Below are 56199 nucleotides of genomic sequence, written 5' to 3' on the forward strand. Positions count from 1 at the left end.
GGGGGGGCGGCGCGGCTCGTTCCACCCCCCCTTCCGCGCGTGGCCGCCGGTTGGGCGGGCTCGGGCCGCTTGTCGCCCCCCCCGGGGGGGGCCGCCCCCCGGGGGGGGGGGGGCCCGCCCGCGGCCCCGGTCCGGCCCGGGGCCGGGAATGACACGCCGTCCACCTGTTCCACACCACGACCGAAGGGGCCTGACCATGGCCGATCCGACCTACTCCGATCCGATGTCTCTGGGATGGCTTGCCGCCGGTGTCGCCGCCGAGCTCCCCAGCCGCCACGGCAGCTGGCAGGCCAACCATGCTGGCCTGAACGGCGCCGGGCAGTACCAGGCCGTGTTGCACGACAAGGTCCGTCGGCTGCTGATCACCGCCGTTCCCGAGGGGATCGGCGTCAGCTCCTGGCCCTACGGCGGGGAGCCCCCGGCGGGCCTGCCCCCGGGTCCGGCGACCGTTCTTCCGTCGCGGCACGTCACCGCGCTGAATCTGGCCGCCGAAGCGGCCCGCAGCCACCTCGCACCGGTGGCAGAGCCGGGCATGGCGGCGGACCGGATCAGGCTTCGCGAGGCCCTGACGGTATCCGAGCTTCTCGGCCTGCTTCCCGAGGAGGCGCAGGCCTCGGCCACCTTCCTTCCGCGCAGCGACGTGATCCAGTGGGAGCACCGGGCGGGGGTGAAGCCGACCGTTCAGCCCTGCGCGCCCGGCCGGGTCCTGCTGGAGGCCCGAGCCCCGCTCGCTTCCGTGGAGAGGGCGCTGCTGATCGCCCTGCCGCCGCAGGACCCGGCGGTACACCGGTTCACCGCTCCGGGTGCCTACGTGTGGGTGGTGAACGCCTTCCCGGTACTGACCCCGTACAGCCAGTGCGAGCCGGGCACCGACATGCTCACCGGCCTCGGTGTCGGCCGGACCGCCGTCAACGTCTTCCTGGCCGACAACGCCTCGGGTACGGACGACACCGAGGCCGGTCTCGCCTTCGAGGCCGACCTCGACCTAGTCCTCATGGTTCTCGGGCAGCTCTAGCCTCCCGAGCTCCCCCGTCCCGGCGGGCAGCCGCCGACCGCCGGGACACCCTCCCCCTCAGAACGATCACTGGAGCAGCGTGACCGCGCCGACCATCACCTTCGACCCCGCCTCTCTCGACGCCTTCCTGACATCGCCGGCGTTCGCCGCCGTCCTGCCGGTTCTGGAGACCGAAACGCTGTGGCACCTGTCGTCGCTGATCCCCGACGAGGAGGACCGGCGCAGCGTGGCGTCGATGCACGAGGTCCTTCGGGACGAGTTGGGGTGGCTGTATGGGGATCCCGACCCGTCCGGTGTGCGGCTTGAGCGGATAGAGGTGCCGACCACTTCGTGGGACGACGGGCTGTGGTGGGAGCCCGAGTTGGCCGAGTTGGTGTTCAGCGACGGGACGAGGCTGGAGGAGGACCTGTCGGACCTGCTTCACGACGAACTGTCCTCTCTGGCCTCCAACGAGCGCCCGGTGGACCTGGACGACGTGTTCACCTTGGCCGTGCCCGTACCGGATGCGGCTGGTACGGAGGCGGGCGCCGCTGGAGCCCAGGTCGAGAACTGTCAGAGCGAGGGAGAGGCGTAGCAGAGCACCAATGATGGCCTATCCATGGTAGTATTCTTCTTGTCGGCCAGGGCGGCTCCCTGGCGGCAATCGAACCGCTTCCAGGAAAGGACCACGTCATGTCCACGCGACTTCTCGCGATCGACCCGGCGGACTGCGGCTGCACCGAGTGCATCATCGGCGAGTACGTGCCCCTGCGGTATGCGACTGCGGACCAGATCGTCCGCCTGCTGAAGGGCGAGCTGGGCAACAACACCTTCACCGAGTTCACGGTCGAGGTGAAGTGGTCGCTCCCCGGCGACTTCCGCCCCACCGAGGCGCGCGTGGACTCGGTCCAGGTGACGGCGCATCGCGGTGACGACGTCCTGACCTGGGAGATCGGCCCGTACCTGCCGATGTACCGCTCACCCAGCTTCGCCGACCTGTTCGAGGGCCGGTAGGGCCCGGTCCGCGCCGCCGGTTGCAAGACGACCGGCGGCGCGGACCGCCCACCGCCCAGCCACGGCCTGATCCCGCCCGGCTCAGCCTGGCCGGTCAGGCCGGACCGGCCAGCCCGCCGAGGGCTCTCGTACCTCAGCGCATCGGCCGGCACTCCGACAAAGCCGCCCCGCGCGGCCCCTCCCACGCCTGTGAGGCTTGCATGCAGTACACCAAGGCCAAGTCCCTGTTCGACGGTGCGACGGTCCTCCACGAACTCGCGCCGCTTCGGGTCGCCGGGCTCACCCGGTGCGCGGGCGGCGACCTGGCGGCACTCCTGGTCCCCACCGACGGCGGGCCGGCCGATCGTGGCGCTCGGCTGCACGTCTTCGACCCGGAGGACACCGTGTTGCTGAGCACCGAACACACGGTCCGCTGGACCGTCCACTACCGGGAACGCTCCCACGGCCACTCCGGGTGCACCTCAATAGAGCTCAGCGCCCCATACGTCGTCCGAGGCCACTGGCCGTACAAGACACCGCACATGGTCGTGACGCGGCTCGTCGAGCACCACCGGACCATCGTCGCAGTCCCGGTCTCCTTCGCCGACCTGCCCGGGCCGGGCGCGACCCGCGAGGTAACCCCCGAGGGCGGCAAGGTCTTCTACCGGCGTCTCAACGGCGGACCCGGCGTCCTTCGCACGGGCGACGACGTGCGCTCCCACCTGACCCATATGCAGAACGTCCACGACGGCGAACACCGCCGTCAGATGCGCCTCCCCGTCCACGACCCGGAGATAAGCCGGTGCCAGCTATGTGTACTCCACCCCTACGAGTTGACCGTGCTGCGGGTGACCGTAGCCGAATCGAACTACGACATCGCCGTCGAGGACCTCCCGGACTGCGCATACGCACTCGGCCCCGAAGCGGCCTACCGGCGCGTCACCGGACGACCGGTGGCGCAACCGCCCCGGTCGGCACCGAGGCAGTCGCAGGCCGACGTCTTGTCGTTCTCCAGTGAGAGGCACTGACCATGAGCATCGAGACAGCCGGGTTCCCCTGGACATCGAGAACTCCTTCCCCGCCTGTGCTGTACGTCCACCTGCACCTGCCGACGGGCGCAGCGGGCGCATCGGAGATCTGGGCACTTCCCAACGGTGCGCCGACCGCCGGGGCCGGCGACCGCATTCTGCAGCCGGACACGGCCGTCCCTGACGAGACCGATCGCCCCTGGTCGGCCCGCACGACCGACGAGGTCGACCGCGCCCTGGCCGTGCACGGCTGGAGAGCAGTTCCGCGCCGGGAGGCGCGCCGAGCCCTGTCGGCCAGGTTCGGCTTGGAGCGCGAGGACGGCATCCTGCAGGCGGTCCAGGGCGAGAGAACCGTCTGGCAGTTCAGCGAGTTCGCCGCAGTCGCCTTCGCGCTGCGCATCCCCGGCACTGCGGGGTCGGTGCAGCGCGGGGCGGGACACGGCGGGCGGCTGTGACCATTCGGACTCCCAGCAGCGGGGAGCAGCTGCGGGTGGACCTGCTGGATCCGGCGTGGTGCCAGCGGTGGACCGACAGGCGCCCGGGCTGGCGGCGCACCAACGAGGGTGGGTTCGACCCGAGCCTCTACCCGGCCCGGCGGTTCGTGGAGCGGCACCACTACAGCGGCTCGTAGTGGTCGCAGTGAGGATGGCGTGCCGAATGCAGCTTCGGGCCAGCGCGCCGGGGGCGGGTGAGCCGGACGGCGGCCGCCTGGTCGGTGTGCTCGCGCTCGGGGTGCCGATGTCGCGGCGGCATCGCGCGCTACCGCAAGGAGCAGGCCGAGGGCGAGATCCGCCGGCGGACCTCGGCGAGCGGCTTCTGATCGCCTGCGGGAATCGTGAAGGCGACAGGCGCTAACGAGGTACTCGTACACCAGCCGCATGCGCCCCGGCGTGGAGCGGTTGCCTGTCGAGGTGCAGCGCCAGGCCGGGAGCGCCTGGAGCGACGGGCAGCGGCCCTGGAGGACGCGCTCGTCCCGTGTCGGTCAGACGGCTGTGCTCTCGAAAGCGCAGGACGGGCTGGTCAGGACTGCTCCAGTCGACATCGGCTTCGACATTGTCCGCCCACGACCGCCAGCCGTGGATGGTGGGGTCGAAGTGGCTCCACAGCTTCACCGTCTTGATCCGCAGGGGGCGCCGGAGCTCGTCCCACTCCAGGACGTCGATCACCGGACGGCCGGCGACCAGCGCCCACCCCGGGGCGACGATCCGCCGCGGCCAGTACGTGGGGACGTTGGCGATGAAGTACGGAGGCTCGTCCGTCTCGACCTTCCACGTGAAGATTACCGAGGTTCGGTTCCCGGGCGGCACCTGCCGCGTGTCCACCAGAGCCTTGGGAACGCGCGGTGCCTTGGTCGGGTCGTGGGCAGGGTGGCACTGTGTCGGCCGCGGGTAGCGCCGAGCTGCCCGCGCGGTGGGCGACTCGTTCACCCAGTGCTCGAACCCCTCGCCGATACGGGCAGTGAGCCACTCGGCGATCAGGTCTCGTGCCTCGGTGGTCTTCATGATCCGATGCTAGAGGGTTCGTCGATCCGTCGAGGACCGGCGTCAGGGAGCACTCGACGGGCGCAGGGCCGACATCGACGCGCCGGGTGGTGCACGCTGCCAGGACCGTTGGGAGTCAGGCAGCCGTGGCCGTCGCCGGAGGCCCTGGTGTCACCACCTCGGACCGGTATAGTCGGCCCTGGAAGGCCACGGCGCTGGCCTGATGCCCCGTCCCTCACGTCCACGCCGTCGAGAGGCCCAGAGGCCAAGAGTCCCCGACTCGCGCTCTCCCGACGGCATCCCTTCACGGCAGCGTTGACCTCTCAGCGGCCCGTGCGGCGTGGAACACGGCTGCAGTGAGGATCTTCATGTCCCAGAACTCCACCCGGGCACGCGACCGGGCCGTACGCGCCTACATGGCGGAGCACGGGGTCCCGCTCAGCGAAGCCCGGCGCGCCGTCGCCGAGAGCGCCAGGACGGACCAGAGTCCGGCTGCCTCCCCATGGGACGGTTTCGCCCCGAAGGAGCGCCAGCGCTGGGAGGGGCGGAACTTGTCGGACCTGGCCACCCGGCAGGAGCTGCGCCTGCTGGGGGAGGTGGCCGCCGAGCTCGCATCCTCCATGTACGCGCTGGACGTCGTCCGCTGGGGCGACGAACCCGTAGTGCTCTCCGACACCGACTCCCCCGACGACCACGTCGTCCCCCGTCTTCCCCGATGCAGCGACCGGCAGGACCAGGCGTGGCGCGCCCGGATGGCCCGAGCCTTCCGCGACATCGCCGACGACCTGTTCGCCGGGAAGGCACCGATCGCGCGCTGCCATGCCGAAGACCTCGCGCTGATGATCGCGGCACAGAAGGCCCGCGAACTGGTAGAGCAGGCCAAGGAGTTCGCCTCCGACCCCCACACGGCCAACCCGGGAGACAAGCCTCTGGACGCAGCCGGCCACCTGGCCGACTGGTTCCCCGACCTCGGCTGGGTGAGCTTGCGGCGCAGCGACGCCTTCACCTACCACGACCTGGAGGAGGACCTGCTCGGCGCGGCCGAGATCTACCTGCTGTGGGACAACGACCAGGGCTTCGAATGCCCCGACCACCCTCTCGGCTGGTCCATGATGCACGAGGACATGCGCGCCGAACGCTGGTTCGACACCTTCGCCACCACCATCCCGCGCGACGCGAACCGCGGCTTCCCTGCCGACATCTGGTCGCAGCTCACCGACCACGCCCGCAACTCCCTCCAGCAGGAGCCCGTCTGGCTGGGCGCCGAACCCCAACTGCCGGACACCCCGGAAGACACCACCTGCCGGTTGCCCGACGAGAACGCACCGCTGGGAACGGTGTCCGCCGCGAACTTCATGGTCGCCGCCTGGCGGCAGCAGGTCCTCACCTTGATCGGCGAGGCGATGCGCGAGCAGCACCGCGTCTGGCACGTCCAGAGCCCGGACCAGGCGTGGGACCTCGACGGCCGGGCCGTCCTGAGCGACGTGCCCGCCGTCGCGCTGGCCCAGGCCCGCCGCCTGATGCCCGACGCCACCCCGGGCCGGGGTCAGGTCATGGAGATCTACTGGGCCCGCCCCGCGGCGACCGGGAACTACTATCCGCCGCTGTGGTTCCGCGTGAACGTCTGGAAGCTCGAAGACCACTCCAGCGGCCCGCGCGACGTCCCATGGATGCGCGTGCAGTGGGCCGACGGGTCACTATCGGGAATCTCCTTCACCGATGTGGTGGCCATCCGACGCCCCTCCGCCCACGAGCTCTCCCCGTGGGCACCGGTCACCGGAGAGCTGACGCCGATGCCAACCCTCGCCGACTTCCGCGAGCCCGAAAGCGATGATTCGGGCGATCTTCAGGACTGAGCCTGATCGGCTCGGGTAGCGCGTTCGACGAGTGCCTTCCTGGCCCACGGTGTCGCTGTGTTCAACGGCGACACCGTGGGCCAGGGCAACGGCCCGCCCGGGCGGAAGCCACCCCTTCAAGATCACACCGAGTGTCACGCACAGCCGTGATACCGGCCGGTAGAACCCCTCAGCGCCACGGCTCTACGTGACACTCGCATACGCCCCCGGCCGGCGGTGGCACTGAGTCGTACCCGGCACCATTGATTGCTTATTTGTGGTAATCTTTCTCTTGTCAGAGTGGATGGCTACCGCGCTGGCGTCGAACCGCGACTCACCCGCAGGGAGAACCCATGGACAGGACCTCAGCACTCGAAAGCTGGCGATCGGCCACCCGTGACGCGATCGGCCACGCGGCGGGTGCACTGGTGGAGGCGGCGCCGTCGCTCCGCCTGCGGGACGGCTGGCAGCAGTTGGACTCCGGCAGCCTGGCCGTGGCCGGGCCGCTCGGCGGGGGCCAGGTGGTCGCCCTGGTCTCCTGCCCGACGCACGTGGGCATCGCGGCACTGGGTCTGCCAACGGTGAGTGCCAACCGTCTCGCCCGAGCCGTCATGGAGGCGGGGACAACCGCCTACTGGGCGGGAGCCGACGTCGCCGAGCTGACGGATCTCGACACCAGCTCCCTGGGCCCCGGCCTGTACATCCCCGTCTCCTTCCCGAACCCGTCGGGCGGGCCCGACCACAAGATCAAGCTGTACGCGCACGGCGTGGCCGACATCGACCTGGCCCAACTCACCGTGCCCGCCGCCGAAAGGGCGCTGCGGCGGCTGGCCACCGCCCCGGCGGCAGCCTGACCGACCGCCCGGCTCCCCGCATACCTCCCCGGAGGTGCGCAGCGGGCCGGGCGCTGCGTCCGGCGGGGTCTGGCGCGCCTGCCTGCGCTCGTGGCACTCGGCCCCGGCCGGGGCCGCCCTCGCGGCGCCCACCAGTGTGTCGCCGCCTGGCTGCGCCGCACCGAGCGCCGCGACGGCCGGCGCCACTTCCGGACCTCCCACTCTCTGATCCGATCCCGGGCCGCTGGTGGCCCGCGTCCCTGGAGCGCTCCACATGACCTCCGGTCAGCTCGCCCTGTTCAACGCAGATGCCTTCCCCGAGCCCGAGCCCTGTGGCACAACCGTCGTGAGCTGGGGCCTGGGCGCCGACTCGACCGCGATCATCCTGCGGTTCCTGGAGAACCCGACCGCCTACGGCCTGCGGGCCGATTTGTCCGATTTGATCGTGATCACGGCTCATACCGGTATGGAATGGCCCGACAGCATCGCCCTCGCCGAGCAGCACGTCCTTCCCCTGCTGCGCGCTCACCGAGTCCGCTACGTGCAGATCGCCCGAGGCGGCGCCTCCATCGCCCAGTGCGGGGTCGAGGTCCTCTCCGACACCCGCTCGCCGACCCGTATCCACGCCTCGGGCCGGTGGAGCCTGCTGCTCGACCTGCGCGAGTCCGGCACCGTGCCGATGTACGGGGGTGCGCGGCTGTGCAGTGTCCGGGCCAAGGGCGAACCCCTGGACCTTTGGTTCGCGCAGAACATGGCCGACCCCTACCGCCACGTCGTCGGGTTCGAGCATGGGGAGCTCGGACGGGCCCGGGTCGACAGTTCCTTCGCCAAGCCGGGCCGCAGGCCCTGGTATCCGTTGATCAACTGGACCTGGGATCGCCCGAGGCTGCTCGCCTACCTGGAGGACCGCCTGGGCGTCCTCTACCCGAAAAGCTTCTGCTGGGCCTGTCCGTACCCGGTCAGCGCCGGTTCCCTACCCGACCACATGGCCCGCTCCAAGCGCTTCCCGGCACAGATCGCCGAGGCCGCGATGCTGGAGTACACCGCCCAGGCCCTCAATCCGCTCTTCACCCTGTACGCGAAGTCCAGCCTGCGCGAGGAGCTGCACCGCGCCGGCAACACCGCCGCGCTGGACCTGCTGGCCCATCGTCTCGACACGGAACCCTGGAGCGTCTACGAGGTCCGCCGGGTCCTCACCCCCGGGCGTTCCGACCACTGCAAGCTGTGGCACGGCCTCCGGTGCGCCCTCTGCCTGAAGCTGGCCGAGAACGCCGCAGTACTGCCGTCGGAGTGGGCCCGCTGCAAGGACTGCCAGACGATCCGGGGCCATCGGTGCCAGCGGCGGGACCCGCTCTGCTCGGACTCCGAGCGCAAGGGCACCATCTGGCGGTCGGTCCGCCGCGTCGGCACACTCACCCGTCGCCAGGCCTGCGGAAGCCTGGAGCGCTTCGCGTCCCGGCCGGGACGCGAGCTGGAGCACACCGCCAGCGGGGTCCCCGGCTACGCCTTCGGCTTCGACCGCCTGGTCACCGTGCAGCGCGGCGGCAGCTTCCCAGCTGTCGAGCGCCAGTTCGTCGCGGCGCCGGCGGCCGTCCCGTCCAAGGCGCGAGGCGGCTTCGAGACGGCCTGGCGATCCGCCGCCGGGCTCGCCGCGGCCGCCGCAGCCGCCGGGGAGCGGTCTGCGGAGGGTCTGCTGACGGGGGTGTAGCTGCGGCAGCGGGCACTCCGTGGTGGCTCAGTGGCGGTCAGGGCGCCGAAACCTGGTGCGTCAGTGGCAGCTTGCGACGAGCAGGGGGTGAGCCGGGCAGGCCCAGCCCCCTCCCGCCCGTGCCTGGGAGGGGTGCATCACCTCCATAAATGCATTTTCCGTGGTAATATTTCTTTTGTCGCACCGGGTGGCTTCGGGCGGCACTCGAATCGCCGACCCAGCACCACGGAGGACCGCCCGTGACCACACCGCACACCCCTGCCCATGATCTCGCGCAGGCGCTCAGCCGGGCGGGAATTCCCGCCCGGGCCGAACACCTCGGCGACGACTGGAGCACGGAGGTCGAACTGACCGTCGACGGCCGCTACCACCGCCTCTACCTCGGCCCCGAGTACCCGGACCGCACGGTGCTGTGGATGCTGCTGGACGCCCACGCCGAGGTCGTGGACAGCGGCGTCTGGGAGGTGCGGCCCCGGCCCCGCTTCCTGCGCCACCACCGCACCGCCACCCTGCTGCGGCGGTGGCTGAGCGACAGGAACGCCATCGCAGGACCCATGCCCCCAGTCACCTGGGAGCGACTGGTCGGCGAGGAGACCAACTGCTGGATGTGGGTGTTCGACGTCACCGCCCACCGGTACGCCACCGCCCTGGTCGAGGGACGGGCCGGTGCCGACGCGACGCCGCAGGACATGGCCCGGCTCTACCCGGAATTCACCGCCGAGCACGGGCTGATGCACGGGGACGGCTGGGATTCGGGGATCGACATCATCCACGCCTTCGCCCACGGCCGCGTGTTCGAGGACCACGACACCCCCCGCACGGGGGACTACATCATCACCGTCGCCTGCGACTTGATCGACCGGTTCGGGCCGCAGGCCCTTGCCCGGCTCCAGGCCGGGTTCGGGGGCGACGTGGTCGCCGCCGCCCGCGCCTTCCTGGACCGCCACCGCTGACGAAGCGGGTCTGGCGGCGGTGTGCTCTCACCGCCGCCGCACCCGCCGCCGCTGACCGCCGCCGGGCTCGCGACGCACGACCGCCAGCCCTCGCCACACAAACACCGCACTACCGAAGGCGAAGCACACCCTTGACCTGCACCATGCTCGCGCCCGAAATCAAGCTCCACGAGGCGCTGGAGACCGTCCTCGCCGCGCACGACATCCCCAACGACTTCTGGCACACCGGCGGCGGCTACACCGCCCTCAAGGTGCCGCTCGGCACCACCGAGATCTGCATCACCGACGTCAACAGCCACGTGATCGAACCGCTCTCCGAGTACAGCGGGCTCGCGGTCTACTTCTACCCCCACTACGAGCACGAGGGCGTCCTGCTGTACGAGTCGCCCGACCTCGGCACCGAGCGGGAGCCGGAGGCGTTCCAGCGCGAGGTCGCATCCGCCGTAGCGGCGATCCAGGTGTGCCGCAGGCTCCACGCCGCTCAGACAGGCATCACCGAGCTGGACCGCCGGGAAGTGCTCGCCCCCGGGCAGGTCCAGACGCGGGCGCGGCTGCGCCGCGACTCCGGCGGGCACGTCACCGCGACCGTGAACTCCTCGTTCCAGGTCGACGCGGACGAGATCACCGCCTCGCTCCTGTGCCACTACAGGGACGAGGCAAGGGGCCGCCGCAGCCTCCCCGAAACGCTCGACCGGGGGCAGCTCGCGGGCATCCTCGCCGTCCACGCACCGCCCTGCCCGTTCGGAGATCACGACCAGAGTCCGGCCGCCGACGCCGACCAGCCGCTCGGTCAGTGGGCGCTGGAGCAACTGCGCACCCTGACGGCCGTACCGGAGTCGGAGGGCTGAACCGCCCGGCTGCCCCGGACCGCACGGTCCGGGGCAGCCGCCAGCGCCGCCGCGCCTGCACCTCGCCCAACGCTGGCGCGTGCGGACCGCCGTGCGCGAGGCCAGCCGGACAGGCTCTTCCGGCTCGTCTGGCGTGCCGCCCACTCCACACTATGCGTTATTCATGGTAGTATTTCTCTTGTCAGTCCGAATGGCTTCGGATTGGCATCGGACCGCATCACCGCAGCTCAACTGGAGGCACCGTGTCGCTCGCCGACGCAATCGACTACATCCTCACCACAGCCACCGAGACGGACCTCGACCGCGTGATCGACGCGGTACGAGACCGGAACCGGAACCTGGGCAAGATCCGCTCCGCCGCCGTCACCGTAGGCAGCACGGTGACGACCAAGAACCTCGACCGTAAGTTCCTGGTCGGCCTGACCGGCACCGTAGCGACGATCCAGGGCAAGTTCGCGGCCCTGACTCTCGACGAGGCGTCGACCAACCAGCTGCGCTGGGCACGGCAGACCACCATCAAGGTCCCCGCCGACACCAAGAACTTCCTGCTGAACGGAATCCCCCTGGCCTGCCTCAGCGTCTCCAGCTGACCGCCGGGCCCTGCCACACCTGCGGTCGGGTGCACCAGCCCTGGCGCACCCGACCGCAGGCCCGCCCGGCGACGCCCTCACACGCCGCCGTCGGCCTTCCGCATCACCACACCCCGCAACGGACGGACCCATGAGCCACACCCTGACCACGCGCCAGGTCACCTCTCTGCACACCGGCGCCTACCTGCTGCCGTCCGACCCCGACTGCCCCGAGAGCATCCCCGTCCTGGCTGCCGCCGGCCTCCGGATCGGCGTCCAGATCCAGGACGACGGCACCGTCTACGTAGGCATCAACGCCGAGGGGGCCGAAGCCTCCCTCCGCTCGCCAGACGGCCGGCTTCGCGGAATCGAGGTGGACGTGCCGGGTGAAGCACAGGTCCGACGCCAGCGCGCCAACAGGTCGTGGTCCGGCGTGTGGAAGCGCCTGCTGCGCCGCAGCGGCACCCGGCTTGCCGCCAGCAGCCTCCACCAGATGACGGACATCGCCCTGGAGCTGGTGATCGAGGATGCGCATTCCGAGCTGCACCGCCGCGCAGTCCTGGCGATCGCCCGGGAGCTGACTGTGCTGTGCGCCGAGCGTGGCTGGCCGGCCCCCGTCGAGCTGCGCACCGCCAGCTCCTACGACGACTGGGACAGCACCACGGGCTGGTCGCCGAACGGCGTGGAGATCATCTTCGCCGACCACAGCCGCCGCGTTGCCGACTTCGGGCGCCGCGAGCTGGGCGAGAGCCTGGCCACCGAGATGGTCCGCGCGTACCTCGCCGAGGCCGGCGAGCACCACGACCCCCCGCAGGACGCTGAACTGGTCGTCACCCTGACGCCCTCGCCCGGCTTCCACATCAACCGTTTCTGACCTGGCAGGGAGCGCACACATGCCCATCTCCGAGCGCCTTCGCCGCAAGTTTCACCGCACCGCCCGCTTCCGGCCCGCGCGGCGGGACGAACCCGGAACCCTCCCCGCCGTGACCGTCGCGGGGGTGATGGTGTTCGCCTACGTCGACAAGTTGGGCCAGCTGCGGGTCAGCGTCGACCTGGACACCACCCACACCGCGCTGATCGAGCGGCCGGCCGGGCGCAGCACCGTGCCGCTGCGGGTCGACGTACAGGACGACACGGTGTACTACGAGCCGTCGGAGCGCGCCAGAGTGGAAGCCTGGGCCGTCTCCACTGAGTCCGGCCGGCTGGAGTTGTTCGCGGACGACTCGCAGCGGGCCGAGAAGGCGGCCAAGCGCCTCAAGGGGGTGCTTCTGAGTCGACTGCCCGGTGAGCGGGAGTGGCTGACGGTGCACAACTTCGGCCAGGACCACCGCCTGAACGCGGCCCTCGGGCTGATCGCCGCCCTTGTCGAGGAGGCCGGGAACTGGGCGTGCGACGACGCCGGGGATATTGCCGTTCTGGAACGGGTGGACTCGGCCGAGCCGGGTGATCAGTTGGACATCCTGTCCGGCGTCACGCTCGTTCCCGATCACCTGGCCATCGCCGTCACCGAGGCGGTGCGGGTGCTCGCCCCGAAGCTGCTCGGGTAGGGGTCGTGGCCCCCGGCGGCCCCGGCCGGGGCCGCCGGCCCACCTGCCCCGCCGCGCCTGCGCCCTGGCGGCTGGGGCGGGTCGATCCGGTGCCGCGCAGTTGGTGTGCGGTCCGGCCGCAGCCGGACGGGAAGGCTCTGAGTCACCCTTCGTGCTTTATTCGTGGTAGTCTTTCTCTTGTCAGGCCGGATGGCTACCGGATGGCATTCGAACCGCACGCAAGGACAGCACCCATGACCACCGTCGCACCCGAGTCCACCCCTGAGACGACCCGTACGCCCGAGGGGCTGCGCTACCGCAGTATCGGCGAGCTGTTGTACCTGCACCCGTTCTCTCTCGTCCTGGACGAGTACAACGTCCGCACCGAGCAGGCCGATCCGGATCAGGCTCTGCTGGACTCGGTGGAGGAGGACGGCATCGAGACCGCCTTGCTCGTCCGCCCCCTCCCGGACGGCAAGTACGGCGTCGTGGCGGGTCAGCGCCGGATGCTCAGCGCCCAGGCGCTCGCCCAGCGGTGCATCGACGAGGGTCGTACGGACGATGTCGAAGCCGTCCCGTGCATGGTGCGCGCGGACCTGGTCGGCCAGTCCGCCGAGGTGATCGCGGCCGCCGTCGCCAAGTCACTCCAGGAGAACCTGCTCCGCCGGGCGATGACCTCGACCGACGTGGCCCGCGCCGCCGAGCAGTTGGACCTCCTGGGCCTGTCGGATGCCGAGCTGAAGAAGGCGGCCGTCACGGCCGGTCTGACGGTGGAGCAGGTCAAGAGCGCGCACCGCGCCACCTCCCTGCCCGACGAGGTCAAGAAGAAGGCCGCCCAATACGAGTTCGACCTGGAGGAGCAGATCGCCCTCGCAGAGGTCGCGGACCTGCCGGACGCGATGGACGAACTGAAGCGCGCCCACAAGGAGGACGCCAAGTCCGGCTCCACGGACAAGGGCAACTGGAAGCACGCCATGCAGCGGCTCCTGAAGGAAAAGGAGGAGATCGCCGCACAGGAGGCGCTCCGTGCGGAGTGGGCGGGCAAAAGCCTAAAGGAGGTGCGGTACCGCTCCTGGTACGAGCCGGGGTCGCAGGACCGGATGCTCTCCGACCTGCTGGGCCCGGACGGCAAGCCGATCGACCCCGAGCAGCACAGCGCGGAGTGCCCCGGCAAGGCGTTCGCCTTCAACTGGTCGGACGAGCTGGTCTTCGGCTGCACCGATTGGAGGGCGAACGGGCACAAGCGGGCCGACCTGGCGCGCAGCTCGAAGCCGGAGGGCCCGGGGCCCGCAGAGGTGGCGAAGAAGAACAAGGACGAGGAGAACGCCCGCGTCGTACGAGGGAAGTTCGTCAAGCAGCTCGTCCAGGCCAAGCTCTCGGACGCGGCCGTTGTTCTGGCCATGCAGGTGGTCACCGAGATGCCGAGCTGGTACGCGGACGCGGTCTCCCCAGGCAACGCCGAACTGCTGGCCGCACTCTTCGACGAGCCGTGCGCGGCTGCTTCCTACAAGCGGGCCCGAGGCTTCCTCAACGCCCTTAACGCCCGCCTGCGCCGCAACCGGCGCAACTTCAACGCCGTGTTCGCCCAGGTCGCCATGGGCTTCGAACTCCACATGAGCCGCAAGAAGCACTGGGCGGTCGCGGACGGCTGGACTGCCGACTGGCTCCGCTTCCTCAAGGCCGAGGGGTACACCCTCTCCGCGATCGAGAAGGAGATGGTGGCCGCCGTCGAGAAGAAGGAGAAGGCCGAGGCCAAGGCCGCCCCGGCACGCAAGCCCAAGCCGCCCCGGGCGAAGCAGCCGGAGCAGCAGGACGGCGCGGGCCAGGGCGAGGACGACCCGGCGCAGCAGGACCAGCCCGACGTTCCGGAGACCGCCCCCGGCGACAGCGGGACGGACACACAGGGAGCCGAGGAGGCGGAGAGCCCGGAGGGCAACCAGGCGGAGGAGTCGGAGCCCGAGGAGGCGTAGGGCAGGCCGGGCGGAGCGGAACAGCTCCGCCCCTCGCCTCTGCGGCGGCCGGCGGCGGTGCACTCCGGAAATTCAGAACGGCGCTGCCCTTGCGGGTCCCTTGCGGGAGGGGGCTAACCCAGCGCCGTTCCAATCGAACCGCTCAGCACAGGATGACCAAGGCCACTCTCGCCGAAGCAGTGCAACCACTCTAGCGCACCGGCCACGGCCCCTTGGGCTCGATCCTCCATCCCGCTCCGGCCCACGCCGGCGCGCCGGGACTCGCCCGTACGGTCCGCCAGACCGTTTGGAATGGAATTTGCGGGGTATTTATTCTCATGTCATCGCGGATGGCTTCCCGATGGCATTCGGACCGTAACGCGCGAAGGGCACCCCCATGACCGAGCAGCCGCAGGACTTCGAGGGCGACGACAACGACCCCGTGATCCCGCACACCGACCTCCCGGGTCAGCGCCTGCCTCTCCCTCTGCCGGGCAGTACACCCCGGATCCCGGCCCAGACCCGGGGCCCGCGCCCCGGACGCTGATCCCTCACCGGGCCCGGCCGGGCGGCGCTGACCGCCCGGCCAGCCCCACCTCACGTTTCGGGCGGCCGCAGCCGCCGGTGCGTCACACGCGGCCGCCCGAGCCCCGCCCTCCAGAACACCCCCATCGCGAGGAAGCTGATGACCAGCACCACGATCACGCCCGGCCTGGCGCCGGATCTCACCCAGTACGACATCATCTGCGGCAACCTGTCCGGCGGCGCTGACTCCCGCGCCATGCAGCACGTCCTCATGGAGGCCGCCAAGGTAGCCGGAGTCGCCGACCGCGTCTGGACCTTCCACGCCTCCCTGGGGCTGATGGAGTGGCCGGCCGTCAACTTCGGCGGCCATCGCTACGGCAGCGTCGCCGAACTCGCCGCACAACAGAGCCGCGAGTCCGGCGTGCCCGCCGCGCGGCACATGGAGCGGACGAAGATGCGCGACGACGGCGCCGGCGGCCGGGAGCCGTACGACCTCCTGACGTACACCGCGCTGTACGGCCGCTTCATGCGTCTGAACACCAGGTACTGCACGAAGTCCTTCAAGGAGCAGTTGGAGGAGAGCTCGCACACCCCGGAGGTGCAGCGCCTCCAGCCGCTGCTGGGCCGGCCGGTGCGGATCCTGAAGGTGCTCGGGCTGCGGGGCGAGGAGTCGAGGGACCGGGCCCGGCGGCCGGCCTACCGCTGCGTGAAGTCCAACGGTGCGCGGCACGTGGATGAGTGGCTACCGACGAAGGAGTGGAGCAAGGAGGAGGTCCGCCGACTGCACTCGGATCTGGGCTACGCGTGGCACTGGTGCTACGACTCGGCGCCGGGCGCCGGGGACTGGCTGGGGTCGAGTCGCTGCTCGTGCTCCAGTTGCTTCCTTGCGAGCCGGCGCGACAGCCTTCTCGGCGTGCTGCGCCGGCCGCGGATCGCCGAAGCGATCGCCCTCGCGGAGGAGGTGCGTGGGGACAGCTTCCGGGCGGACGTGAGCATGGCCGAGCTGATCGCGGCCTCGAAGCGGCCCGGGGCACCCGACCCCGGCATCGTCATCGAGGACGAGGGGCCGGACTACGCGCGGATGATGACGCAACTGACCGCGGCGCTGCAGCAGGAGCCGCGGCGGCTCCCGGAGCTGTCGGTGTCCGCCCCGCCCCGGCGCCTGCTGCCGGTGATCACCATCTGATACGCGGCCCCGGGGCGACGGCCGGCCCGACTCCAGACGGTCCAAGGCACCGCCCGGCGCCATTGGGTTGATAATCCGTGGTATTCTTCTTCATGTCGGACCAGTTGGCCCTGGTCTGATTCGAACCGCTCGCGCAAGGAGGCCCCCATGCCCGCAACGACCAGCACTGCGGCCGTCACCGACCAGGTGCACCCGGCTCAGCGTCAGCGCGACACCTCGAACGACCTGCTGGTACTGCACCTGCGGGTCTCCGAACGCTCGGGAGTGCTGTCCGTCCTGACGATGTCCGTCCCGGCGCCGCACCTCGATGCGATCGGATGGCAGCTCGCGCACCTGGCGGCATACCTCGGTGATCTGCAGCGCGACGGCCAGGACCCTACCGGCGCGAGCGCCTGCGAGTTCCTGAGCTCACGCACGGGCTGGACCTGGTACCCGTGGCAGCCGCTGCACGACGCCCGGGTGACCTGCCAGCTCGACGTGCTGCTGGGCCCGCTGGAGGAGACCGGGTGGCCCGCTGTGTCCCTGGTGGCGCTGGAGTCCGAGGACGGCAAGTGGGGGTTCTCGCGCAAGCGGCGACGCCAGGGCGCGGCGGCCGTGGTCGCCGTCGCCCTGGAGGAGATCGACGGAGCGCACGCCAAGCTTTGCTCCCGTGCTGCCCGGGACAAGGATCCCGAGACGGTGCAGCGGCGCGACGAGGCGGACGGCCTGCTCGCCAAGGTGCGGGAGATCGACGGCCGGTCGCAGGCGGCGGTCAACTCGAAGGGTGTGCGCAAGGCTCGGGCCGCGCTGCACAAGGCCGCCGAGCAGGAGCCCGGTACGTCGGCGTTCGCCGAACTCGACCCGGTGCCGGACCGGCTGGAGACCTTCACCGGCCGGATCACGGAGATCGGGTCCCGCACGAGCGGCGAGGGGGAGGTCGCTCTGCTGTTCACGATCGCCCACGAGCAGGGCCGGGCCGGGACGGGCGGCCACGAGGTGCCGGACCGGCTGCGCTGCACCCTGCGGGGTGAAGCCGCGCGGGCGGCGGCCTCACTGTCGGTCGGCCGCCGTGTGATCGCCGTCGGCCGCCTGGTCCATCAGGTCTACATCCCCAAGGAGCACGCGATCCCCCGGAGCCTGGTGGTCTTCGACGTGAAGGCGCTGGGAGCCGACCTGCTGACTTCCGGCCTCTCCTGATCGTCCATCGGGCGGCTCCCCTCCGGGAGCCGTCCCTCCGTCCTGGCCGGCGCGCCCGGGCCGGTTTCCCTCGACAAGGAGTCTCACCCATGTCTTCCTCCCACCTCCCGGCTGCTGCCGGGCTTAACGACTGCGACGTGCTGGCTCGCGCGGTCGCCGCGCACCTTCCGGCCAGGCCGGGCCGCACCTGGCGCAGCCGCCTGGAGCCGAACGTCGTGTTCCGCGGCCGGCCGGTCGCCTCCGTGGGCGACGGGTTCCGTTCGCTGCTGGTGACGGCCCTGCCGGAGGGAGCGGCCATCGCGCCCTGGCCCTCCGCTGGCGGCCGGTTCGAGGTGATGCCAGGAGCCGATGGCTTGCCGGCCCGTCTCGCGGATGCCGCCGTTCGCCGGCACCTGCCCGCTGTCGACTCCGCCCTCGCGCGGCGGATGACGGCGGAGGAAGGAGAGGCCGTTGCCGCTGGGCGTCTGCGGGGCCTGGCGGCCGCGGTGCCGGGGCGCCTCGTCCGTCCGGGGTGGGGCGGACGGCTGGTCCTGGACCTGCCGTCCGGTCGCGTCGTCGCGGAGGTGGACCCGCGGTCGATGGAGGTGACGCTTCTGGTTGCTACGGCCGGGCCCACCGCAGTTGGCACCCCGGCCGGGGCGGGATCCGACCTGCTGGGCGGCGGGATCGCGGCGCACGCTCGAACGCTGCGGGAGCTCGATCCTGGGCAGCTGTTCGTGGAGGGCGGCTCGGGACATGTGGTCACAGTGCGGTGCGGCCTCGATCTGGCCATCACGACGGTGGCCCTGCTGGCCGGGGCGGACGCCGGCGGGCCGACCTTTTCCCCGGACCTCGCATTGCCGGCACGGCGCTTCCCGGGCGTAGCGGCGTGTCGGGCGATGACCTGGGTTGAGCCGGAGTAGCCTTAATGGGAAATTCATGGTAAACATAGTTACGTCAAGGCGGGTTGCTCGCCTATCGAGTCCTTCAGGAGGACATCATGATCCCGCTCGGACGGAGCGTCATCGACCGCGACGACCTGGCCCACAAGGCCGACTGGAGCGTTGGTGCGATCAACAACAAGGGCTACTTCAAGACGCTGGACGCGCTGGCCGGCGGGGGTCGCGGAACGAAGGTGCTCTTCGACCTGGAGCAGGCCGAGGTCCTCATCCGCAACCTGCGCAAGCTGAAGGCGAACAAGGGCAAGGCCCCGGTGCAGTTGGAGCCGATCCCGGGCCTGCCGGACTACGGCACCTTCACCGAGGACGAGCTGCGCGACCTGGTCCGCACCTGGCTCGCCAAGGAAGAGGAGGAGGGCACCATCGTCGACCTGTCGGCCGACGAGCTCGACACGATGAGCGAAGCGGACCTGCAGGACTGGATCAGCGGCCACGAGCTCCTCGGCCTGGAAGAGGCACGGCTGGCTGTCCCCAAGGAGCGCCGGCTGGAGAAGTCGACCTGGGAGTCCTACTACCGCGGCAGCAAGACCCAGCTGCCGGACCCCGACCGCACCTTCTACGGTGTCGACTTCTGGTTCCGCGCCACGATCGAGCGGTGGAACGCCGAGGAGCGCCGCCGCGTCGGGGCCCCTAAGGGCTTCGGCCGACCGAAGGGCAGCACCGGCGGGTGGACTCCCCGTTCCGAGGCCGCCCGGGAGCTGGTCCGGGTGAGCACGGAGAGGCGCGCCCTGGCGGTCGCTATGTTCGAGCGCGACCGGAACCCGCCCTACACGTTCGCCGAGATCGCGGACGAGATCGGTGTCAGCGAGCGGACGGTGCACCGCTACCTCCGGGACAGCATGGGTCCGCGCACGGACGAGGGAGCGACGACGAAGCTGCGCGAGGCCGTACGGACGCTCGCCGAGGCGGAGCCGGACATCAGCGGAGGCGAGGTCGCCCGGCGTCTGGGCATCGGACACACCACGGCCAACACTCACCTCAACGAGCTGGGCCGCGGCGACGCCCGCCCGGAGGCGCTGGCCGCCCGGCGCCGGGCCAAGGCCGCGGAGCTGCTGCAGGAGAACCCGGACCTCACCGACGCGGACCTGGCCGAGGAGCTCGGAGTGAGCACCGAGACCGCGACCTCCTACCGGCGGGACCCGTCCGAGCCGGCCGGACCGACCAAGCGCCAGGAAGCCGAGCAGCGCCTGGCGCGGACGAAGAAGCTGCTGGGCAAGAACCCGGACCTCACTGAGGACGAGCTCGCCGTCGTCCTCAGCGTCACCCCGGCCACGGCGGGCAAGTACCTGCGCGAGGCCTCCGCGCCCGAGCAGCCGTAGACATTGGTGGCAGCGAAAGCCCAGGTCAGGGCCACTGGGCCGGAAACCTTGGTGGCGAGTGGGCCGGCCCGGCGGAGGCCTTGGTGATCGGCGTTGCGCAGTCGTGATCCTGGGCGCAGCCCGGCACCAAGGTTTCCACCAAGGCTCGCGGGGTTGAGTGGCGTGTTCCGCCGACAGCCCTTGGAGAGGATCTTGGTGAACCCGACCTTCGCGCCCAGTGCCCTGGCCTACATGGTCCTGGCAGTGCTGTACCAGCACCGCTCCGCCACGACGGCGCAGCTGCAGGAGATGCTGTGCCCGGACAAGGACATCAGCTACGTCCGCGACCAGGTGCGCAAGCTGCGTCAGCACGGCCTGGTGGAGTCCGTGGCCCTTCGCGAGCCGCGGACTGCGAAGCTGAGCTACCTCACGGCCGCCGGCATGGCGATCGCGGCGGAGATGCCGGAGGTGAGCGACCGCACCAGCCCACTGCAGAATCTGGCCGACGTGGCCGCGCGGATCCTGCTGCCCCACTCGCAGGCCGTACTGACCACCCATCTCGCGTTCCTCGCAGACGCCCGGCGGCGGGGGGACGACTACCACCCGCTCGACTGGGCGCCGGAGACCATGCACCGCCTGTCCGACCGGAAGACCGACGCGGTGCGGTCGGACGCGCTGATGCGGTACACGGCCAACAAGCCGGACGGCCGGGTGCACCTGCGGGCCTTCGTGGAGGTCGACCGCGCCACCTACGGGAGCGAGAAGCTGGTCGGCAAGCTCACCGCCTACGCCCGCTTCTGGCAGCTGCGGCCGTTCCAGGGCGGCGGCCGGCGCCCAACGATCGAGAGCACCCAGGCGGAGCCGGCGTGGGTGGAGTTCTACCCGAGGTTCCCCCGACTGTTGTTCGTCTTCGCCGGCGGCTCCAAGACGACCAGGGAACGCCGCATCGAGGACCTGCAGGCTGCGGCGGCCAGCAACCGCCGGGTCCGCGAGATGCTCCAGGAGGTCAAGGCCGGCGCCGTCCTGCTGGAGCGGATCTCCCCCAGCAAGACCCAGCCCGACGCCGGACCGTCGGACCCCGTGTGGGTGTCCCTTGCCGACTCTGACCGGCGCCCCTGCGGATGGATGGACCTGTAGCCCGTCCGAACGAACCACCCGATTGGAGAAGCCATGCCCCAGGCCCTGCAGATCGAGACCGACGGAAGTGTCGAGACCCTCGCTCTGCCCGACGACCGCACCACCCGCGACCAATCGCTGAAGGCCCGCCTGTCGGGGACGCCCGACCCGGGCTACTACCACCGGCGCGCGACCATGTGGGTCCACGACAACGGCCACCGCGAGCAGTTCCAGGGCAATCTGGTCGCCACCGCGCTCGCGTGCGCCTGGCGCGGACTGGACATCACCTACGATGCCACCTACTTCCTGCCCGGACGGGTCGTCGTGACCTGCAACGACGCAGACCTGGACCTCGCCCCGGAGCTCATCGCGGAAGTCCACGTCGTGGCGGCCGCCGTCCGCAAGCTGCTCACCAGCGGCGCCCCGGTCGCGTGGGGCGACATCGTCGCCGTCTCGGGCACCGCCCGCCAGCAGGCCGGCTAGTGCTCTGACCGCATAGGTTCACCGGCTTTGGAGGCGGTGCCTCGGTTGGGCCTGAGTACCCTCGGCTCGTGGAAGATCGCGAGCAGTACGTGAGGTATCGGCAAGACCGGGTCGTGCTGGCGGCGGTCGGAGCTCGCCTCGATCCCCAGGTCAGCCGGATCGAGGTGCGGTTGCCTCGGTCCGTGGCTGAGTCGGCGGTCGCTGCCTGGGATCGCGAGGAACTGGGCAGGGTCGGCGAGGAGAGCCGCGAAGAGTGCGAACTGCGTGACGACGCTGCCGAGCTGGCCTTCATTGGCCTGGCGATCTCCTCCCGTGGCGTGTGGGACGCCGAGGAGGTCGTGGTCGACCTGGATGTGGTTCAGATCGCGCCGGCATTGCGGGCTGCGCGGTAGGTCAGGCTGCGGCAGCGAGAGGGCGCCCGCCCCAGCGGAGGCCCTTCTCGCTGCGGATGCGCGCACGCTCACGGCGTTGAGCCGCGAGGACATCGGGGTGGCGTGCGTTCTTGTTGCGCCAGCGCAGGTAGGCGTGGAGGGCCCGGGTCTGCACCGTGTGGTTGCGGTGGTTCGAGTTGGCGATGGTGAACTGCCGCAACGGCCCGAAGTGGGCCTCGATCGGGTTCGCCCAGGACGCATAGGTCGGGGTGAAGCACAGCTCGACACGGTGCTTCTTCGCCCAGCCGCGGATCTTTGCGCCCTTGTGGGCGGACAGGTTGTCCATGATCACGTAGATGGGTGCGCCGTCGGGGCGGGCCGCGCGGATGGACTTCAGTGCGGCCAGGGTGTTCGCGGCCCCCTTCCTGCGGCGGTTGACGCCCCAGAGCGTGTCGTCGCCGACCGAGTAGCAGCCGTGGAAGTACCGGACGCCGTGGGTGCGGTGGTAGGTGGCCGGGTGCCGCTCGGGGTGGCCGGCTGCGGTCCAGCCCGAGCCCATCGTGGGCCGTATTCCGAGGGGACCGAACTCGTCGAACGCGAACACCCGGTCCGGGAAGCGCTCCAGCACGTGCTCGATGCGGTCGAGCTTCGCGTCCCGGTCCGGGTCCGGGGACTCCTTCCAGGTCTTCGTGCGCTGGAAGGTGACGCCGCGTCGGGCGAGCAGGCACCGTAACGCCTCGCGGCCGATGCGGATGACGCGTCCGTGGACTTTCCGCAGGTAGGCGGCGAGTTTGCGGATGGACCAGCGGGTGAAGGGCTGGCAGAGCTTGGTCGGGCGGGTGGTGGCCGTCGCGACGACGAAGTCCTCGTCGTCAGGACTGAGCAGGCGGGGACGGCCTCCCGCCCACTGAGGGTCCAGTGCGGCCAGGCCGATCTCATTGAAGCGGTGGATGACGTCGCGCACCGTGTCCTCGTCCGCCTGCACGAGTTGGGCGATGACCGACACGCGGTTCCCGCCGGCGGAGGCCAGCAGCATCGTCGCGCGCCGGTAGCGCACCGAGCTGGTGCTGCCCCGCCGCACGATCTGCTGCAGCCGCTGCCCCTCCTGATCGGTCAGTCTTCGCACGCGTACCGGCTCGGCCATCGCGACTCCCAGGGCAAGTTGAACCAGCCGCGTCCGGTCCTGGACTCGCGGCTGACCTAGCATCTCGTGCCATGAACGAAGCCGAGAACGTCCTGGACTGGCTACAGGCCTGGTACTCCGCACAGTGCAACGAGGACTGGGAGCACGAGTGGGGCATCAAGATCGACACGCTTGACAATCCCGGCTGGTCAGTCCGCATCGACCTGGAGGACACCGACCTGGAAGGACACGACTTCCCCCGCCAGGACCTCAAGCGCAGCAAGAACGACTGGGTCATGGCCTGGACCTCCGAGATGACCTTCCATGCCGCGTGCGGACCAGGCAACCTCTCCGAGGCACTCACCCTCTTCGGCAAGTGGGCAGTGGAGAACACCCCCAACGAACGGCAAGGGCAAGACGATCACAGCCCGATACCTCCAGCTCCGGACACCACCACCTCAAACCGGTGAACCTATGCGGTCAGAGCACTAGACCGGACACACCAGCTTGAAAGGGCCCGGTGGCCCCTTCCCAGAGCGCCTGGGGAGGGGCCACCGGGCCCTTCGTCGTTGCGGTCGACCGGCTTCTGCACCACGCCCACATCATCCTCACCGAGGGCACCAGCCTCCGCCTCGCGCAGGCCACCACCGGCAAGGGCGTCATCCCATTGGCCTCCTGATGCCGTTCGACGGCCTGTCAGGAGCCCGTGGCATGCCACCGGTTCGCGCGGGTGCCGGGGGCTACGAGGCGACCCAGCCCGGGAGGGTCGGCAGCAGGGTCTCGGCGAGCCGGTTCAGGGTCGGGCCGTCGACGTCCGTGCCGTCCTCGCGGAAGACGACGAGCTCGAACGTCCGGCCGCCGGAAGCCTTGGCGTCCTGAGCAACGAGGATGTTCCGGGTGCTGGGCCCGGACTTGGTGTCGGCCTTCCCGTTCTTCCCGTTTGCGGGGACGAAGGCCATCGTGCCGCTCGAATAGGTCGCGGCGGGGTGGCCGAGGACGGTCGCCTGAGCCGTGAGGCCCGTGAGGACAGGCCGCATCTCGAACCTGTCGTTGACCGAGAAGGTGCTTACCATCAGGGCGACCGCGGCGTGCTGGAGGCGCACCTCCACCATCGGCTCCTTCCCGATCGCCATCGGCATCGGGTGCGCGACCACGACGTGGTCGGTCGGCATGCCCAGCAGCGCGGGCAGATCGGGCCGGTTCAGCGCGGCGCAGGCGGCCTCGTACCCCTGCGAGTCGGTCGGCCGGGGCGCGTCGCACGCGGCCGGCTTGGCCTTCTCGCCGGCCTTCTCCGACGGGCCGTCGAACTGCCCCGTCCCCCACAGTCCGGCCAGGACAGCGCAGAGCACTGCCGCTGTGACCGCAACCTTGATGCCTGCCCGGTCCTTGACCGGCTCGGCGCCCTGCTCGTTGTCCTGCTCGACGACGTTCTCGGCTTCCACGCCTGGCCCCCCACTACGAAACGCGATTTTGATCGTATCGTCCGTACCGGGCCTGTGGCCTGCGGGTTCCTCGGCTAGCCGCATTGCCGGTGACTTTGACGGCTTCCCAGGGTGGGTTTCGCAGGTCAGCACCCATGTGGAGCCCGCTTAGACCGGCCGGCAATTGGTGGGTGGCCTAAGTAAGTGGCATTGGGGCTAGTCCCGCGGGTTCGTGACAGGTGTATCTCGGGCGACGGTGATCAGCGGCCAAGTGCTCGCTGGAGATCGTCCAGGCAGTCGGGGCACATCGGCAGGGGCGGCGGCGTCCCCAGGCCCGGCCGGCCGCACACTCCCGTGCCAATGCCTCCCGGCCCGGGGGCCTGGCACTTCCAGGTGGCCTTCGTGCTGTGGCTGCGGTCAGCAGAACCTGTCGAAGGCCGCTTCGCCGCCCGGCTGCCAGAGCTGGCAGCCGCCTCAGTCTGCGCCTCCAGGTGACGGCGGGCCCGGTCCGCCTCCCGCTCCACCTCGCGCAGCCCACAGGCCCGGCAGTCCTCGCCCGATCCGAGGATGACGCCGCGCTCGCAGTCGGGGCGCTCGCAGTCCTGCCCGCTCAAGACGGTGGCGAGGTAGCCGACCGCGCCGCGGATCTCGCCGCTGGCGACACGTTCCGGGGCCCCGGCCCTCCACCAGCCCGCGTTGATCCGGGCGAGCGCGTGGTCGGTGGTGCGGCCGGCGGACAGCAGGTCGCGTACCGCTCGGCGCAGCGGCGGGACTCGCAGGGCCGGGTGCTTGCTGACGCCCAGGGCGTCGATGGCTGCGAAGACGATCTCCTCGCCGGGGACGGGGCGCGAGGGGGTGGTGCGGATGGTCGTGGTGCGGGGCTTCTTGGTCCGGTCGGCGGCGGAGCCGCCCTTGGCGGCTGGCTTGGCGGCGCGGTTCGCGCGCGGACCGCGCGCCTTACCACCTGAAGATGCCCTCCGGGCGTCCGGAAGGAGCTCGCCGCCACGGTTCTCACTACTTCTATTAGAGATGTCCGGCTGGTGGGGAGACCCCTGTCCGGCTGATGGGGAGACCCCCGTCCGCGTGGTGGGGAGACCCCCGTCCGGCTCATGGGTAGACCCCCCGATGAACTGGGCGATCTCACGGTCTTCCCGAGCGGCTGCGCGGGCCCGCCAGAGCCGGCCGTCCAGGAGGGCGTAGCTGGAGGCGAGGCGGCCGCCGCCCTCGTGGTCCGAGGCGTACTGATCCCGTGTCACCAGGAGACCGTCGGCTCGCATCTGGGCCAGGGCGTCGGTGACGGCGGTGCGGCCGAGGCCGGTGCAGGCCATGAGTTCACGGATCGTCGGCGGGCGCTCGGTGATGGCCCGGCTGGTCAGGTTCACGAAGGAGGCCACCGCGGCGTAGACGGCCTTGTAGTTCGGGGAGCGGCCGCCGAAGCAGGCGATGCGGGCGTCCAGCTTGATGAAGTCGATGCCGGGGGTACGCAGCACCCGGGGCACCGGCCGGCCGTCGGCCCCGAGGAGGGGGGCCGGCGGCGTCGGGTTGGAGGCGCGTTCGAGGACCTGGCGGGCCCAGCGTTCGCGGTCGGTCAGGCGGTAGAGGTTCGCATCAGGGGCGCCGGGATGGTCAGGGTTCTCCTGGGGCTGGACGAGCAGGAAGTCCCGGCCGACCAGGTCGACGACGGCGCGGTCGAAGGTGTTGGCGGATCGGCCCATGCAGGCGGCGATCGTCTTTCGGTAGGGCAGCATTGCGGAGCGGACCTCGGTCGACCAGCCGGCCACGGACTCTGCGGTGAGCGTGATGTGGAGCTCCATGTCGGCGAAGGCGGCCAGGGCCATGTACGCGGCCTTACTCGCTGACGGGCAGGTCGGGTCACGGGCGATGCGAACGTCGAACTCGATGTAGTCCAGTCCGTTGCAGGACAGAAGGCCGTCCGCTCCGGTGGAGAGCTGGGTGAGGAAGTCGCCGGTCACCAGTTCACCGCCGCGGCGAAGCCGGCGGGCGAGGTGACGTACACGCTGGCATGGTCGGGGTGGGCCGGGGCGCTGTGGAGGATTTCGGCGAGCAGGTCCCAGGCGTAGCGGGTGTAGGGGTGGTCTGCGCCGAAGTACTTCGTGGCGTCGTCGATGAGGCCGGTGACGCGGCGGTGGGCGATGTCGATGCGGCCCTCTGTGAGGGCGGTCCGGGCCCCGTCGTACTTGCACCGGAACCCGTGCGGCGGCACCGGCGGGTAGGTCGGCCGTGGCGGTGCAGAGGTCTTCGGTGCGGGTGGTGTGCTCTTCGGTCCGGCTCGGTGGGCACCGCGCGGGCGGGGTGCGCGGCGCTTGCGGGCCGCACGGAGGAGAAGCGGGACCGGCCAGAGCGCGAGGAGGAGCAGCCAGGCGGCCGTGACGGCGGACCTTCCCTCGGTGTCTCGTCCGTTGCGGAACCACGTTTGCGTGATCCCGGTGGTCGACAGAGCGCCCAGGCCGGCCGAGAGGTAGGCCGCGGTTGCCAGGGCAGGGGCGGCGTTCGTCAGGGTGGTCATGGTGGCTCCTTGGGTCGTGCGGGGATCGACGACAGAGGTAATCCCGCGACCCTTGGTGGAGACCTTGGTGCTCGGGCCGTCGTAGGCAACGGCTTCATAACGGTCGTGATCAAGGTGTCCGAACACCTTGGAGACCCGGCCCGCGCAACGTTGGTGACGGTCCGGAGGACCGTGCGCAGAGATGCCGATCCTGGTTCGGCTTCGGTTCTGCGCATGCGCAGGGCCGGGTCGAGGCGTTGCGCATGCGCAGAGGCCGGGGATTGCGCATGCGCAGACGAACGCCTGTGCGCATGGGCATCGCGGGGGCGCCGCGCATCCGTCAGATGATCTTGCGCAGGGTTGGGTCCGGCGATCGGTCCGCGCTCCGTGGGGGACGGCCCGCTCACGTGGCTGCCCGGCATGGCGGCTGGCGGTGCTGCGCGGCTGCGGCACTCGCGCCGGGGCAGGCCGGGCCTGTGGGCGGCGGTCACCAAGGTCTGTGCACGTGTGCGCTGGGGCGGCTTCCAAGGTGGGCGGGCGCGGGCTGCGGGAGACCACCAACGTTCGCCGGTCGGGCGCGGGGCGGCCACCAAGGTTGGCGGGCTCCCACCCGGGGCGGCCACCAAGGTTTCGGGTGCTGCTGGCACCCGGTCTCCAAGGTTTTCCGGATGGCCAGGCGACTGGTCTCCAAGGTTGGCGCCGATGGGTGCCGTGGCGTCACCAAGGTATCCGCGCTGGTCTCCAAGGAATCCTTGGAAGTCATAAAACCGCAGTTCAATGCATTGGTGGGGGCCGTTGCGGAGGTGTTATCCCAGAGCCTCCGATCACCAAGGTTTCCACCAAGGGTCGAGGGCTTTCCTCAGTCATCAGCTGATCCGCTGACGACCAAGGAGCCCTTTCGTGAGTCCTCTCTCCACCCGGCGCGACCGAGCGCCGGCCCCGTCTCTGATCGCCGACGGAGGTGAACTTCGCCGGGCCCGGGTGCGGACGGCCGTCCTTCGTACTGGCGCCCTGGTCGCGCTGGCGGCTGGCCCGCTCGCCTTCGCGGTGGCCCTTCTGGGTGTCCAGAGCACGGCCGCCACACCCGTCTCCTCGCCCGCCGCCCCCTCGGCGATCGCACCGCCGACCGGGTACGCCGAGGCCTTCGTCGACCTGTGGTTGCGCAGCTCGTCGGCCGACACCACTTCCAATGCGCTGCGCATGATGGCGCCCGGTGTGAGCCTGCCGCAGCCGAAGAGCGCTGCGCGCTTGACGGTCCAGAAGTCCATCGCCGTGCGCAGCCAGCCGATGGGCGGGCGTACCTGGCAGGTGACGGTGGCGGCCACCGTCGTCGTCCCGCCGGGCGATGCGCAGAGCGGCCAGCCGGGCGCGGGTGCTGCGCAGAGTTCTGCGCAGCCGTCTGCGCAGAACTCTGCGCAGGGCCGCGGCGCCCAGGCCGGATCGGTCGAGGTCCGCTACTACGCGGTCCAGGTGTCGATGACCCGCGCAGCCGGGTCGGGCGGTGCTCCGGACGCGCTCGTGGTGTCGGCGGCCCCGGCTCAGGTGGCGCCGCCCGCCACGATCGCGGATCCGGATCCGGCAGTGCCGGTGTACGGCTCGCAGGTCGGTGACGGGCCCTTGAAGGAGACGATCTCCGGCTACCTGAGCGCCTACCTGACCGGCGTGGGGGACAGCTCCCGCTATGTCTCGCCCGGGGTGAAGATCCCCGCGCCCGCGGCGACCTACACCCAGATCACCCTCAAGGCCCTGTCGACGACGTCCGCCGTGCCGTCCTCACCCGCGGACGGCACGGTCCTCCAGGTGCAGGCCGTGGTCCAGGCATCCGACGCCACGGGCGAGTGGCCGCTGTCCTACCCCCTGGCCCTGACCGCCCGGGCCGGGCGCTGGGAGATCACCGCACTGGCCCCCACCTCCTCCCTCCTTCCCGGCGCGAGCACCAAGCCGTCGCCGGCACCTTCCGACCTGAACGGGGTACGGCGATGACGCAGCTGGCTGGACCGCTCCAGAACTTCGGCAACTCCTGGGCAGGAACGCTCATGGGCTGGGTGGCGAGCGGCCTCATGATCGGCCTGACGGCGATCGTCATCGTCCACGCCGTCAGGAAGATGAGCATCAAGTCGGCGATCGGCGGGGCCATCGGCCTGGTGATCGTCTGGAGCCTCTTCGCGAACCGGCTCTCCTTCTCCGACCTGTTCCGCAGCGAGGTCAGCGAGAACAAGACGCCGGCCACCGCGCCATACCAGGGCGCGGGCCAGCTCTCCCGTGAGCTCCCGACCGGTGTCTTCACCGGGCAGCTGGGCACAGCGGCGTGAGCAGCGCCGCGCGTCCCCGGATCGGCCGCTCGTACACCAAGGCCAGAAGGCATCCCTGGGTTCTGGGCAAGATCGGCGACTGGCGCATCCCGATGGGTCCGTACACGCCCCCGCAGCTCGTGGTGGCCGCCCTCGGAGCGTACGTCCTGGTCAAGACGGCGACCTGGTGGGCGCCGTTGCTCGGCCCGCTGCCGGTGCTGGCGTGGGCGGTGGCGATCTGGGCCGCGCGGCACTCACGGATCGCCGGCCGGAGCCCGTTCCTGGTGGTCGCCGACGCCGTGTCGCTGGCCGTCTCACCCCGAGCGGGCCAGATCGGCGGCCAGGCGGTGCGCCCGGTGCGGCCTGTCCTCCTCACCGGCTCCACCTTCACCTTCGAGAACGCCGTCGATGACCTGGCCCCGGCCGCCGAAGCGGCCACTGTCCAGGCCGCAGTCCAGGCCGCGGTCCACCGGGACGTGGAGCCGGTTCGAACCCTCAGCTTCTTCGAGCCGCGTGAGCCCGCACCGGCGCCGCACCCGATCGCTCCGGCCGCCACGGCGCCGGCTCTCACCCCGCTCCAGCAGATGCTCGCCGCCGCCGCGGCCATCAACGCCGCCCAGAAGGGAGACCCACGATGAGGGTCGCAGCTTTCCGTCACATCTCCGGCCACCTGCTGTGGTCCACCGCCGGGCCGGTCTGGGCGGTATGGCGCGTAACCCCCATCGGTTCCCGCTACGCCTCCGAGCTGGAGCGCCAGGAGGTCCTGCGCCGGGTCACCAGCCTGGTGCGCTCCCTGTCCGGCAACGCCCGCCTGTACAGCCTGTGCGCCCGGGTCGAGCCCAGCGAGGTCTTCGACCAGGTCGCCGCCGACATCGACCTGGACGCCAATCCCGGCACCCGCGAGAGCGCGATCGCCGCCGCCGAGATGGTGCAGGACTACGCGATGCACCGGCGCACCCTGTGGCTGGCCCTGCCGCTCCAGGCGCCCGGCCGGGCCGCCCAGCTCACCCAGGCCGGCGGCTCACTGTGGGCGACCCTCGGCGAGCAGGTCGGCCTGCCCGTCGCCCCCGTCCCGATCAGCGAGGTGCGGCTATATAGGGGAGTGGCCCGGCAGATCGAGGCCGGCTTCGGCGGCGGACTGCAGCTGCGCCCGGCCCGTCCGGCCGAGATCGTCTGGATCCAGCAGCACGCCGTCCACCGCGGCCAGGTAGAACCGCTGCTGACGGAGGCCGAGCGCAGCACCCGCTTTGAGGGGAAGGTCGTCGGCGCCCAGCTGCGCAGCCCCGGCTACGCGAGCCTGAGCCAGGCGCGACTGCTGGAAGGTGGGCAGGCACCGGGCGCCCGCACTGAGTCTGAAGGGGGAATGCGCAACTGGTTCTCCTCCCGGTTCGACGGCGGGGCGCTCTCGAAGCTCTGGCTGCAGGTGGAGACCCCCGAGGGCGTCGGCTACCAGGCGCACCTGGCCCTGGAAGAGATTCCGGAGGCCGTCGCGGAGGGCTCCGCCGACATCCTGGCGCAGCTGGAACTGCTGCCCTACCCGGTGGATGCCGTGGTCGACCTGACCCTGGTGGACTCCGCGAAGGCCAAGCGGATGATCGCGAAGAAAAAGGCAGAACTCAGCGACCAGGCGGACCAGTGGGCTGCCCACCCGACCGGCACGCCGGACTCGCTGCACGGCGCCGCCGAGATCCTGGGCGAGCAGGAGGCCAGGCTGGGGCGCACCAGTGTGGAGCTGGAGGTCCAGTCCCGCACCGTGCTGACGGTGTGGGGACCCAGCGCGCAGGAGTGCGACGACTGGGCGCGGGATCTGAAAGCCCGGCTCGGCGGCGCGGACTACCGGGCGATCCGGCCGCGCGGTGGCCAGTTGCGGATGTTCCAGTTCGGGCTTCCCGGCGCGGGTCCGGCGCTGCGGGCGCGGGAGTGCACGCAGTTCCAGCTGTCGGAGGACTGGGCGATGACCGGGCCGCTGACGGTAGGTGAGGTCGGCGACGACGCCGGACCGATGCTTGGCCGGTCGCTGGACTGCGGCACGTTCCGGCCGGTGTTCCTGGACCTGGCGTCCGCGCCGGCGAGCAACATCGCCGCCTCCCTCGCGGTCCTCGGAGACCTGGGCAGCGGGAAGTCCGTACTGTTGAAGATGATCATGGCTGCCCTGGTCGACCGCGGGCACCGGGCGATCGTCATCGACCGGACCAACCACCGTGAGTACGCCTCCTTCGCCCGCTCGGCCGCGCCGGGACGCCACCAGGTCATCGACGCCGCCGACGCGACGATCAGCATCGACCCGCTGCGGGTGCTCCCCGCCGCGCAGGGCGAGGCCGCCGCGCTCAGCTACCTGCTGCTGCAGACCCAGATGGAGGCCATGTCGCCGGGCGGAGCGGTGCTGAGCCGGGCGGTCAAGGCGGCCGCCGCCGCGCGGAACCCGCACATGGGCCTGGTCCTCCAGGAGCTGCAGGCGATCGCCACCGAAGGCGGCAACCGAGGCGAGGCCGCGGCCGACGCCCTTGACCTGCTCAGCACGGTGGCAGACGCGCGTCTGGCCCGCATGGTGTTCGACCCTTCGCTGCCCGCTCTGAGCATGTCGGCCCTGACCGCCGACCTGGTCGTCTTCACCACCAACGGCCTCACCCTTCCTCCGAAGGAAGCGCTGGGCCGGCCGGAGGTGCTGCGCACCCAGCCGCTGGAGTCGCTGATCGGCCGGGCGGTGCTCTATCTGATCGCCGCGATCAGCCGCCACATTGCGTTCTCCGACCTGCACCGGTTCGCTGCCGTGATCTTCGACGAGGTGTACTGGCTGACCTCCAGCGCCGAGGGCAGCGCACTGATCAGCGAGTTGGCGCACGACGGCAGGAAGCACAACGCGGGCTGGTGCGCCGGGGGCCACGACGCGCTCGACCTGGGCGACGAGACCATCCGGGGCCTGATCGTGCAGCGGGTGCTGGCCCGTACCGGCGACGAGGCGATGGCCCGGCGTGGTCTGGAGTTCCTGGGCCTGCCCGACGACGACGAGTCCCTGATCCAGCTGGTCAAGGCCGAGCTGTCGCCGCGCGGCCACGCGAACCGGGCGGGGGAGATGCTCCTGCGCGACACCCGCGGCCGGATCGGTCTGGTCAAGGTCCTGGTCCCGGAGAACCTGCCGAAGTACAGCGCCATCTACACCACCCCCGTCAGCAAGCGCCCGGCCGCCGGCCGCGGCGCGCAGGAGCCCCGGAAGGTGGCCGTGCGATGACGATCCGTCCGATTCCCAAGGTGGTGGCCCGGGTTGCCGGGCTGGTCGTGCCGCGGGCCCGGCGGGCGGGCGCGGCCTGGCGAAGCGTTCGTGCGGTCGCGGCCCTCTACTGGCCGGGCCGGCGCACCGTGCTGATGACCCTGGGGATGACCTACCTGTTCCTGGTCGCCGGTACCGAGTCGGCGTTCGCCGCAGACGGCGAGCGCGGCGGCGTGCTGGCGCCTCTGAACGTCTTGAGCTCCGAGGGCGTCCCGCTGGACAACTACGACCTCAAGTCGGAGAACGGCGGCACGACCGACATCCGCAGCCACGTGTGCAACCTTCTGCTGGGTGCCGGGTTCGCGCTGGTGCGGATGCTGGTCGGCTTCATGTGCTGGGTCGTGGGGTGGATCTGGAACTTCCCGATCGTCAGCACGCTGATCAGCACCGCCAACCACCTCCACTACGAGTTCTTCCAGATCATGGCCAACGATCTGAGCCTCTACGGCCTGTTCCTCGCCGCCGGGGTGGCGTTCGGCGGCCTGCTGATGATGCGCGGCAAGGTGGGGCGCGGCGCCGGCGAGATGCTGATCACCCTGATGCTGTCGGCACTGGTGCTGATGCCCGCGCTGACTCCCCGCTCGGTGCTCGGCGAGCAGGGTCCGGTCGTCCAGGCGCAGCAGGCGGCGCACCAGGCCGGGGAGCTCGCCGCCGGGGTCAACGGTCCGGATCCGGGCTGCACCTCCGACAAGGACAAGAACGACCCGTCGTGCCCGCTGCGGATGATGCTGACGCGCACCCTCGTGGTGCAGCCATATCAGCTTCTGCAGTACGGGATCATCCCGAACCCGGACTCCACGAATCAGCGGGAGAAGGAGCTCGCGGACGTCCACTACCGGTGGATCCACGGCGAGATCAAGGCCAAGGACTCATCCGACTGCGGGATCAGCTGGCTTCCGGGCAGCGACGTGGCCTGCCCGAAGACGTCGTCGTGGGACGAGCTGAAGGTCGAGCTGAAGCGCCATGGCGACGAGGGCAACGCGGCCTACAACTTCGCGGTGAACTCGAACTGGGACCGGGTGGGCGGCGTCGCGCTCGTGCTGTTGGCGGTCCTGCTGATCGCGATCGTGGTGGTCGGCATGGCGCTGGTGCACATCGGCTGCCAGTTCGCGGACGTGATCGCCGCGTCGCTGACCGCGCCGGCCGGGATCTGGGCGATGCTGCCCGGTGGCAACCGGGCCGCCTTGTGGAAGTGGTTGGGCATCTTCCTGACCAGCGTGGTCACCGAGCTCGCGGTGTCGGTGATGCTGCCGCTGTTCGCTCTTGGGGCGAACGGCATCCTGACCAGTCCCCAGAACACGGTCATGATCCAGCGTCTGCTGATCCTGGACGGCTTCGCGGTGGTGCTCCTGGTCTTTCACCGCCGGGTGTTCGCTGCGGCCGGGCAGCTGGGTGACCGGTTCGCTAACCGCATGCGGTTCGCTCGTATCGGCGGCACGTTGTTCATGGGCGAGAACACCGGTCTGGGCCTGGCCATGTCGCAGGCGCTGGGGAACCTGGGGCAGGGCGGGTCGGGCGGCGGCTACGGCGGGCTGCGCGGCGGGCTCGGAGGCGGGATGGGCGGAGGCATTGGCGGGCACTCCGCGCTGCTGCGCAAGGCGCGGATCGCCGAGGGTCTGTCCGCGCTCGCGGACCCGGGGCTCGGAAAGATGAACGCCGCCGGGATGGCGGCCGGGGCGTACGGGGAGTTCCGGCGCGGCATGTCCATGCTGTCCCTGCCTGTGCGGGCGGCCCACCAGCTCGCGGCCGGCAACCCGTTGCCGTCGCACAAGCTGGCCCGCCGGCTCAAGCCGGTCGGCACGGTGGGCCCCTTCGGTGGCCCCTTGCCGCCGCAGGGCGGGCTGGGCGGCCCGCACGGTCCTGGCGGTGCAGGTGGTCCCGGCCCTGGCGGCCGTCCCGGTGGACCCGGCGGTCAGCCGAATCAGCCCGGTCCGACCACCACTGCTGCCGGGCGCCGCGTGCTGATGCCGCGCGGCGGTGTGACCCCGCTCGGGCACGCCGTGCACAACCGCTTGTTGAACACACGGGCCGGGCGCCTGGCGCTGCTCGCGGGCAAGGCTGGCAAGGTCAGTTGGAACGTGACCGGCGGGGCTCCGGCCACGCTGACGCGGCTCAACCGTGCCGGGGGCGTCCTGCGGGACCACGCCGGGGTGCAGTGGCGGCACTACTCCAATGTCGGCAAGTCGTGGTGGGCGGACGAGAAGGCCGGGGCCCGCAAGGTGGGTCAGACGGCGAAGGGTGCCGTCAACACCGTCGCCGGCGCTGCCCGGCACCAGTACCTGCAGGCGGCGGTCATGGGCAACACACACGTGGCGCCGCTGATCAACGGCATGCGCAACGCGTACGAGTCCGCCCGCGACAACGCCGCCGCCGGTTACGACCTGGCCGTCGGCGACCCGTTCCAGGAGCCGAGCGGCCGGGCCGGCCACCACAACCCGGCCGACCACGGCCAGGTCTGGGAGCACGCCCGGGACCGCGGAGGGGAGTACCCGTTCTTCGAGGCCGAGCCGAGCGGAGCGGTCCTGCAGGGGGAGGTTGCAGGGCCCGCCGGTCAGGTCGTGCCCGTGGGCCAGGCGGACAGCGGTCCGGCCGAATTCGGGGCCGCACTGGGCCCGGACTTCGTGCCGTCGCCGGAGCCGATCGCCGCGATGGAGGACGAGCCGGGGAACTTCGTCAACCTCCAGACGGGCGAGGTCTTCTCCGCCCCCGTGGTGCCGTCCGGTCCTGCTCCGGCGCCGCCCGCTCCGTCCGGGCCCGCTTCGGCGCCGTCCGCGCAGGCTGTGGAGGCGCAGGCGGTGACGTCGGCGGATCCGGCGATGGACCCCTCCGTGTTGCGGCGGGTCAGTCCGCGGCTGCTCGGGGCTACGGACCCGGCGCGCGGCTCGCTGGAGGCGTGGCGGATGCGCGCTCACCTCGACCACCGGGGCCCGACGGTCGAGGCGGCCGGCGGAGAGCCGGTCGAGGGCTCAGCCGACGGGCCGAGCGGGAGGCCGGAGCTGTGAAGGTGATGAAGCACATTCGGCGGATGGGCTGCCTGGGCGTGCTGCTGGTGCTCGCGATCGTCTCGTTGCCGGTCATCAGCATGATCGACAGCGCGGATCCGGGCAGCACCGCACCGGTGGGGACGGTCAGCGACATCCCCGGCCGGATGGTGCAGGCCTATGTGCGGGCGGCATCGGCGATGCCGCAGATGGTCCCGGGGTGCAAGGGCCTGGCGTGGCAGCTGCTGGCGGGCATCGGGAAGGTCGAGTCGAACCAAGCGGCAGGCCACCAGATCGACCCCGCAGGCCTGATCACCCCGCCGATCATCGGCCCGCTGCTCAACGGCTCCGGAGCCGGAGGCAACACGAGCGCGATCCGGGACACCGATGGGGGGAAGTGGGACGGCAACAGCGAGTACGACGCCGCGGTCGGCCCGATGCAGTTCCTCCCGTCCACGTTCGCGGGGTACTCCGCGCGGGTCCGGCCGGACGGTACGGGGAGTCCGAACAATGCCGACGACGAGTCGCTGGCCGCCGCGCTGTACCTGTGCGGCAACGGCCGGGACCTGACCGACACCGCGCAGTTGCGGAGGGCGGTGTACAGCTACAACGCCTCGAACGCCTACGTCGACGAGGTGCTGCGCTGGAGGGACCAGTACGCGGCGCTCGGCTCGCAGGAGCCGATCGGTGACGTCTCCGAACAGGTGCGGACGGTGATCGAGGCGGCCCGCAGCCAGATCGGCGTGCCGTACTCGTGGGGCGGCGGGGACGCCAGCGGGCCGACGTACGGCGTTTGCTGCACGCAGGGCGGCCAAGATGGCCGGCTGGTGAAGGGGTTCGACTGCTCCGGCTTGATGGTCTTCGTGTTCGCGAAGGTCGGCGTCAGCCTGCCCCGGCTCGCGGCCGACCAGGCGGGCGTTGGCCAGCGCATCCCGGCATCGGCCGGCGTCAGCGCCTTGAAGCCCGGCGACATGGTCTTTTTCGGCAATAGCACCGGGATCTATCACGTCGGTCTCTACATAGGCGGCGGGCAAATGCTAAATGCGCCGAAACCAGGCGATTCGGTCAAGCAGGCTGCGGTCTGGAGTTACGACTACGCGGGCGGCGCCCGCCCCTTGAAATAGAGGAAATTATCCCAAATGACTACAAAGCGTACATTCCTGCTTCCTGTTACCGGTGCCGCCGTCCTGCTGGCGGCCGGCCTCGCGATGGCCGTCCCCGGCAGCAGCCACCTCGGCGCCGCCACCTCCCCGACGCCCACCCCCGCCGCCCCGGCAGCTCCTCCCCCGGCCACCGCCCAGACCCCGGTCACCGCCGCCCCCTCCCCGTCCTCCGCCACCGGCACCCCGTCGCCGAGCACCGGGACGTCCTCCTCTCCTGCGGCCGCGATGCCCTCCGGCGTCGCGGCCGCCGGGGACGGGCCCCAGGGCGACGCCGCGATCCAGGCCGCCCTGACCGCGCGGCACCCCAGCGACCTCCCGGACGAAACCGCCGACCAACTGGCCGCGCTCGCGCGCGCCGTCTGGACCGCCGAGACCACTGGCGCCGGCCGCGACCGTTTGCCGGGCTACTTCCCGCCCGTCCAGGGCGCGGGCGGCCACCCGTACCTCTACACCGGGGTCCGCGTGCAGGCCGCGATCGCCCACACCGTCAAGGGCAGCCCGGACCGCGCCGCGGTCGACCTGCTGTGGGTCGGGACCTCCCCCACCGGCGACTACGGCGACCACCGGCCCGCCACCGTCGTCTTCACCCGCCTCAACAACACCTGGGAGCCCCAGCGATGAGCACCACCGCCGACCCGTCCATGCCGCAGACCCTGGTGGACCTCGCCATCACCGCCTGGTCCTGGGCGACCGCGGCCGGCGGCTGGCTGTCCGACAACGGCGACCTGGTGCTGATGGCCGCCGTCCCGCCGGCCATCGCCGCCTTCGTGGTCCGCTACCGGATCCTGATGATGACCCTGGCCGACCGGCAGCGCTTCATCCTCACTCCCACCCGCCGGTTCGACCCGACCCCCGAGGACATCTGGCGCCAGACGGCGGTCGTGCTGCGCGCGGCCGGCAAGGGCCCGTGGTGGGCACCCCGGGCGGCGAAGCGGGTACGGGTGCGGCTGCGAGCCGACGGCAGCACACCGCTGGAGTACAGCCTGGAAGCGCACACCGATGCCGCCACCCTGCTGCGCGACAGCCGCTACCGCGAGGTCAGCGTGGCCGAGGCACCGGCCGCCGCCGACGCCTACGCCGTGCAGATCCTGCGCGAGCGTGCCGAGAAGAAGGCGGAGAAGAAGGCGGGGCGCAAGGCCGTGAAGAAGACGAAACAGGCGAAGGGCCCGGCCGGGAGGGAGAAGAAGCCCGAGCGCCTGCACGCGGTGCGCGCCGAGTTCGTGCTCCGCGGCCGCCCCTCGGCGGGGCTGCGTGAGGTCCCGCTTGAGCCTGACCCGCTCCAGCCGTTCATCGACGCCGTCACCGACATCCGCACGGAGCTGGGCGAGGTGGCGGAGGTCGTCCTCGACCTCCAGTCGGTGCCCGGCTGGCAGGTGAAGCTCCGTCAGTGGCAGCTCCTGCACGAGGACCGCGAGCGGGAGCGTACCCGGGCCCGCAAGGCCGCCGGGCAGGCCGCCGCCGACGCAGCCGACGTCCAGGAGTCCTGGCGGTTCCAGCTGGCGACCCTGTTCGAGCCGTCGTCGCCGCGCAGGGCGCCGATGGCACCCACCCCGCGCATCCAGCCGCTCAGCCCCGACAAGGCGCTGGGGCGCCTCGCCAGCTCCCGTGGCCTGGTGCGGATCCAGGTCCTGGTGCGCTGCACCTCCACCATGGAGGGCCGCGCCCGCCAGCTGCTCGGCCAGCTGACCGCCGCCATGGACACGTTCGCCGAGGGCAGCCGACTCTCCCCGGACGCCGGCCGGTTCCTGTGGATGACCTGGTCCGCGGACAGCCGACACCGGCGCGAGGCTTTCGACCGGCGCTGGACGACCGGCCAGGTCGCCCCCCGCAAGCAGAACTGGGTGAACGTCTCCGAGCTGCAGGGACTGCTCAAGCCCCCGACCGCGCACAGCGTCCTGCCGGTGCTCGCCTCCGAGCTGCCGGACTACGTGCCCGGCGAGGCCCTGGTACCGCAGGGGTACCTGACGTACTCCGACGGCCGGCGGCGCCTCATCGCCACGCAGGCCGCCGAGTTCCTGTTCTCGATCAAGGTCGGCAAGTCCTTCTACGGCAAGACCGAGTTCGCACTCGTCCAGGCGATCGCCCTGGCGCTCGCGGGCGAAGGGGTGCTGTTCGTCGATCCGCACGGCGACACCTGGAAGTCGGTGGCGCCCTACCTGGCCCATCCGGCCCTGGCCTCTTTGGTCTGCCGGATCGACCTGGCCCGGGCCGAAGACCCCGGGGCGGTCATCCCCGGCTGGAACATGATCGGGATGGACCGCGGCCAGAACCCGGCCCGGACCGTGACGGCCGCCGTCGATGCCCTGGCCACGGCACTGGGCTGGAGCGACTCCACCCACCCCCGGGCGGCCACCATCCTCACCAAGGCGATCGAGGCCCTGGTCGCCTACAATATGACCGCCGTCGACGCCGGCCGTGCGGACGCGCAGGCAACCCTGCTGCAGGTACGCGCCCTGCTGACCGACAAAGCCGCCCAGCGCCCGATCCTCGACCTCCTGTCCGCCGACCAGCGGCGCTGGTGGGAGACGACGTTCGCCACCTACCCGCCGGACGTCCTGGCGCCGGTCACCAACCCCCTGGACCGGCTGTCCGCGAACCCGGTCACCCGCGCCTTCCTGGGCAACCCGACCGGCGCGTACGACATCCGCAAGGCCATGGACGAAGGCAAGATCGTGTGGCTGTGCCTGGAGGGCACCGGCCCGAGCGACCGCCTGCTGATCTCCATGATCATGCAGGACCTTCTGCGGGACGGCCTCTCGCGCCGCGACACCGCCGAGGACGCCCGCCGGCCCTTCCACGTCTTCGCTGACGAACTCATCTCGCTCGATCCGGCCGGCGGTCCGACCTTCGCGAGCATCACCGAGCAGCTCCGCAAGTTCAAGGTCAGGCTCCACGTCATGGTGCAGCACCTGAACCGGGTGCAGCCCACTACCCGCGAAAGCTTGCTGCAGAACGCCTCCGTGGTGAGCACGACCGCCGGCGCCATGGCCGCGATCCGGGTGGTCACCGACGAGTGGCACGGCGCGGTCGACCCCGCCGCGGTCGCCGAGCTGAGCCGCTTCCAGCACTACGTGCAGGTCACCGCCAACGGCGCTCCGGTGGGTCCGCTGCGCGTCGAGGGTCCCCAGGTGAAGGAGGTCTTCAAGGCGTACCACAGCCCCAAGCTGGTCGGCCGGATGACGACCTCGGCGAACCGGGCGGTGCGGGCCGAGCCGACGGAGGAGCGGCTGCGCCGCGCGCGGGAACAGGACGCGGTGGTGCTCGCCTTCCTCAGTACCGAGAACGGGGGTGAGGCCCCGCCGCAGGACGGTCAGGGCGTTCCCCAGCAGCCGGGCGGTGGTTCGGCCGTGGACGTGGTGAAGGCGGATCCAGCCCGGCAGCGGCGGGGGCCGGGGCGGCCCGCCGCTGCGGCCAAACCGGTGAACCGTGCGGAGTAGGGGCCAAGATTCCACAAATTACGACAGCTTGCCCTGTTTCGCGAGCATGGAATGACTTTGCGGACTTTGTGTGCTTTTGTCGACTGAATATGCCAAAAGCACTCACGCTGCGTCGGAAATCTTGTGTATTTCTGGCTCAAAGTTTCGTATCGTGACGGGGCGGAAGCTGTGTGACACGACGGCACTGGAGTGATTCGGTCATACCTGCACATAACCCGACGTGATCACTTCCTGAGCCATGTCTGAGCTGGGGTAACGCGGTGGCCATTGTCGAGTTAGGCAGAGGGCGCGGATCCGATGGGCAGACCATTCACCGGGTCAGCCCCATCGGTCTCGCGTCAGCCGACCCCGACTGCCGGGCGGTCTTGGAAATCCAGACCGACCAGCCGGTCAGTTCTTGCCATTTTCAAGCACGCGTGGGGATTAGACAATCGTGAGTCAAGACATTTCGGCCAAGCCGGCAACTGTCCCCGGCACGCCTGCGCAGCGAACACCTCTCGGTCCTCCGCAGGGCCCCGCCGGTAGCCGGCTTCCGGGCGTGGTGCGCGAGCGCCGGCCGGGTTTGGCGGTCCTCGCCGCCCTGCTGGTTCTCGCGGGCGGCCTCGGGGCAACGGTTCTCGTCCAGAAGGCCGGCGAGAAGGTCTCCGCCGTGAAGGTCACCGAGCGCATCGCGCCCGGGCAGCACATCCCGACCACAGCGATCGAGGAGATCCAGATCGCCGCGGACACCCCGGTCAACTTCGTGCGCTGGGACCAGCTGTCGCAGCTCGACCGGTACTTCACCGCGTCCGAGGTCGCCAAGGGCACCCTGCTCACCGGCGACATGCTGACCCAGAAGTCCGGCGTCTCCACCGACCAGGCCGTGGTCGGCCTGGCCCTGAAGGCGGGGCAGTTCCCGCCGGGCCTGCGTGACGGCGACAAGGTCCGGGTGATGTGGGTCGGCCGGGACGCCGCGAAGCTGCCGACCGGCACCGCCACCACCGGCTCCCCCGCCTCGGGCGCCGAGCTCGCCTCGGGCACCGTGCGGCAGGTCTTCAAGAGCGACAACGCCGCCAGCACCAGCTTGTCGCTGTCGGTCCTGGTGCCCGGCGACAAGGCCGGTCCCATCGCCCAGGCATCCTCCGCAGGCGAGGTCGCCCTCGTGCTGCTCTCCGCCAGCCCCCAGTAGGAGGAGGACACCCATGGCCCTGATCGCCATCGCGTCCCCCAAGAATGCACCCGGCACCAGCACAACCGCGCTCGCCCTGGCCGCCGTCTGGCCGCGCCGAAGCCTGTTCGCCGAAGCCGGGGAGTGGGGAGGCGACCTCGTCTACCGCCGCCCGACGGCGGAGTCCGGGGACACCCTGGACCCCGGCACCGGCATGACCTCGCTCGGGCTCGCCGCCCGGCGCGGCCTCAGCCCGGCCACCGTCTGGGAGCACACCCAGCGCCTCCAAGGCGGGCAGGAAGTCCTGCTCGGTCTGGCCACCGCCGAGCAGGCAACGGCCTGGACCGGCCTGTGGCCGCAGCTCGGCCGGGCCCTCGCCGCCCTGTCGGGGATCGACGTCGTCGCCGACCTCGGCCGCATCGGGCCCAACTCCCCCACCCTGGACCTGCTCCCCGCATCGTCCGTCGTCCTGCTGATCGCCCGCACCGACGCCGAAGACCTCGCCGCGGTCCGCGACCGGGCCGCCGCCGTGACCACGCGCCTGAGCCCCAACGGCACCGGCGGCCCGCCGATCGGCATCGTGCTCGTCGCCCCCCGCAAGGAACAGGTCCCCGCCGCGGGCGGCCTGCGCCAACTGCTGGCCAACGCCCGGATCCCCGCCGAGGTCCTCGGACTGATCGACGAGGACCGCTCAGGCGCCGCCCAGGTCGCCGGCCGCAAGGGCGGCAACGTCGCACGCTCCCACCTGATGCGCTCCACCCGGGTCCTCGCCGCAACCCTCGGCGACCGGTACGGCCTCGGCCACCAGCCCGCCACGCCCGACGCCACGCCCGCCACCGCCGCCCGACAGGAGATCCGCTGATGGACCAGTTGGACCCCCAGCTCGTGCGGGAACTGCACAGCCGCTTCGGCCGCAGGCTCGCGGAGCAGCGCCGTCGCAGGGAGGCCGACCCGTTCAGCAGCGTCATGACGCTGGAGGAGGAGCGGCAGTACGCGCACTCCGTGATCGCCGACGTGATGCAGGACTACCTGCAGGAGGCGATCCAGCAGGGACGGCAGCTGCCGTCTCAGGAGGAGGAGGAGCTGCTGATCCGGGCGGTGCATGCCACCCAGTACGGCGCCGGTGCCCTCCAGCCCCTGCTGGACAACCCTGAGATCGAGAACATCAACATCCAGGGACGCCGGGTCTTCGTCAAGTACGCCGGGGGCAAGAAGGAACAGCTCCCGCCGCTGGTGAGCAACAACGACGAGCTGGTCCAGCTGGTGCAGTCGCTCGCGGCCTACTCGGGTGTCAGTTCCCGTTCCTGGAGCCAGACCGACCCCTTGCTGGACATCCGCATGCCCGGCGGTGAGCGGCTGGCCGCTGTTCACCCCGCGATGACCGGCAACCGGGAACCCGCGCTCAGCATCCGCCGCTCCAGCCTCGGGAAGGTGTTCCTCCACGAGCTCCAGGCCAACGGCACCGTGACCAGCGAGGCCGCCCAGTTCCTGCGCGCGGCGGTCAAGGCCCGGAAGAACATCGTCGTCGCCGGCGCCACCGACGCGGGCAAGACCACCCTGCTGCGGGCGCTGGCGAACGAGATCCCTCCGGAGGAGCGGATCATCACCATCGAGCGCTCGCTCGAACTGGGCCTGGATGAGTACGAGGACCTCCATCCCGACATCCTTGTGCTGGAGGAGCGGCTGGCCAACACCGAGGGCGAGGGTGCCATCTCGCAGGGCCTGCTGCTGGAGCGCTCACTGCGCCACGACGCCGACCGGGTGATCGTCGGCGAGGTGCTGGGCGGCGAGGCCATCCAGATGCTGAAGGCCATGAGCCAGGGCACCGACGGGTCGCTCTCGACGATCCACGCCAACAGCAGCGCCGAGGTGTTCAAGCGCATCGCCACCTACGCCTTGGAGGCCAAGGAGCGCCTGCCGATCGAGGCGACCCACATGCTGATGGAGACGGCGCTGAACTTCGTGGTCTTCATCAAGAAGGTCCGCGACCCCTATACCGGTGAGAAGCAGCGGCGGGTCGCCTCCATCCGGGAGGTGAACGGCTCGACCGACGGTCGGGTCTCCTCCAGCGAGGTCTTCAAGCTCGCCCCGAACAACGGCCCGTTGATGGCCGCCGCCCCGATCACCTGCCTCGACGACCTCGCCGAGTTCGGCTACATCCCCGGGGAGCAGTGGCTGTGAACATCGGCGTCTTCTCCCCACTGATGCTGGCGGGTCTGGGCTGCGGCCTGCTCGCAGGCGGCGGGCTGGCCCTGCTGATCGCCTCCATCGTCGGCATGCCTCGCCGCCCCGCGTCGGGCCCCAGCCGCCTGGAGCAGCTGTCGGCCTTCGCGCGCCGGCGCGGCGCGGCGGCCGGTGCGGCAGCCGTTGTGACGCTCGTCCTCACCCGGTGGCCGGTGGCCGCCGTGGGGGCCGCTCTCATCGTGGCGTTCAGCGGGAAGCTGTTCGGCGGTGCCCGGGCGGAGCGCCAGGGTGTGGAACAGATGGAGGCCCTCGCCGGGTGGATCGAGTCGCTGCGCGACACGATGGCCGGCGCGGTCGGCCTGGAGCAGGCCATCCAGTCGAGCACCGAGGCAGCCGCAGTCGGCTTGAAGCCCCACCTGAACATGCTGGTGGACCTGCTGCGCGCCAAGCGGCCCATGGCGCAGGCGCTGGACGCGTTCGCCGAGAGCCTGGGCGACGGGAGCGCCGACATGGTCATCATCGCTCTCAAGGACAACGCCCGGCAGCGCGGCCCCGGCTTCCGCGACGTCCTGACCGCGTTGGCGGAGACCGCCCGCGACGAGGCGGACATGCGCCGCAAGGTCTTGGCCGAGCGGGCCGGAACCCGGCGCAGCATCCAGATCGTGACCGGCATCATCATCGTCTTCCCGCTCGGGATGGCCTTGTTCAACCCGGGGTTCGTGGAGCCGTACCGGAGCGTCCAGGGCCAGGCGGTGCTCGCGGTGGTGGCGGTTTTCTTCGGCGGGGCGATGGTCTGGCTGCGCAAGCTGTCGGTACTTCCGCCGCCGGCCCGGCTGCTCGTTCGAGGGGAGACCCGATGATCCTGACCATGCTCACCGGCGCGGCGTTCGGGCTGGGCCTGTACCTGTTGGTGCGGGCGCTGCTGCCCGGCCGTCCCCGCGCGGCGGCCGTGGTGGCGCGGATCGACGCCTTGCGCGCCACCGTCCCCGTCGCGGCTTCGGGCGCGCTGTCGCCTCGGGCGTCGGTGGCGTCCGTGCACGGCCGTCTGACGGCCCTGGCCGGGCCGCGGATGAGCGCGTTCTTCGCCTCGCAGGGCTGGTCCCCGGCGAGCCAGCGGGCCAACCTGGCGCTTCTGGAGCGCAGTACGGACGCGTTCATGGCGCAGAAGCTGCTGTTCTCGGCGGCGGGGCTGGTCGTCGGTCCGCTGCTGGCTGCGGCCCTGTGGCTGCTCGGGGTGACCGACAGTGCGCTGTCGCCGCTGTGGCTGACCTTGGCGGCGGTCCTGGGGTGTTTCTTCCTGCCGGACGCCGAGATCGCGACCGAGGCGGCTAAGGCGCGGCTGGAGTTCCAGCGGATCATCAGCGTCTACCTGACGCTGGTGCACCTGAACCTGGCCGGCGGGTCCGGTGTGCCGGAGGCCTTGAAGATGTCGTCCGAGGCGTCGAACGCTCCGTCGATGCTGCGGATCCGCCGGGCGCTGGACGAGGCGCGGCTGCAGCGTGTGCCGTACTGGGCGGCCCCGGGGCGGCTCGGCGAGGAGGTCGATCTGCCGGACCTGGTGGATCTGACGTCCACATTGAAGCTGGTGGCGGCCGATGGGGCGCGGGTGCGGGACTCGTTGAAGGCGCGTGCCGACACCCTGCGCAAGCGGGAGCTGGCCCGGCTGCACAGCAAGGCCGGGGCAGCCGGCCAGTCGATGACGGTCGCTCAGATGCTGCTCTGCTTCGGCTTCTTGATCTTCCTTGGCTATCCGGCGTACTCCCGCCTGACCACTCTCTGACCATCTGTCACACCTCTGAACCCAGCTCCACCGAACGAGGGGAACCGCAATGTCGAACACCACCGTCACGACCGCCGCTGACAAGAAGCCGACCACCTGGGTCGGCCGCCGCCTGGCCACCGCACAGGGCCGCAGTGCGGACCGGGGCGCCAGCTCCCTGGAGTTCCTGGGGTACATGGTCCTGGGCCTGCTGCTGGTCGTCGCCGTGTCCGTGGGGGTCCTGGCCGCCGTCAACACCAAGACGACGAACACCACCACCTGCATCACCACCTCCGACACCACCCAGGCCGGCGGCTGCAAGTAGCAGCCTCCGCAGCCGGACGGGACCAGGACGAAGACGAGAAGGGGGACACCAGTGCCACGGCCAACGGCCCGGCTGAGCACCCGTCTGCGGGAGCGCCTGCGCGATGACCGGGGGGCTTCCACGATGGAGTTCCTCGGCCTGACACCGCTGCTGGTCATTCTCATCTTCGCCCTGGTCCAGTTCGGCATGTACTTCTTCGCGCTGCAGGTCACCGACGCCGCAGCCCAGGCCGGTGCCCGCAAGGCCCGGGCCACGGCCGACGGCGCTCCGTCCGGCTGGCAGGGGCAGGCCCGGGCCACCACCGAGCAGCGCATCCGCGACCTGGGCCCCGCCCTCGTCGAGAGCCCGGACGTGCGCCTGGTCGACGAGGGCGACCAGGTGGGCGTCACGGTCAGCGCCGACGTCGTGTCGGTGGTGCCGTTCCTGCACCTGAAGATCACGAGCCGATCCGTCGGCCCGGTGGAGAGGTTCATCCCCGATGGCGGCTGACCGAGTGCCCGCTCCCCGGCCCCTCAAGGCCCCGGCCTCTCCGGCCGCGGGGCGTGGCTGGCGGCCCCTGCGCCTTGATGCGGGGATCGCCGCCATCGAGCTGGTGATCATCGCCCCCGTCCTGATGCTGCTGATCCTCTTCCTGATCGTCTTCGGGCAGATCACCCACGCCCGCTCGACCCTGGACGGCACCGCCCGGGACGCGGCCCGCGCCGGAGCCCTGCAGCGCGACTACCAGTCGGCGCTGAGCGCGGCAACCCGCAGCGCCGAGGCCGACGCCGCCCGCACCTGCGTGGACGGCCGGATCAAGGTCGCCGCAAGCGGAAACTTCGAACCGGGAGGGCTGTTCACCATCACCGTGAGCTGCGAGGTCAGAGGTCTGGCGATGCTGGGCTCCACCGTGCGCGACATCAGTGCCACGGCCGCCGCGCCGCTGGACGTCTACCGCCGGGTGGTGCGATGACCGGCACCCGCCTCACCCGGCGGCCGCGCCTGCCGAACGGCCTGGACGACCGGGGCTCCGGCGCGCTCGCCCTCTTGATGGCCGCCGTCCTGTTCGTGGTCATCGCCGGCTTCATCGTGGACACCGGCCGGGCCATCCACCAGCGGGAGCGGGCGGCCGACGCCGCAGAGCAGGCCGCCCGCTACGCCGCCAACCACATCTCCACCGACGCCCTGCGCAACCAGGGAACCGTCACCGTGGACGCCGCCACCTGCACCTCCAGCGTCCGGGCCTACATCCGGGCCACCGGCTTCAACGGCGCCGACGCGGACAGCTCCTGGTGCACCCAGGTCAGCGGCAACACCGTCAGCGTCCGGGTCCGGCTCACCTACACCCCGCTGCTCCTCGCCATGGGCAACGGCAACGTCACCGTGTGGGGAAACGCCACCGCCCAGGCCGTACAGGAACAATGACCCCTGGCCGCACTGGCCACAGGGGACGGGAGAACACACTATGACCAGCACCATCCGCACGCACCGCCAGCCGCTGCGCACCACCTCCGGCGTGGCGGCAGCTACGCTGCTCGCCGCCGTCCTGGCCGGCTGTTCCTCCGGCGTGTCCAAGCCCTCCGGTGACATCTCGGGCGCGCAGACCGCCGCCCCGACCACCGCGGCGCCGAGCCCGAGCGCGCCGGCCACGCAGGCCGCCGGCGCCCCGGAGATCAAGCTGCCCGCCGACCTGACGGTCGAGGTCCAGTTCAAGCCCAGCGGTGACGCCGTCAAGGACAAGGTCGGCGCCGATCTCGCCTACGCGCTGCGGGCGTTCAACGAGGCCCAGGCGGTCGGCGACATCAACACGCCCGGGATGGTCTTCGCCTACACCGGCACCGCCGGCGGCTACATGAAGCAGGCCGTCGACCAGCTCACCTCCCGGCAGCAGACCGTGACCGGCCTCGACCGGTACTACGCGCTGACCGTGGAGGTGAAGGAGGCGGGCAAAGCCGTGGTGGCGTACTGCGAGGACCAGTCGAAGAGCTTCGCCAAGGAGAAGGCCAGCGGGAAGGTCCTGGCCACCACGCCCTCCATCGCCGACTTCACCGACTGGACGATGGGGATGGAGCTGGCGGCCGACAAGGGCGTCTGGCGCGTGGCCTCCCCGGTGGCGGAGAAGGGGTCGGCCCGGTGCCAGAACGCAGCCTGAGCACGTCCGCCGGGGTCCTGGCCGTCGCGCTCGTCGTGACGGCGGTCGCCGCCGGCCCGGCGCGAGCCGACCGCGGCACCGGCTGGGGCAGCACCCCGTCGGTCGGGGTAATCGAGTCGCACGTCGAGGTCGAGGTCAGCTCCTCCGGCAAGGAGGGCAAGCACCTGACGTCCGTCGGGGCGAACTACGACCCGCCGGCGTGCTGGTACGAACCGCAGTACACCGGCGAGGAGTTCGACGCCGCCTACCTGGCGCTGCTGGCCGGCCTGTCCGGCGCGATGGGCGCCGAGGCGAAGGCGGAGTACGACCGGCTGAAGGCCGACGGTGACTTCCACAAGGGCCAGGACGGCCGCTGGTGGGGGATGGTGAAAACGAAGAAGGCCTGGGACCTGCCGACGACCGCGCCGTGCACCCAGAGCCCCGGCATCGTGTGGGTGCCCACCGGCAACGCTCCGGCCGGGATGCTCGCCGTCACCCCGCTGATGCTCTCGAAGATCGCGTACGGGATGACCAAGCTGCCGCCTCCCCAGGTCTCACTGTCGCCCCGCGCGGACCAGCAGACCGTCAACCTCCCCACCTACGTGAAGTTCGGCCAGCCGATCCAACCGGTGACGGTGACCGCCTCGCTGAACTACAGCGGGGTGCGGATCGCGGCGTCCACGCTGGCGGTACCGGTGTCCCTGCGGATCGACGCGGGGACCAACGACGCGTCACCGGCCAGCTGCAGCTACGAGTTCGCCAAGGTCGGCGGCGGCTACCAGGTCGACTCCTCCGGCGAGGCCTGCAACATCACCTACCAGCGCTCCAGCAGGGGCGCGACCTACCCGCTGTCCGCCCAGGTGACCTGGCGGGTGACCTGGACCCCGTCCACCAACCCCAACGGGGCGCCGGCGAACCCGCTGCCCAACGGTGTGACGGGCGGCGTCCCGCAGGACGTTATCGTGCGGGAGATCCAGACCATCGTCACCGGGTAGGTCCCAGCGACGACAGCGGTTCCGAACGAGGAAGGCCAGATGGCGAAGACACGGATCGACGCGCCCACGGGTGCCCGCTCGCGCACGGCAGGAGACGTGGCCCGGGCGCTGCTGGCGGGTGTGCTGCTCGCCGCCATCCTGGCCGGCATCCCCTACGCCCTGGCCGCCGGGGTCGGGTGGCCGCTGCCCACCACGGTGCCGACCTGGGAAGCGCTCACCGCGTCGGTGAGCACCAGCACGGTGATCTGCGTCCTCGCGGTCATCGTGTGGCTGCTGTGGGCCCAGTTCGCGGTCTGCGTCGTGGTGGAGGTGCGCTCGGCCCTGTCCGGGGTCGACCTCCACGTCCGGCTCCCGGCCGCCGGAGGCAGCCAGGTCCTGGCCCGCAAGCTGGTCACCACCATGCTGCTCGTCAGCGCGGGTGCGCTCACCGTCGGCCAAGCCGCCTCCGCCGCGAGCTTGCCCGCCCAACTGGGCGTCCAGCAGGTCGCGGTGGTGGCCTCGGCCGCCTCCGCCCCCGCGTCCGGGCAGGCGGCGAGCGCCGCACCGGGGCAGTCCGGGCCGGTGTACACGGTGCAGGCCTCCAACGGCAGCCACCACGAGACGCTGTGGGACATCGCCGAGCGCCTTCTCGGCGACGGCAAGCGGTACAAGGAGATCTTCGACCTCAACAAGGGCAAGGTCCAGCCCGACGGCGGCAGGATGACCGACGCCGGACTGGTGCGTGCAGGCTGGCAACTGCAGGTGCCCGCTGACGCGAAGGGCCTGTCCGACGGCACGCAGGCCGCGCGGGCTAACGGTGACTCACCGACGCCGGCGCGCACCGTGACGGTCAAGGCGGGCGACACCCTCTCGGCGATCGCAGAACGCGAACTCGGCAGCGCTGAGACCTTTCCCCGGCTACTGGAGGCAACCCGGGACGTCGAGCAGCCCGGCGGCCGCCACCTGACCGACGCTGACGAGCTGTTCCCGGGTGACAGGATCGTCATCCCGGCCAGCGCGCCGGCCCTCGCACAGCCCTCCCCCGCACCCGACACCGCTGTACCGGCCCAGCCGGACAAGCCCGCCGAGACCGCCACACCCGCGGCTCCCGCGACAACTGCGCCGGCCACCGCGGTCCCGGCCAGCCCCGCCCCTGCCTCCCCTCAGGCAACCGCCCCTGCCACTGCGGCGCCGACGGAGGCGCCCGCCTCCCCCACCCCGGCACCAGCGCAGCAGCGCCAGGCCCCGGCCACCACTCCCGCGACGGCCGCCCCGGCACAGGAATCCGACTCCCTGGTCTCCATCCAGCAGGTCGCGGGGGCCGGCGCATTGCTCGGCGCGGGATGGCTCGGTGTCCTCGCCTGGCGCCGTCGCGAGCAGCAGAACTCCCGCCGCCCCGGCGAAACGATCGCACTGCCGGAGACCACCAGCCAGGCCGAACAGGTCCTCGACCGGACCTCGTCCCCGGCCAGCGTCGAGCTCCTCGACCTCTCCCTGCGCACCCTCGCCGCGCGCAACCCCGACGCCCTGCCGGTCGTCCACGGAGCGAAGGTCGCCGCGGACCGCGTCGAGATCCTGGTCGACGACCCGGACGCCGAGGCTCTGCCGCCGTTCACCGACCGTCCCGGCGGCTGGTGGGGCGTTCGGGCCGACCGCGCCGACCTGCTGACCACCGACGAGGCGCAGGACGTCCCGGCGCCGTACCCGGGCCTGTCCACCATCGGGGCGGCCGCCGACGGCACCCACATCCTGTCGAACCTCCCGCAGGCCGGAGTGCTCCTGCTGGACGGCACCGAGGAGCAGGTCCGCGAGGTCGCGCGGGGTATCGCCATGGAGGCCGGCACCGCCGCATGGGGCGGCCACGTCGAGGTCAGGACCTGCGGGTTCGGTCTGGAGCTCCAGCAGTTGCTGCCAGCCTGCCGGGTGATGTACACCCCGACCCTGAAGGCGGCGACCGCCGACCTGGCCCGGGTGTTGATCGAGGGCCACCAGGCCGAGCACGAGGGCGGAGAGCAGCCGCTGCCGTGGATGGTGATCTCCTCCGCCAAGGCCAGCGCCGAGGAGCTGTACGAGTTCGCCGACCTGGTCGGCAAAGCGCGCGGGCACAGGGTCGCCGCGGTGCTCCCGGCGGCCGGCGCGATCGACTTCTTCCCCGACGCGCAGGTGCTGGACGCCTCGCTGACGGATCCTCAGCCGCTGGAGCCGCTGGGCGTCGAGGTGGTCCTGCAGCGGGTCACGGACGAGGCATACCGCCAGCTGACCTCCGCCGTCGCCCTGACCACAGAGGCAGCCAACGCGGCCGACGGGGTATGGGCGCAGCTGCCGGACCCCGACCAGGTGAGCGTTCTCACCACGCCGGTGCCGGTGGCGGCATCCAGTCACCTGTCCGTCGTCAAGGACCACCAGGAGGAACCCGTGGACGGGGAGTCCCGTGAGGCGCAGGCCCAGGCATCCGGTAGCGGCGCCGACGGGCCCGCTGACGTGGCCGCAGTGCCAGCGGGCGCGACGGTCGCCTTGCCGGAGCAGGAACCGGCTCCCGCGAAGGCTCGGATCGACATCGTCCGGGAGCCCGAGGGCGAGCAGGCGGAAGTCACTGCGCCCGAGCTGCTGGTCCTGGGCCCGCTGCGGATCGAAGGGATCGGCAACGCCAGCGTCCCGCCGAAGTTGGTGCTGCTGGCCGCGTACCTGATGTTCCGCAACGAGCGGGACCTGGGCAGCATCGGTGACGCGATGAACCCGGTGACGCCGTGGGGCTCCAAGATGGTGGCGGAGGAGATGTCCCGACTGCGGTCCCGTCTCGGACTGGACGCCAACGGCGAGCCGCACGTGCGGCCCAAGCCGCGCGGCGTCGCGATGTACTCCCTCAGCGACGAGATCACCTCGGACTGGGCGAACTTCATCTTCCTCGCCGAGCGCGGCATCCCGAAGGGCCCGGCCGGCGTCCGGGACCTGGAGGCCGCCCTGTCCCTGGTGCGGGGCAGGCCGTTCGCTGGGATCGCTGACCACTCCTGGGCTGCGCCGCTGGGCCAGACGATGATCAGCCGGATCGTCGACACGGCGACGCTGGTCGCGGAACTGCGCACCAGCGACGAGGTCCTGGACATCGACGCTGCCCGCGCGGCAATCGGCAAGGGCTTGAACGTCGAGCCGAGCGCCGAGCAGCTCTACCGGGCGTGGATGCGGATCGAGCACCGTGCCGGGAACCCGGCGGCGGTGCGCGAGGTGATCGCCCGGGTCCGCAAGATGGCGTCGGACTGGCAGTTCAGCAGTTTGCAACCTGAGACGTTGGCCTTGATCCAGCGCTTGACCGCTGTCCGGGAGACCGCCAGCGGCGTGTAGTCCCTCTTGTGCGGCAGGGCCCGGCCGTCCCCGGCCGGGCCCTGCCGTGTTTTTCGCTCACCTCACCCACTCACCCGAAGGACCTGGTCATGCCCCACTCCCCCGCCGTGGTCGCCGTCGCCCTGCTGCTGGCCGTCGCCGTCGGTGCCCTCGTGCTGCGTCCGGCGGCGTTCGCCTTCACCCGTCCCGAAGGGACACCTGTGCCCGAGGTCGATTGCCCCGACTGCGGTAGCCGCCTGCTGGGCCGCGGTGCCGTTCCGGGGGCGTACCGCGATCTGGTGCTGAGCCGGTGCTGTGTCGCCTGCCGGTCGAGCGGGCCGGGTGGCCTGCGGCGGCTTGGTCCGCCGGTGCTGGTGCCCGAGGCCCTGGCGGTTGCCGGTTCCGGCGCGATGCTGGCCGGCGGTGCCGGCGGCGTGGTCCTGGTGGTCCAGCTGTGGCTGGTGGCCCTGGGCGTGGTGCTGTTGATGACGGACTTCGCGGAGCACCGGCTGCCCAACCGTCTGACGGCGCTCACGGCCGGTGGTGTCGGGGTGCTGCTTCTGGGGGCGGCGCTCACAGGAAGCGGCTGCGAGGCACTAGTACGCGCGGTGGTGGCGGCCGTCGCGGTCGGCGGCTGGTTCTTTGTACTGGCGCTGTTCGGGCAAGGCCTCGGAGACGCGAAGCTGGTCCCCTCCTACGCCGCGCTCCTGGGGTGGCAGAGCTGGATCGGCCCGTTCTACGGCCTGCTCTTGGCCTGCGCGCTGGGCGTGGCCCAGTGGGTAGTGATGAAGCTGACGTTCGGCGCGACGAGGAAGACCGAGTTCGCGCTGGGACCTGCCCTTGTCGTGGGGATGCTGGCCGTGTCAGCCCTCCTCGGCTGAGACCGGCTCGTCCAGTGGGTCCAGCGGAACCGGTTCCAGCACCCTGACGTGATACCGCTGGCCGACGAGCAGGCGAAGGGCCTGGCCCCACGATTCCGTCGTGCTGTCCAACTTGCTGGTGTTCTCCCCAGGTGGACCGAAGAATGCGATGCAGAACTCTTGGTGTGGGATGGCACGACGAGACTGATGCCGAATGCCCTGGAATCCGGCGTGCCACGCGTGTGCACCCCACGCCTGCGATTGCGGTCGTTCGGGGCCCACCTGCAGTTGCTCCAGCACTCCCGCCCCCAGGTGTCCCTGCTCGTTCGGCAGGTCAGCGACGCGGTGGTCCGTCACCGGCGTCATGGTGGATATCCCGCGGACGGCCCAGAAGTCCATGTCGATCTCGGTGGCGTCGTGGATGTGCTCGATGACGGCCGTCTCCCGGGCCTCTGCGGTGCAGCAGGTCCCGTAGTTGTAGGTTGGTCCGCTGGGTGGGTCGAAGCGGCAGAGCCCGTTGGTGCAGTAGTACCGCGGGTCGTTCTTCAACTGGTGTGCTCGGAAGAGCGTCGTGCTGGGCCCGACGGTAATTTCGGCGCTCGGCAGTTCCGGGTCGATCACTGTGCCCACCTCCGGGCCACCGCCCTGACCGCATCACTGACGCGGTCGTTGTGACCACCCGCCGCCAGCAGCTGAGCCGGTGACTGCCGGTCCAGTTCATCCATGGGCTTGTACATCACCGCTGCGATCATGTGCGGGTGGAAGACCTCGTTGTCTTCGAACTCCCGCAGCAGTCGCTCCACCTCGGGACGTACCACCTGAGCTATCGCATCGAACTGCCATGCGGGGTAATAGGCCGTCTCGTGTCCCGGTAGTTCGAGTAGCCGTCGGTTGGCCACTGCCTTCTTCAGGTCAGCAGGCGACCACCCGAGCAGGCCACATACCTGCTGGATGTCGAACCGAGGGCCGATTGCCTTGGACCATACTCGCGGGGCCAGCACGTGATGGGCTGCCTCATAGCCTGCGTCGAATGCGGCCTCATATCCTCTGCCGGTCAACCTCAACAGTTCGCCTTCTTGATGAAGCGTCTGCATGAAGCCGTTGAGCATGGACGTGCCGCGTTGCCCCAACGGATACACACCTTCAGGGTGCGGCAGACGTAGATCGGCGTCGGCGTGCCCTGGGGCGAGCGGGGTTCTCAACGCCTGCCGCCCATCACGGAGGGCCTCCAGCACCTCATCCCCAGCCTGGTGGCCAAGACCAAGAGCGGCTTTCTCGCTGAGGTCTTGCACCACGTCTTCCAGTATGAGCAAGGCGTTGATGAACCCGCCTGCGATTGCCTCCAGCTCCACGTCTCCCACAACATCAAGCGTGCTCTTCGGCCCCATGTGCCGCAACGTTGCGACTGGGTGCTCAGTGCCCACCACCGAGACAGATGGGCTGGGGCTGCCCATCGGTCCAGGAGTAGCCCCAGCGCGGTCGCAGCAACTCTGGGCACGGAATCTCGTCGGCGAAATGCAGTGCCCTGAAGTCATGGTCAGCGGGAGGATCGCCTCTTGACAGCGTCGGCGCAGCCCCAGTTCTTCGGCCACCAGCGGCGGCGCCGTTCCCGCCATGTGGCCCCCTCAGTGCTGCTGAGCGGTCTGGCCCCCTTGGTGTCGGCCGCCTCGGGCCCCGTCGGCTCCTTCTCGTCGGTGGGCTGGATCCGCTGCCGGCCGATGAAGGCAGCGGCGATCACCGCACCGGCGGAGATCAGGCTCTCGATGACGTACAAGGTGTCCCTCCCAGGGAATCGCGGGACGCTCCGTGCGCCCGGATCCACTCCACCGTGCCCGCTGCGGTCAAACGCGCATCGTAGGAAAAACTGCATCCGGGTACCTTCCGGAGCCTACGTCCGTAGGCTCGGCCCATGGCCAGCAAGATGCCCCCGAAGGTTCTGCAACCGCTGGTGCCTCACCTGCACCGCCTGGCAGATCGCGCTGTTCCAGAGCGGGCCAAGGCGTTCCGGGCGTACGACCTTCAGCGGCTTCGCCGCGATCGGGTGGCGAAGCACGTCCCCTTACCCGGCACCAACGGCGTGACCTACGGCGACGCGCTGCTGGCGGCGGGAGTCGCTGCCCTCGGCTGGAAGTCCGGGCACCTTTGCCACGCATTGAGGTGGTACCTGCTGGCCCTGAACCCGGAGGAGCAGGCCGTACGACGGCTCCGGCTCCAGCTTGGCAGCGCTCTTGACCGGCTCCCCCAGGACATCGGCCCCAATACGAAGCCGATGAGGATGACGCTCGCCCACGAGACGCAGCTGAACCGAGCACCCTCTCAGCGAGCTGCCGAGGTGCGTGCTGCCCTCCTGCAGTTGGCCGCGCGGCTCGACGATCCGCAGCGCTCTGAGGCGACGAACGTCATCGACCAGCACTTTCCCGGAGTCGTCGATCCCCTCTCGAAAGCGGTGGCCCTGCGCGCAGTGAGGGGCGCTCTCGACCGTGCCTTCGGCTCGGCACTCACGGACGACACCCTGACGGCGGTCGGTCAGCCCAATAAGCGGCTCAGCGACACCACCAGCCCGCTGTACGACTTCCTCCTCGAATCGGAGGGATTCTGCGCCTATCCCGGTATGGTCGCTCGGGCGACGGACCCTGGCCACGTCCGTGGTCTCCTGGCAGAGGCCGACGACAACAGGCTTCGCTATACCGTCCAGCAGTTCTGCCGTCCGTCCGCCGCACTCGTCGACGGCTGTGATCACCGGGGGCAGCACTGCAAGCCGGCCTGTCGTCATGCCGCGTGGATGATCTGCCTCCACCTCGACCCGGCCCAGTTCCGCCGTTGGGAGATGGAGCTCAGCTCCGCCGCCGAGCTCGCGCGGTTGGTCGCGGTGGCCGGAGGCCAGCTGTAGGCATATCCGTCGGGCCGACACGGTGCCAGGGCGGCTTCGCTAAGACCGATTCTCCGGGCAGCACCGATCCGCTCTCCGGTACCCCCGAAGCCCAGAATCGGTCCCAGCGAACCCCCCGATACCCGCTACCGCCTCGGTCAAGGTTTCGTTGACGAAAGCCCGCGAAGTCCTGACAGTGCAGGAAGCTCGGCGGGAGGATCGGCTCATGACCGAAGACAGGCAGCAGCACAACGACGCCGGTCTTATGCCAGCTGACCCGGCCGGACTGCGCCTGTCCCTCAGCCCGGAGTACTGGCCGGCCGGCCCTGGCGGCCGCGGGGTCGAGGAATGGTCACTGCTGGTGCGCCACGAGCGGCTCCAGCCGGGGCAACGGCCGAGCCGGACTGCCTTCGGTGTCGAGTTGGAGTACGTGGCGCGAGTAGGGCTCCTGCGGGTTCCCCTCCGCCTGGGCACGATCACCCAGGACGACTTCGACGCCCTCGTCGGCCGGGGCGGGGAACCAGCGCTCGACCAGGAGGTCCGGACAGCAGTGGCAGAGCAGGTCTTCACTCGCCGGGACGGACAGCAGCGCCTGGCGCCGGTGGTCCGGGACGGTCTGGAGAAGGGGCCCCGCACCGACCTCGGCCACCTGC

The 56199-nt window shown here is 70.9% G+C and carries 55 protein-coding genes (1 of these 55 cut by a window edge); 47 read left to right on the forward strand and 8 right to left on the reverse strand.

Translation table 11 applies throughout. From position 1 onward, the window contains the following. Positions 1 to 223: 223 nt before the first annotated feature. The 6 genes from ACIRPK_RS23885 to ACIRPK_RS23910 all read left to right on the forward strand — a co-directional run bounded on the left by ACIRPK_RS23885 (position 224) and on the right by ACIRPK_RS23910 (position 3646). Positions 224 to 1015: a hypothetical protein gene (locus ACIRPK_RS23885; protein ID WP_403041363.1), complete on the forward strand. Its 792-nt coding sequence runs from the start codon at positions 224 to 226 to the stop codon at positions 1013 to 1015. Between the two features lie 79 nt (positions 1016 to 1094). Then, positions 1095 to 1589, forward strand: a complete 495-nt coding sequence (locus ACIRPK_RS23890; protein WP_403041364.1) for a hypothetical protein — start codon at positions 1095 to 1097, stop codon at positions 1587 to 1589. Positions 1590 to 1687: 98 nt separating this feature from the next. Then, positions 1688 to 2008, forward strand: coding sequence for a hypothetical protein (locus tag ACIRPK_RS23895; protein ID WP_403041366.1), 321 nt, complete (start codon positions 1688 to 1690; stop codon positions 2006 to 2008). Between the two features lie 200 nt (positions 2009 to 2208). After that, a complete protein-coding gene (locus tag ACIRPK_RS23900) occupies positions 2209 to 3015 on the forward strand; it encodes a hypothetical protein (protein WP_403041368.1) in 807 nt (268 codons plus the stop codon). A gap of 2 nt (positions 3016 to 3017) precedes the next feature. Beyond that, positions 3018 to 3470: a hypothetical protein gene (locus ACIRPK_RS23905; protein ID WP_403041370.1), complete on the forward strand. Its 453-nt coding sequence runs from the start codon at positions 3018 to 3020 to the stop codon at positions 3468 to 3470. Beyond that, a complete protein-coding gene (locus tag ACIRPK_RS23910) occupies positions 3467 to 3646 on the forward strand; it encodes a hypothetical protein (RefSeq protein WP_403041372.1) in 180 nt (59 codons plus the stop codon). Before ACIRPK_RS23905 ends, ACIRPK_RS23910 begins: the two co-directional genes overlap by 4 nt. 220 nt (positions 3647 to 3866) lie before the next feature. Here ACIRPK_RS23910 and ACIRPK_RS23915 read toward each other — a convergent pair whose 3' ends face one another. Continuing rightward, positions 3867 to 4517 (reverse strand): hypothetical protein, encoded by a 651-nt coding sequence (locus ACIRPK_RS23915; protein WP_402878904.1) that lies wholly within the window; start codon positions 4515 to 4517, stop codon positions 3867 to 3869. 347 nt (positions 4518 to 4864) lie between these two features. Here ACIRPK_RS23915 and ACIRPK_RS23920 point away from each other — a divergent pair, with 347 nt between their 5' ends. The 17 genes from ACIRPK_RS23920 to ACIRPK_RS24000 all read left to right on the forward strand — a co-directional run bounded on the left by ACIRPK_RS23920 (position 4865) and on the right by ACIRPK_RS24000 (position 21831). Next, a complete protein-coding gene (locus ACIRPK_RS23920; protein ID WP_403041374.1) occupies positions 4865 to 6352 on the forward strand; it encodes a hypothetical protein in 1488 nt (495 codons plus the stop codon). Positions 6353 to 6684: 332 nt separating this feature from the next. Continuing rightward, positions 6685 to 7185, forward strand: a complete 501-nt coding sequence (locus ACIRPK_RS23925) for a hypothetical protein (RefSeq protein WP_403041376.1) — start codon at positions 6685 to 6687, stop codon at positions 7183 to 7185. 253 nt (positions 7186 to 7438) lie between these two features. Then, a complete protein-coding gene (locus ACIRPK_RS23930) occupies positions 7439 to 8872 on the forward strand; it encodes a hypothetical protein (RefSeq protein ID WP_403041378.1) in 1434 nt (477 codons plus the stop codon). A 239-nt stretch (positions 8873 to 9111) separates the two neighbouring features. Next, positions 9112 to 9825 (forward strand): hypothetical protein, encoded by a 714-nt coding sequence (locus ACIRPK_RS23935; RefSeq protein WP_402878753.1) that lies wholly within the window; start codon positions 9112 to 9114, stop codon positions 9823 to 9825. A 143-nt stretch (positions 9826 to 9968) separates the two neighbouring features. Next, complete coding sequence (locus ACIRPK_RS23940) at positions 9969 to 10673, forward strand: hypothetical protein (protein WP_403041380.1); 705 nt, start codon at positions 9969 to 9971, stop codon at positions 10671 to 10673. A 242-nt stretch (positions 10674 to 10915) separates the two neighbouring features. Next, complete coding sequence (locus ACIRPK_RS23945; protein WP_402878758.1) at positions 10916 to 11263, forward strand: hypothetical protein; 348 nt, start codon at positions 10916 to 10918, stop codon at positions 11261 to 11263. Between the two features lie 130 nt (positions 11264 to 11393). After that, entirely contained in the window at positions 11394 to 12116 is a 723-nt protein-coding gene (locus ACIRPK_RS23950; protein WP_402878761.1) for a hypothetical protein, read from the forward strand. A gap of 19 nt (positions 12117 to 12135) precedes the next feature. Further along, positions 12136 to 12789 (forward strand): hypothetical protein, encoded by a 654-nt coding sequence (locus ACIRPK_RS23955; RefSeq protein WP_403041382.1) that lies wholly within the window; start codon positions 12136 to 12138, stop codon positions 12787 to 12789. A gap of 233 nt (positions 12790 to 13022) precedes the next feature. Next, positions 13023 to 14738: a ParB N-terminal domain-containing protein gene (locus tag ACIRPK_RS23960; RefSeq protein ID WP_403041384.1), complete on the forward strand. Its 1716-nt coding sequence runs from the start codon at positions 13023 to 13025 to the stop codon at positions 14736 to 14738. A 376-nt stretch (positions 14739 to 15114) separates the two neighbouring features. After that, positions 15115 to 15264, forward strand: a complete 150-nt coding sequence (locus ACIRPK_RS23965) for a hypothetical protein (protein WP_403041386.1) — start codon at positions 15115 to 15117, stop codon at positions 15262 to 15264. A 138-nt stretch (positions 15265 to 15402) separates the two neighbouring features. After that, a complete protein-coding gene (locus ACIRPK_RS23970) occupies positions 15403 to 16428 on the forward strand; it encodes a phosphoadenosine phosphosulfate reductase (RefSeq protein ID WP_403041388.1) in 1026 nt (341 codons plus the stop codon). A gap of 147 nt (positions 16429 to 16575) precedes the next feature. Continuing rightward, positions 16576 to 17604, forward strand: a complete 1029-nt coding sequence (locus ACIRPK_RS23975; protein ID WP_403041390.1) for a single-stranded DNA-binding protein — start codon at positions 16576 to 16578, stop codon at positions 17602 to 17604. Between the two features lie 89 nt (positions 17605 to 17693). Further along, entirely contained in the window at positions 17694 to 18506 is an 813-nt protein-coding gene (locus ACIRPK_RS23980; RefSeq protein WP_403041392.1) for a hypothetical protein, read from the forward strand. A gap of 77 nt (positions 18507 to 18583) precedes the next feature. Then, a complete protein-coding gene (locus ACIRPK_RS23985) occupies positions 18584 to 19861 on the forward strand; it encodes a hypothetical protein (RefSeq protein ID WP_403041394.1) in 1278 nt (425 codons plus the stop codon). A gap of 195 nt (positions 19862 to 20056) precedes the next feature. Further along, positions 20057 to 20977 (forward strand): replication-relaxation family protein, encoded by a 921-nt coding sequence (locus ACIRPK_RS23990; protein WP_403041508.1) that lies wholly within the window; start codon positions 20057 to 20059, stop codon positions 20975 to 20977. 33 nt (positions 20978 to 21010) lie between these two features. Beyond that, positions 21011 to 21439, forward strand: a complete 429-nt coding sequence (locus tag ACIRPK_RS23995) for a hypothetical protein (protein ID WP_403041396.1) — start codon at positions 21011 to 21013, stop codon at positions 21437 to 21439. Between the two features lie 68 nt (positions 21440 to 21507). Beyond that, positions 21508 to 21831 carry a hypothetical protein gene (locus ACIRPK_RS24000; RefSeq protein ID WP_403041398.1) on the forward strand — a complete coding sequence of 108 codons (324 nt, stop codon included), beginning with the start codon at positions 21508 to 21510 and terminating at the stop codon, positions 21829 to 21831. A gap of 1 nt (position 21832) precedes the next feature. Here ACIRPK_RS24000 and ACIRPK_RS24005 read toward each other — a convergent pair whose 3' ends face one another. After that, positions 21833 to 22954 carry an IS630 family transposase gene (locus ACIRPK_RS24005; RefSeq protein WP_403041400.1) on the reverse strand — a complete coding sequence of 374 codons (1122 nt, stop codon included), beginning with the start codon at positions 22952 to 22954 and terminating at the stop codon, positions 21833 to 21835. Between the two features lie 71 nt (positions 22955 to 23025). Between ACIRPK_RS24005 and ACIRPK_RS24010 the strand changes: the two genes are divergently transcribed. Next, a complete protein-coding gene (locus ACIRPK_RS24010) occupies positions 23026 to 23403 on the forward strand; it encodes an immunity 53 family protein (protein ID WP_403041402.1) in 378 nt (125 codons plus the stop codon). A gap of 270 nt (positions 23404 to 23673) precedes the next feature. On the opposite strand, the gene ACIRPK_RS24015 is transcribed toward ACIRPK_RS24010, so the two are convergent. The 3 genes from ACIRPK_RS24015 to ACIRPK_RS24025 all read right to left on the reverse strand — a co-directional run bounded on the left by ACIRPK_RS24015 (position 23674) and on the right by ACIRPK_RS24025 (position 26881). Further along, on the reverse strand, positions 23674 to 24375 hold the full coding sequence (locus ACIRPK_RS24015; RefSeq protein WP_403041405.1) for a DUF6215 domain-containing protein: 702 nt from the start codon (positions 24373 to 24375) through the stop codon (positions 23674 to 23676). A 239-nt stretch (positions 24376 to 24614) separates the two neighbouring features. Further along, on the reverse strand, positions 24615 to 26327 hold the full coding sequence (locus tag ACIRPK_RS24020) for a hypothetical protein (RefSeq protein ID WP_403041408.1): 1713 nt from the start codon (positions 26325 to 26327) through the stop codon (positions 24615 to 24617). Beyond that, positions 26324 to 26881: a hypothetical protein gene (locus ACIRPK_RS24025; RefSeq protein ID WP_403041410.1), complete on the reverse strand. Its 558-nt coding sequence runs from the start codon at positions 26879 to 26881 to the stop codon at positions 26324 to 26326. Before ACIRPK_RS24025 ends, ACIRPK_RS24020 begins: the two co-directional genes overlap by 4 nt. A gap of 960 nt (positions 26882 to 27841) precedes the next feature. On the opposite strand from ACIRPK_RS24025, the gene ACIRPK_RS24030 reads away from it, so the two are divergent. From ACIRPK_RS24030 to ACIRPK_RS24130, 21 genes are all read left to right on the forward strand, one after another. Then, positions 27842 to 28843 (forward strand): hypothetical protein, encoded by a 1002-nt coding sequence (locus tag ACIRPK_RS24030; protein WP_403041413.1) that lies wholly within the window; start codon positions 27842 to 27844, stop codon positions 28841 to 28843. Next, positions 28840 to 29172, forward strand: a complete 333-nt coding sequence (locus tag ACIRPK_RS24035; protein WP_403041415.1) for a hypothetical protein — start codon at positions 28840 to 28842, stop codon at positions 29170 to 29172. Before ACIRPK_RS24030 ends, ACIRPK_RS24035 begins: the two co-directional genes overlap by 4 nt. Then, positions 29169 to 29789, forward strand: a complete 621-nt coding sequence (locus tag ACIRPK_RS24040; protein ID WP_403041418.1) for a hypothetical protein — start codon at positions 29169 to 29171, stop codon at positions 29787 to 29789. The genes ACIRPK_RS24035 and ACIRPK_RS24040 overlap by 4 nt, the downstream gene beginning before the upstream one ends. Then, on the forward strand, positions 29786 to 32380 hold the full coding sequence (locus tag ACIRPK_RS24045) for an ATP-binding protein (protein ID WP_403041420.1): 2595 nt from the start codon (positions 29786 to 29788) through the stop codon (positions 32378 to 32380). Before ACIRPK_RS24040 ends, ACIRPK_RS24045 begins: the two co-directional genes overlap by 4 nt. Further along, entirely contained in the window at positions 32377 to 35421 is a 3045-nt protein-coding gene (locus tag ACIRPK_RS24050; protein WP_403041422.1) for a hypothetical protein, read from the forward strand. Before ACIRPK_RS24045 ends, ACIRPK_RS24050 begins: the two co-directional genes overlap by 4 nt. A gap of 5 nt (positions 35422 to 35426) precedes the next feature. Then, positions 35427 to 36524 carry an NlpC/P60 family protein gene (locus ACIRPK_RS24055; RefSeq protein ID WP_403041511.1) on the forward strand — a complete coding sequence of 366 codons (1098 nt, stop codon included), beginning with the start codon at positions 35427 to 35429 and terminating at the stop codon, positions 36522 to 36524. A 15-nt stretch (positions 36525 to 36539) separates the two neighbouring features. Beyond that, positions 36540 to 37184, forward strand: coding sequence for a hypothetical protein (locus tag ACIRPK_RS24060; protein ID WP_403041425.1), 645 nt, complete (start codon positions 36540 to 36542; stop codon positions 37182 to 37184). Then, positions 37181 to 40000, forward strand: a complete 2820-nt coding sequence (locus ACIRPK_RS24065) for an ATP/GTP-binding protein (protein ID WP_403041427.1) — start codon at positions 37181 to 37183, stop codon at positions 39998 to 40000. The genes ACIRPK_RS24060 and ACIRPK_RS24065 overlap by 4 nt, the downstream gene beginning before the upstream one ends. A 538-nt stretch (positions 40001 to 40538) precedes the next feature. Beyond that, positions 40539 to 41168, forward strand: coding sequence for a hypothetical protein (locus ACIRPK_RS24070; RefSeq protein ID WP_403041429.1), 630 nt, complete (start codon positions 40539 to 40541; stop codon positions 41166 to 41168). A 13-nt stretch (positions 41169 to 41181) separates the two neighbouring features. Continuing rightward, positions 41182 to 42009 (forward strand): hypothetical protein, encoded by an 828-nt coding sequence (locus ACIRPK_RS24075; protein ID WP_403041432.1) that lies wholly within the window; start codon positions 41182 to 41184, stop codon positions 42007 to 42009. Further along, positions 42009 to 43328, forward strand: a complete 1320-nt coding sequence (locus ACIRPK_RS24080; protein ID WP_403041435.1) for a CpaF family protein — start codon at positions 42009 to 42011, stop codon at positions 43326 to 43328. Before ACIRPK_RS24075 ends, ACIRPK_RS24080 begins: the two co-directional genes overlap by 1 nt. Continuing rightward, positions 43319 to 44191 (forward strand): type II secretion system F family protein, encoded by an 873-nt coding sequence (locus ACIRPK_RS24085; RefSeq protein WP_403041437.1) that lies wholly within the window; start codon positions 43319 to 43321, stop codon positions 44189 to 44191. Before ACIRPK_RS24080 ends, ACIRPK_RS24085 begins: the two co-directional genes overlap by 10 nt. Continuing rightward, positions 44188 to 45111: a hypothetical protein gene (locus tag ACIRPK_RS24090; protein ID WP_402878845.1), complete on the forward strand. Its 924-nt coding sequence runs from the start codon at positions 44188 to 44190 to the stop codon at positions 45109 to 45111. Before ACIRPK_RS24085 ends, ACIRPK_RS24090 begins: the two co-directional genes overlap by 4 nt. A gap of 49 nt (positions 45112 to 45160) precedes the next feature. After that, a complete protein-coding gene (locus ACIRPK_RS24095; protein ID WP_403041439.1) occupies positions 45161 to 45415 on the forward strand; it encodes a hypothetical protein in 255 nt (84 codons plus the stop codon). A 123-nt stretch (positions 45416 to 45538) separates the two neighbouring features. Beyond that, complete coding sequence (locus ACIRPK_RS24100; RefSeq protein WP_403041442.1) at positions 45539 to 45904, forward strand: TadE family protein; 366 nt, start codon at positions 45539 to 45541, stop codon at positions 45902 to 45904. Then, a complete protein-coding gene (locus tag ACIRPK_RS24105; protein ID WP_403041444.1) occupies positions 45894 to 46367 on the forward strand; it encodes a TadE/TadG family type IV pilus assembly protein in 474 nt (157 codons plus the stop codon). The genes ACIRPK_RS24100 and ACIRPK_RS24105 overlap by 11 nt, the downstream gene beginning before the upstream one ends. Then, the gene (locus ACIRPK_RS24110) at positions 46364 to 46819 is read left to right on the forward strand and encodes a pilus assembly protein TadG-related protein (RefSeq protein WP_403041447.1); all 456 of its coding nucleotides are present in this window, start codon (positions 46364 to 46366) and stop codon (positions 46817 to 46819) included. The genes ACIRPK_RS24105 and ACIRPK_RS24110 overlap by 4 nt, the downstream gene beginning before the upstream one ends. A 40-nt stretch (positions 46820 to 46859) precedes the next feature. After that, positions 46860 to 47546, forward strand: a complete 687-nt coding sequence (locus tag ACIRPK_RS24115) for a hypothetical protein (protein WP_403041449.1) — start codon at positions 46860 to 46862, stop codon at positions 47544 to 47546. After that, complete coding sequence (locus ACIRPK_RS24120; RefSeq protein WP_403041451.1) at positions 47528 to 48520, forward strand: hypothetical protein; 993 nt, start codon at positions 47528 to 47530, stop codon at positions 48518 to 48520. The genes ACIRPK_RS24115 and ACIRPK_RS24120 overlap by 19 nt, the downstream gene beginning before the upstream one ends. 39 nt (positions 48521 to 48559) lie before the next feature. Continuing rightward, positions 48560 to 51838 carry a LysM peptidoglycan-binding domain-containing protein gene (locus tag ACIRPK_RS24125; protein ID WP_403041454.1) on the forward strand — a complete coding sequence of 1093 codons (3279 nt, stop codon included), beginning with the start codon at positions 48560 to 48562 and terminating at the stop codon, positions 51836 to 51838. 89 nt (positions 51839 to 51927) lie between these two features. Beyond that, on the forward strand, positions 51928 to 52698 hold the full coding sequence (locus tag ACIRPK_RS24130; protein ID WP_403041456.1) for a prepilin peptidase: 771 nt from the start codon (positions 51928 to 51930) through the stop codon (positions 52696 to 52698). Here the strand turns inward: ACIRPK_RS24130 and ACIRPK_RS24135 are convergent. The 3 genes from ACIRPK_RS24135 to ACIRPK_RS24145 all read right to left on the reverse strand — a co-directional run bounded on the left by ACIRPK_RS24135 (position 52681) and on the right by ACIRPK_RS24145 (position 54451). Continuing rightward, positions 52681 to 53298: an RES family NAD+ phosphorylase gene (locus ACIRPK_RS24135; protein ID WP_403041458.1), complete on the reverse strand. Its 618-nt coding sequence runs from the start codon at positions 53296 to 53298 to the stop codon at positions 52681 to 52683. The two genes, ACIRPK_RS24130 and ACIRPK_RS24135, sit on opposite strands and share 18 nt — an antisense overlap. Further along, the gene (locus ACIRPK_RS24140) at positions 53295 to 54065 is read right to left on the reverse strand and encodes a hypothetical protein (RefSeq protein ID WP_403041460.1); all 771 of its coding nucleotides are present in this window, start codon (positions 54063 to 54065) and stop codon (positions 53295 to 53297) included. Before ACIRPK_RS24140 ends, ACIRPK_RS24135 begins: the two co-directional genes overlap by 4 nt. Before the next feature lie 149 nt (positions 54066 to 54214). Further along, positions 54215 to 54451 carry a hypothetical protein gene (locus ACIRPK_RS24145; protein ID WP_403041462.1) on the reverse strand — a complete coding sequence of 79 codons (237 nt, stop codon included), beginning with the start codon at positions 54449 to 54451 and terminating at the stop codon, positions 54215 to 54217. A gap of 135 nt (positions 54452 to 54586) precedes the next feature. On the opposite strand from ACIRPK_RS24145, the gene ACIRPK_RS24150 reads away from it, so the two are divergent. After that, entirely contained in the window at positions 54587 to 55567 is a 981-nt protein-coding gene (locus ACIRPK_RS24150; protein WP_403041464.1) for a hypothetical protein, read from the forward strand. A gap of 205 nt (positions 55568 to 55772) precedes the next feature. Further along, a protein-coding gene (locus ACIRPK_RS24155; protein ID WP_403041467.1) for a hypothetical protein crosses the window boundary here: on the forward strand, positions 55773 to 56199 show its 5' portion. 284 nt of this gene lie beyond the right edge of the window; only the first 427 of its 711 coding nucleotides appear in the window; it begins with the start codon at positions 55773 to 55775; its stop codon lies off the right edge, out of view.

The organism is Kitasatospora sp. NPDC101801, from assembly GCF_044766665.1.
In the GTDB taxonomy this organism is placed as follows: Bacteria; Actinomycetota; Actinomycetes; order Streptomycetales; family Streptomycetaceae; genus Kitasatospora.

What these genes read in the sequence shown, in the direction of transcription:
- ACIRPK_RS24110 (WP_403041447.1), top strand. Translation starts at nt 46,364, where the DNA reads ATGACCGGCACCCGCCTCACCCGGCGGCCGCGCCTGCCGAACGGCCTG.
- ACIRPK_RS23930 (WP_403041378.1), top strand. Translation starts at nt 7,439, where the DNA reads ATGACCTCCGGTCAGCTCGCCCTGTTCAACGCAGATGCCTTCCCCGAG.
- ACIRPK_RS23885 (WP_403041363.1), top strand. Translation starts at nt 224, where the DNA reads ATGTCTCTGGGATGGCTTGCCGCCGGTGTCGCCGCCGAGCTCCCCAGC.
- ACIRPK_RS23965 (WP_403041386.1), top strand. Translation starts at nt 15,115, where the DNA reads ATGACCGAGCAGCCGCAGGACTTCGAGGGCGACGACAACGACCCCGTG.
- ACIRPK_RS24050 (WP_403041422.1), top strand. Translation starts at nt 32,377, where the DNA reads ATGACGATCCGTCCGATTCCCAAGGTGGTGGCCCGGGTTGCCGGGCTG.
- ACIRPK_RS24125 (WP_403041454.1), top strand. Translation starts at nt 48,560, where the DNA reads ATGGCGAAGACACGGATCGACGCGCCCACGGGTGCCCGCTCGCGCACG.
- ACIRPK_RS24005 (WP_403041400.1), bottom strand. Translation starts at nt 22,954, where the DNA reads ATGGCCGAGCCGGTACGCGTGCGAAGACTGACCGATCAGGAGGGGCAG.
- ACIRPK_RS24130 (WP_403041456.1), top strand. Translation starts at nt 51,928, where the DNA reads ATGCCCCACTCCCCCGCCGTGGTCGCCGTCGCCCTGCTGCTGGCCGTC.
- ACIRPK_RS24025 (WP_403041410.1), bottom strand. Translation starts at nt 26,881, where the DNA reads ATGACCACCCTGACGAACGCCGCCCCTGCCCTGGCAACCGCGGCCTAC.
- ACIRPK_RS24115 (WP_403041449.1), top strand. Translation starts at nt 46,860, where the DNA reads ATGACCAGCACCATCCGCACGCACCGCCAGCCGCTGCGCACCACCTCC.
- ACIRPK_RS24010 (WP_403041402.1), top strand. Translation starts at nt 23,026, where the DNA reads ATGAACGAAGCCGAGAACGTCCTGGACTGGCTACAGGCCTGGTACTCC.
- ACIRPK_RS24080 (WP_403041435.1), top strand. Translation starts at nt 42,009, where the DNA reads ATGGACCAGTTGGACCCCCAGCTCGTGCGGGAACTGCACAGCCGCTTC.
- ACIRPK_RS24075 (WP_403041432.1), top strand. Translation starts at nt 41,182, where the DNA reads ATGGCCCTGATCGCCATCGCGTCCCCCAAGAATGCACCCGGCACCAGC.
- ACIRPK_RS23975 (WP_403041390.1), top strand. Translation starts at nt 16,576, where the DNA reads ATGCCCGCAACGACCAGCACTGCGGCCGTCACCGACCAGGTGCACCCG.
- ACIRPK_RS24150 (WP_403041464.1), top strand. Translation starts at nt 54,587, where the DNA reads ATGGCCAGCAAGATGCCCCCGAAGGTTCTGCAACCGCTGGTGCCTCAC.
- ACIRPK_RS24100 (WP_403041442.1), top strand. Translation starts at nt 45,539, where the DNA reads ATGGAGTTCCTCGGCCTGACACCGCTGCTGGTCATTCTCATCTTCGCC.
- ACIRPK_RS23905 (WP_403041370.1), top strand. Translation starts at nt 3,018, where the DNA reads ATGAGCATCGAGACAGCCGGGTTCCCCTGGACATCGAGAACTCCTTCC.
- ACIRPK_RS23920 (WP_403041374.1), top strand. Translation starts at nt 4,865, where the DNA reads ATGTCCCAGAACTCCACCCGGGCACGCGACCGGGCCGTACGCGCCTAC.
- ACIRPK_RS24090 (WP_402878845.1), top strand. Translation starts at nt 44,188, where the DNA reads ATGATCCTGACCATGCTCACCGGCGCGGCGTTCGGGCTGGGCCTGTAC.
- ACIRPK_RS23980 (WP_403041392.1), top strand. Translation starts at nt 17,694, where the DNA reads ATGTCTTCCTCCCACCTCCCGGCTGCTGCCGGGCTTAACGACTGCGAC.
- ACIRPK_RS23970 (WP_403041388.1), top strand. Translation starts at nt 15,403, where the DNA reads ATGACCAGCACCACGATCACGCCCGGCCTGGCGCCGGATCTCACCCAG.
- ACIRPK_RS23940 (WP_403041380.1), top strand. Translation starts at nt 9,969, where the DNA reads ATGCTCGCGCCCGAAATCAAGCTCCACGAGGCGCTGGAGACCGTCCTC.
- ACIRPK_RS23915 (WP_402878904.1), bottom strand. Translation starts at nt 4,517, where the DNA reads ATGAAGACCACCGAGGCACGAGACCTGATCGCCGAGTGGCTCACTGCC.
- ACIRPK_RS23955 (WP_403041382.1), top strand. Translation starts at nt 12,136, where the DNA reads ATGCCCATCTCCGAGCGCCTTCGCCGCAAGTTTCACCGCACCGCCCGC.
- ACIRPK_RS24035 (WP_403041415.1), top strand. Translation starts at nt 28,840, where the DNA reads ATGACGCAGCTGGCTGGACCGCTCCAGAACTTCGGCAACTCCTGGGCA.
- ACIRPK_RS23995 (WP_403041396.1), top strand. Translation starts at nt 21,011, where the DNA reads ATGCCCCAGGCCCTGCAGATCGAGACCGACGGAAGTGTCGAGACCCTC.
- ACIRPK_RS24095 (WP_403041439.1), top strand. Translation starts at nt 45,161, where the DNA reads ATGTCGAACACCACCGTCACGACCGCCGCTGACAAGAAGCCGACCACC.
- ACIRPK_RS24140 (WP_403041460.1), bottom strand. Translation starts at nt 54,065, where the DNA reads ATGGGGCCGAAGAGCACGCTTGATGTTGTGGGAGACGTGGAGCTGGAG.
- ACIRPK_RS24045 (WP_403041420.1), top strand. Translation starts at nt 29,786, where the DNA reads ATGAGGGTCGCAGCTTTCCGTCACATCTCCGGCCACCTGCTGTGGTCC.
- ACIRPK_RS23925 (WP_403041376.1), top strand. Translation starts at nt 6,685, where the DNA reads ATGGACAGGACCTCAGCACTCGAAAGCTGGCGATCGGCCACCCGTGAC.
- ACIRPK_RS23950 (WP_402878761.1), top strand. Translation starts at nt 11,394, where the DNA reads ATGAGCCACACCCTGACCACGCGCCAGGTCACCTCTCTGCACACCGGC.
- ACIRPK_RS23895 (WP_403041366.1), top strand. Translation starts at nt 1,688, where the DNA reads ATGTCCACGCGACTTCTCGCGATCGACCCGGCGGACTGCGGCTGCACC.
- ACIRPK_RS24060 (WP_403041425.1), top strand. Translation starts at nt 36,540, where the DNA reads ATGACTACAAAGCGTACATTCCTGCTTCCTGTTACCGGTGCCGCCGTC.
- ACIRPK_RS24055 (WP_403041511.1), top strand. Translation starts at nt 35,427, where the DNA reads ATGAAGCACATTCGGCGGATGGGCTGCCTGGGCGTGCTGCTGGTGCTC.
- ACIRPK_RS24105 (WP_403041444.1), top strand. Translation starts at nt 45,894, where the DNA reads ATGGCGGCTGACCGAGTGCCCGCTCCCCGGCCCCTCAAGGCCCCGGCC.
- ACIRPK_RS23900 (WP_403041368.1), top strand. Translation starts at nt 2,209, where the DNA reads ATGCAGTACACCAAGGCCAAGTCCCTGTTCGACGGTGCGACGGTCCTC.
- ACIRPK_RS23960 (WP_403041384.1), top strand. Translation starts at nt 13,023, where the DNA reads ATGACCACCGTCGCACCCGAGTCCACCCCTGAGACGACCCGTACGCCC.
- ACIRPK_RS23985 (WP_403041394.1), top strand. Translation starts at nt 18,584, where the DNA reads ATGATCCCGCTCGGACGGAGCGTCATCGACCGCGACGACCTGGCCCAC.
- ACIRPK_RS24065 (WP_403041427.1), top strand. Translation starts at nt 37,181, where the DNA reads ATGAGCACCACCGCCGACCCGTCCATGCCGCAGACCCTGGTGGACCTC.